Genomic DNA, 57,671 nt, shown 5'->3' on the forward strand with positions numbered 1-57,671 from the left:
CCCCCGACCCGAATCGCGGCCTCCCCCGAAGCCCGGCCGCGTCCCACCACCCCGGCTCCGGAGGACCTCCCCCGGAGGACGCGTCGCTCCGGAGGACGCCAGCCACGCGGTCCGCCCAAACCGCGATCACCCCTGGTCGGGCGGGAAATCGGCTGAGCGGCTGATCTCGGCCCACTCCTCCGCCTCGGCGGCGCGCGCGAGGGAGGACTTCGCCGCCGCTTCCACCGCGCCGGCGCCCAGCAGCAACCGCAGCGGTGGGCGTTCCCGGCGGGCGACGTCCAGGATGATGGCCGCTGCCCGGGCGGGGTCGCCGGCCCACGTGTCGACGGTTGACTCGCGGAAGCGGTTCATCGCTCCCACGCTGGGTTCGTATTCCACGTGCTCGACCTCGGCACGGTGCATCGACGTGCTGCCCCACTCGGTGCGGAACCCGCCGGGCTCGACGATGGTGACCTTGACGCCGAACGGGCCGACCTCGTTGTTGAGGACCTCCGAGAACCCCTCGACGGCGAACTTGGCGGACTGGTACGCCGCCATGCCGGGGGTGCCGCCGACGCGGCCGCCGATCGAGGAGAACTGGATGAAGTGGCCCGACCGTTGCCGGCGGAGGACCGGCAGCGCTGCCTGCGTCACGTTCACCACGCCGAACAGGTTGGTCTCGATCTGGGCGCGGAAGTCCTCGATGGGCGTCTCCTCGATCGCGGCGGAGTTGCCGTAACCGGCGTTGTTGACCACGACGTCCAGCCCGCCGAAAGCGGTGGTCGCGACCCGTACCGCCGCCCGGGCCGCGGCCGCGTCGGTCACGTCCAGCGCCACGGTCCTGACGCGGTCGGGGAAGGCGTCCTCGACGTCGCTCAGCTGCCGGGGGTCGCGGGCGGTGGCGACGACGTTGTCGCCGGCCGAGAGCGCCGCGCGGGTCAGTTCCCGTCCGAAACCCCGCGAGCTTCCGGTGATCAGCCAGGTCTTCGCCATGGTGCCGCCCTCCTATGTAACCAACCGGTTGTATGCCTCCTAGCCAACATCATCGGCCCGACGTACGCAACCAACTAGTTGTTTGTTACGGTGAGGGCATGGCGCGAGACTCCGGACAGACCAAGGCGCGGCTGCTGGAAGCCGCCACGGCAGAACTCGCCGAGCACGGCATCGCCGGCGCGCGCGTCGACCGCATCGCGAAGGCCGCCTCGGTCAACAAGCAGCTGATCTATGCCTACTTCGGCAACAAGGACGAGCTGTTCGACACGGTCTTCAGCTCGTACGTCGGCCATGTCATGGACGACGTCGACTTCGACGCCACCGACCTGCCCGCCTACGCCGGGCGGCTGTTCGACCGGTTCGAGGACGACCCTGCCGCGTTGCGTCTGTCCACCTGGTACCGCCTGGAGCGCCCGCAGGGGATGAACCTGGAGGCGGTCGTGACCCTGAACGAAGTGCGGCTCGACCGCCTGCGCCAGGCCCAGCGCGCCGGACTCCTCACCACCCATTTCGACCCTGTGCAACTGCTGACCCTGATCCAGGCCGTCGCGACCTCCTGGGCGACCACGAACCCCGAGTTCTCCGCGACGACGTCGACCAGCCGCGCCTACCGCCGCCGCACGGTGATCGCAGCCGTGGAACGCCTCCTGGCCGACGGCCCCGGGCAGACCTGACCGCCGGAGTCCGAGGCCAAGCAGACCTGACCGCCGGAGTCCGAGGCCCCGAGCAGGCCTGACCGCGGGAGTCCGGTCCGTCGGCCCCGAACGGCGGCGAACTCGCGGACCGGCGTGCCCTGTTGATCGTTGGTCGGGTCGAGCCGTGGGCGCGTTACGTGGTGGGAGCGAAGCCATGTATGCGTTGCGGCGTGGCGTCTGCTCAGTCCCGCGCGGCCGCGGCTGCGCAACGGCGTGAGTGCTCGGCCCGGGCGGCCCCAGGTCCGATGCGGCGGCGATCCGGCCCGCCGCGTCGATCAGCTGTTCCGCCCGGCCGCGAGCGAAGAGGGAAGGCCCGACGTCATCGCCAGGCGGAACTTGGCTTCGTCCTCCGTATCGGGAGCGGCGGCCAGGACGACGATCTTGCGTTCCGCGTCGCCGTCGGTCAGGACGTCGCAGTCCACCGCGATCGGCCCCGCCAGGGGGTGGTGGACGATCTTGTGGTCCTCCCGGTACGCGCCGACCGCGCCGGAGGCCCACAGTTCGGCGAAGCGCCGGTTACCCGTCGTGAGGTCCCGGATCAGGACGGCCAGCCGGTCGCTGGCCGGGAACCGTCCCGCGGCGCGGCGCAGGTCGGACACGACGGAGACCTCGACCTCCGGCCTGCTGAGCGAGGTCACCTCCCAGTGCGCCAGGCGGGGGCCGGCCCCGTCGGCCGGAAAGGTGTCCCGAGCGAAGTTGCGCAGCGCCACCGGCGTCGACGAGGGGTCGCCCAGCAGCGCGGTCCAGGAGCGGTTCCACCAGATGAACTGCCAGTCGGCGGCGCACACGGCGGCTGCGGCGTCGCCGAGCCGGTTCAGGATGCGGTGCAGGCCGGGCGGGATGTGGTCGGAGATCTCCCCGGCGGCCGGAGGGGCCAGCCCGGCCAACCGGTAGAGGTGGTCCCGCTCGGCGTCGGTGAGCTGGAGGGCGCGGGCCAGCGCCGCGGCCACCTGCGCCGACGGGGTCGCGTAGCGGCCCTGCTCCAGGCGGACCACGTAGTCGACCGAGATTCCCGCGAGCTCGGCGAGGTCCTCCCGGCGCAGCCCCGTGACCCGGCGCCGGTGGCCGCCGGGCAGTCCCGCGGCCTCCGGTGGGACGCGGCCTCGCCAGGTCCGCAGCATCGGGCCGAGCTTCGCGATGTCAGCGGTCATGACTCCGATTGTCGCACTGGGGCCCACCCGAAGGTGGTAGCGGTTTTCCTACCGACCTCCTCTCCCTGGTTGCCGGCCCGGCGGCCGATGATCCTTACGGACATGACCTTCACGTTCTCCCACGACCACGTGGGCATCACTGTCACCCGAGAGGACCTCGACGCCACGATCGCGTGGTACTCGCGCAACCTCGGTTTCACCGTCGAGCGACAATTCGCGTCCCACGGCACCACGTTCGTCTTCCTCGCCGCCGGCGACGTCAGGATCGAACTCCTCACCGGCGCGTCCGACCGGGGCGGGGCGCCGGCCGACAACGTCCTCACGAGCATGGACCCGTCGCGCCTGCACCACTTCTGCCTCGCTGTGGCAGATCTCGACGCGGCGGTGTCACGGCTGCTCGAACTCGGGGTGCCGCTGATCGGCGGCCCCATGGAGGCACCGGACATCGGCCGGCGCATCGCCTTCGTCACCGACAACGTCGGCACCGTCATCGAGCTGAGCGCCCCCGGCGCGGGGGTCTCCGACCGGAAGACGCAGGCGTAACGCTCCAGCCACGTCAGGCTTCCCCGGCCGGCCATCGACCGGTGGACCGACTGCTGATCCGGTACGCCACCGGCGCCCCGGAGCTGCGACAGCGGCAATGCGTGCCCATCGACGTCACTGATGCGCCGGGATGCGCTGCCCGATGACTTCCGGCCCGCGGAGCGCGCGGTGGTGATGGGAAGCGGCCCGGAGCCGGTACTTCCCCACCTCACGGCAGCGAGCGCGTGAGCCACACCAGTTCGCCGCGGTCGTCCGCGGAAAGGTGATCCCGCTCGAAGCCGAGTTTCTCCAGCACCCGGAACGATGATGTGTTCCACGTGCGGACCGTCGCCCAGAGCCGCTCCCGCCCTGTCGCTGCCGCGGCACCGAGTACCGCGCGGGCCGCCTCGGTGGCGTAGCCGCGCCCGTGCGCACGCCGCAACAACTCATAGGCGATCTCCGGCTCCGCGACCGTGGAGCGGCCGACGGTCAGCCCGCAATAACCGATGAAGTCGCCTACGGCGCGGCGCCGGACGGGCAACAGCGCGAGCCCGGTTGCCGCCGTCGCGGCCAGCGTCGCCGAGATCACCTCCCGCCCGCGCTCGACCGCCGGCGCCCCGTTGCCGCGTTCGGAGTTGCCGCGTTCGGATGCGAGGGCACAGAGCTCATCGGCGTCCGACTCGGCCCACGGCCGCAGTCCCAACCGCTCGGTCTCCAGGTGGAACGACATCGGCTCGTACGAAGGCATGGCCCTACTCTGCACCACGGGTATCACGAACTGCGCCGGTATCTCGGCCGGTCCGAACCCGCGTCCGGATCACCTCACGGCTTCGACGCGTGCCGCATCGCGTGCCGCGTCCCCGTGCCTCATCGCGCACCGGCGTACTTCCCGCTGCTCCGGGCGACGCCCCTTCAGGCGGTGTCCATCGGCAGGGACATCGACGTCGCCCGTGCCCTGACCAGGGTGGACAGTCCGCCGACGGACTGAGGGCCGCCACCGCGGTCGTTCCGGCCGGAGGGCGGGCGCCGGCCGCCGCAGGGTGGCCCGCCCTACAGACGGAGGCCGGTGAACGTCACCCACCCGGTCCCGAGCGCGACGGACGCCGCCCGCCGACGCGCCGTCAGCAGGGGCCGAGGTCCTGCCAGACGCCCGACGGGCCGCTGGTGGTCGGATCCTCGCCGGTGGTCCACCACTTCGCCTGCCAGTCGTGCCCGGCGTCCGAGGCGGTGTCACCGGCCACGTAGACCGCCGAACTGCTCCAGGGCGTCGCGCAGCCGGGGTCGCCCGGCGGTGTCGTGCCGCCGCCGGAGACCACCTGCTCGGTGACCACGATGTGCCCGGGGTCGGGGTCGAGTGCGGCGAGCTGGCTGAACGCGCCGTCGGTCAGGTCGAGGCACACCGGTGAGGTGAACGTGCCGCGGTCGTTGATGCGTACGGTCACCGAGGCGTTGTTGGCGGTATTGGTGACCTTCACCATCGTGCCGAACGGCAGTTGCGGATCAAGACTGAGCGAGGTCGCGGCCGCCATCGCGCTGTCGTCGAAGACATCACCGCTGGCGGTGAAGGAACCCGGCGGAATGCCCTGGCCGTAGTGCGTCGCCCAGCAGGTGTCGTCGTGCGGCACGGCATGGGGTGCCGTGTGACGGGCGGTCGCCGCGATGCCCACGGCGGAGGCGCTGTTCGCGGGAACGAGGGCTAGCCCCGACACGGCCGCCGCGCCGGCGAGGACACCGAGAGCGCGTCCGGCGGTTCGCACTGATGGGTTCACTGCGTACCCCTCAATCTGGTCCGAACCAATGGGCCTTCAGGTTCGCAGCCCGCGGCGCCGTCAGCCAGTAGCCTTCCGGACGCCTTCGCCCCGCTTGAGGCTCGGCGAAGGTGTCCGGTACTGCTGCCCGTAGTCCTACCGCGTACGTACGGACCGCCCTCGCCCACGCGAGGTGGCCGGTGGCCGGCTTCCGCCGCTACGGCCATGCCGGTGAACCGGGCGTGGAACCGCTGCCGTCCACCGGTACCCGAGCGGCCCGGGCGCGGCCTCCGCCGGCGTACCGCGCGGCCTCAGCCGTCCTCCTCCGCCTCCTCCTCTGCCTCCGCCTCCGTTTCCTCCGCCGCCTCCATGGCGAGGTGGTGCTCGACGTCGCAGGTCATGCCGCCGTCCAGTTGGAGCATGATCCGCCGCCGGTCGACTCCGGGTGGCCAGGTCCCCTGCCAGGGGCTGTCAGCGTCCTCGCCCTGGAGCAGGACGGTGGAGGAGTCACCGCCGATCAGGCCGAACCGGCCGGGGTTCTCGGCGAGCACATCACCGCCGTACTCGGCGACGAGGGCGACGAGTGACGCGTAGATCCGTCCCGCGTCCCGGTCGGCGTGGCCGGCGCCGCCCGGGAGGCTGCCGGGGGACAGGTGGCGGGCCGCGCGCAGCAGCCGCTCGGGACGGTCGACGACGAGGTCGACCCTGGTGAGGACGGAGACGGTGGTGCCGATGATCAGCATGGGGTGGTCCTGTCGGTCGGGGGATGGGAGGGGCTCGCGAGGAGGTGGTTGGCGTGGCCGGCGGTGATCAGTCGTGCCGGCGGGCGGCATGGCGGCGCCGTGCGGCGGGGTCTCGCTTCTGTCGGCGGTAGGGGACGGGTACGGGTGGGCGGTGCGGGTGCGGGTGGGAGCCCCGGTGGCTGAGCGTGGCCGTCCCGGTCGGGGCGGCCACGGGTGCGGCTACCTGTCGCCGGTTCGCCCCGGGGAACCCGTGGAGTCAGATCTCCTCCGCCAGCGGGGGGATGCGGGTGATCCAGAGGCGTACGGCAGGGGCGAGCGGCCGGCGCAGCAGGGCGGTGCGGTGACGGTCCGGCAGGAGCAGGCCGCCGTCGGGGGTGCGGCCGACCGGTGCGTGGACCAGGGCGACGCCCCGGCCGGCGGCGCGGCCGGCGAGCGCGGCCGCGGACTCGGCGGGATGCGGCCCGAGCTGGAGCCAGGTCGCGCCCGGCGCGAGGTAGGGCAGCAGGTGCGGGGCCATGGCGTCCAGGTGGGCGGGGGTCGGCCACAGCGTGATCACGGTGCGTGCCGCGGTGGCGAGGCCCCAGCCGGCGGATCTGCTGGCGGTGCGCGCGAACAGCCCGCTCTGCCGGGCGGTCGCGTCCGCGGGCGTGATCCACGAGGCGACGGAGGCCCCCGAGGCGCGCAGGCCGTCGGTGATGATGGCGGTGGCGGCGTCACTGGTCGTGAGCACGGTGGCGTCCGCGCGGTTCACGTCGGGCCGCCGGACGGTATGGGGCGGGGCATGGTGGTGTCCTCGATACGGGTGGTCGGTGGGATGGCTGCGGGTGCCCGGTAGGCGGTTCCGGCGCCCGGAGTCCGGGTCCCGTACCCCGGGCGCCAACGCTCCCGCGTCGCGGTGGAGGGACCGCCGGGTGCGCTGTGCAGCGATTCTGCGCAGGCGGCGGTCGGGCGTATAGGCACGCCGGCGTTCAATGTTGAACGTTCACCATTGCGGGCCTTGGTGGGTCTTGGTGGGCCTTGCCCGGGGGCCTTGCCGGGCCTTGGCGGGCGCCGGCTGGTGCCCGTGGTGGCCGGCTGGATGCCGGCACCCGGTTCCGGGGCGGACCGCGCGAGCGCCGCGCCCATGCAGAAGTGCGGTCCCGCGGCGAAGCTCAGTGCCTGCGAACCGTCGTCGCCACGCTCAACGGGCAGTTGCGACAGGTGTCGGTGCGTGACCCCCGGGGCGGACCCCGAGCCGGACCCTGAAGCCGAACCCCGAGCCGAACCCCGAGCCGGACCCCGAACCGAACCCCGAAGCCGGACACCGCGCCGCCGCCGAACACGCCGCCCACGCCTCCCCGTCCGCCCTCACCCGCCCACGCGTCCCCGCCCGCCTTCACTCCGGCGCCGCTCCACCCCCGCCCGCCGCCCGCCGAAAAACCGCCGCCCGCGAGCCTGCCGCGTCAGCCCTCGGAGAACGGAGTGGTGGACTGCTCGGCCCAGATGGCTTTCCCGCCCGTGCTGTCGTACCGGACGCCCCAGCGGCCCGCGACGAGTTGAGCGGTGATCATCAGGCCGCGGCCGCCCTCGGCGCTGTCGGGCGCGCGGGTGAGGTGGGGTGCGCTGCTGCTGCCGTCGGTGACCTCGCACACGAGGGTGTCGTGGTCGCGGATCAGGCGCAGGACGACGGGTGGTTCGGCGTGGCGGATGCCGTTGGTGACGAGTTCGCTGACGATCAGTTCGGTGGTGAAGGCCAGGTCGTCCAGGCCCCAGTCCTGGAGTTGGCGGGTGGTGCGGTCGCGGGCGTCGCCGACGGCGGCCGGGTCGTGGGGGATCGGCCAGGCGACCGTGTCGTCGTCGGCGATGGCGCGGGTGCGCGCGAGCAGCAGCGTCACGTCGTCGGCCAGGCTGGTGTCGGGCAGCGCGGCGACCACGCCTTCCGCGGCGCCGTGCAGTTCGCCGTCGGCCGTCATGAGGGCCGCCGACAGCCGCTCGGGCAGGCGTACGCCCTCCAGGCCGACCAGGCCGTCGCTGTACAGGGCCAGCACCGTGCCGGGCGCCAGGTCGGTCTCGGCGACGTCGAAGACGACCGCACCGTGGCCCAGCGGATCTCCAGGGGTGACGGGGAGGTAGTCGGCTGCGCCGTCGGGCCGGATCGCGATCGGTGGTGGATGCCCCGCGCTGGCGATCGAGCACCGGCAGGTGATCGGGTCGTAGACCGCGTACAGGCAGCTCGACCCGGCCGGGGACTCCTCGCGTGCGGCCCCGTCGGCCAGTTCGACGACCAACTCGTTGAGGTGGGTGAGCAGTTCGCCGGGCGCGAGGTCCATGGCGGCCAGCGTGCGCACCGCGGTGCGGATGCGGCCCATCGTGGCGGCGGCGTGCAGGCCGTGGCCGGCGATGTCCCCGGCCACCAGCGCCACCCGCTTCGACGACAGTTCGATGGCGTCGTAGAAGTCACCGCCAAGGCCCCGGCCGGAACGGGCGGGTACGTAGACGGCTGCCGTCGACGCGGCGGCCGCGGCGGTGGCGGCCGGTGGCAGCAGACTGCGTTGCAGAGCGAGCGAGGTGCGCCGTTCCAGGTTGTAACGGCGGGCGTTGTCCAGGCTCACCGCGGCGCGCGAGACGATCGCCTTGCCGGTGCGCACGTCGGCCTCGTCGAACGGCCGTTCCTCGCCCCGGCGCCACAACTCCACCGATCCCAGGACGAGTCCGGGGTCGGCGGGGTTGTGCTCGCCGCCGCGTTCGGTCAGCAGCGGCAGGCACGCCACCGTCAACGACCCCTCCTCCTCGGCGAACGGCACCAGGGCCCGCACCATGTCGGGCTCGTCGTCCACCACGGCCGTGGTCGCCGCCCGGCCGACCAGGGTGAAGTGCTGGCCGGCCTGGAACATGCGGATGACTTCCGGGCCGCGCAGGAACGGCGGGACGTGCGCGTCCCGGGAGTCCCGCGCGGGCCGGATGTAACCCTCCGGACGGGGTTCGCCCGCCGGTGCGATCGCCGCGCGCCACAACGCCAGATCCCCGCCGCCGGTCCGGGTGGGAGGCTCCCGGCCCTCGGGTATCTCGTCCGCGAGGGAGATCACCGCCACGTCGCACAGCCGCGGCACGAGGACGTCGGCCAACTGCTGGGCGGTACGCACGACGTCCAGTTGGAGTCCGATGCGTTCCGCGGCGTCCTGCAACAGCTCCAGGCGCTGGGCGCGTTGGACGTCGTCAGTGGTGTTGATGAGGGTGACCACCAGGCTCGGGTTGCCGTCGGCGTCGACGGACCGCAGCACGGTCATCGCCACGTACAGCAGTCCGGCGGGAGTGCGCATCCGCCAGGTCTGGTGCGCGGTGGACACCGACGGGTAGCCGGTGGCCAGGACGGCTCGCAGGTGGGCGGCGACCGACTCGCGGTCGTCCTCGGGCACCAGGTCGGTCAGCCGCACCCCGGCCCCGGCGCGGATGACCAGGCCGCCGAAGTTCAGCGGGGTGTGGATGGCGTCCCGCACCCGCAGCCGGTCGTCGAGGAAGAGGACGCCGACGTGAGGTTGCAGTGCCAGGGCCCGGTACAGCTCGGCGGCGCGGCCCGGCGTGCCGTCCGCCGACCGGGTGCCGCGATCTGCTGGCCCAGGAGGAGCGTTTCCGGCTCCGGGGCCGCTGGTGGCCATGGCCGCAGTCTAGAACCGGCCAGCCGCGTGCGGTCGGCCCCGTAGTGGGATTCGCGGCACGCCATCCGCACGCTCCGTCCGGGGGCGATCCGTCACGTCAGCAGCAACTGGGGTCGCCACAGCGGCCGTTGGCGCATTCGACGCCGGTCCGGAACCGTGGTCCGATGACTGCGGACGCGTCGACGGCAGTCCGCATCCGCCGTACATGGGAGGCGGTGCCATCTGTACAGGCGAGGTTGTACGGCGGACGAGGCCGACCGACCCGCCTCATCGGGGAAGGGCACCACCCGGATTTCGTCTCACCGGGAATTCGTCAGCCCCTATGGCAAGACGTGTTCAACCTCGGTGAATACACCGCACGACAATGCCTGACGCACCGTCAAATCTGTGTCCACCGCAGGAACTCCACCCGGTAGCCGACCACACCCTCCAGGACCGCGACCGCGCAGCTCACCGCACCCACCCGCCCGGTACCGGCGTGCCGCATCAGCCGCCGGCCGCCGCCGGAGAACAGCGTCGGGCTCGCCGCCTGGCGGTCCCACACCGCGCGCACCTGCGGATCGAGCAGAGCGATGTCCCGGATCTGGAGCAGCCGACGGTGCGTCGGACGCTCGCGCAGCGCGCCGGCCAGCTGCGAGACGGCGGTCAGACACCAGTACGGCCAGTCGACCAGCACGTTCTCGCGGACCCTCGCGTCGGCCGCCAGGACCGACAGCACCGTGTTGTGCGGACACCCGCCCCACAACTCGTCCGCGGCCGGGCTGTGCCACAGCACGTCGAACCCCTCGTCGACCACGTACGCGGGCAGCGGACTGGACGTCACCACGGAGTACCAGATCGGCGGGGCCTGCGCCACGCCCAGCAGCCCCTCGGGGTCCGTCGGCGGTCTGCCGTACAGGCACTTCCACAACGCGTCCCACGTGGTCGCGTCGAGGCCGAGCACCTCGGCCAGCCGGTGCAGGTCCGGCCCGGCCGGGTTGGCGATCATCCCCCGCTCGAACCGGCTGTACCAGGCCCCGGGCGGCCGCCCCAGCAGCACGTCCATGTCGTACTGCGTCAGACCGCGGTCCCGCCGGCCGGTCCTGGGCACCGCGGACAGGCCCGCCGCCAGGCGGAGTTCGGGCAGTCCGCCGACGCCGGCCCGGGCGATCCGCTCCCGCGCCCGGCGCAGCAGCCCCCTCAACGCGTCCGGCGCGTAAGCGCGTTCCGCCGAGCCCATGTCACTCCTGCCGCAGGTACGGATCGCCGGCCTTCCAAGTCCCCTTCGCCCACTGCTGACTTGCGGCGCCGGCGACGCCGGGCCCGCGGGCGACTGCCGAACCGTCCGGTGCGTCGACCGCGACCCCGGGCTCGCACACGATCGGGCCCGGCCCATCCAACGGTCGCGCCTCCGCAACGCGGCCCGACCCGCCCGCGAACGATCGGTGCAGGCCGCCGGCGTCCCGCACGGCCGCCGTCACAACAGCGGTCATAGGGGGACTCTACGCCCGCCGCGCCGACGTCGTCCGCCGCCGCCATGCTGCCCCCCGCACGCCGAGGTCCGGACGCCGGACGCCGGACGGCGTCCGAGTCCGCGTCCCGAGGCTCTCGCCGTACCGTCCCATCCCGGCCACGTCCCCGGCGCTCGGTCCGGACCGTCCGGAAAAGGTCTGCGGGCCCGCCCCGCCGATCCGGCCGTCCTACAGTGGCCGGGCGTACCGTGCGGGACACGGTGGTGCGGACGCGGCTGCCCGCTGCGGACCGGGCACGCGTGTGTCGCACGTTACGGACCCGGCACGTGCCTCCGCCGGGGAGGCACGCCGTGCGACACGGTACGAGGGACGCCATGAGAATCGGTTTCGCACTGCCCCAGTTCCACCGCCAGGCCCACGGGATCGCGCGGACGGCGACGTTCGCCTCCGAGGTCGAGCAGGCCGGGGCCGCCAGCCTCTGGGTCGGCGACCGCAACCTCGCCGCCGTCCGTCCCAGCGTCGGCTACGGCGGCCGGGGCAACACCATCCCCGCCGAATTCAACGCCACGACCGACCCCTTCATCCTGCTGGGCATCGCCGCCAGTGCCACCCGCAACGTGCTGCTGGGCACCCATGTCCTCGTCGCCCCGCTCTACCCGCCCGTCCAGCTGGCCCGGTCCCTGACGACGATCGACCTGGTCAGCGGCGGACGCCTGCTGCCCGGCTTCGGGGTCGGCTGGTCCCCCGAGGAGTTCCGGGCGGCCGGCGTGGACTTCGCCCGGCGCGGCGCACGTATGGACGAGGTACTCGACGCCCTCGAAGCCATCTGGGGCGGCGACCCGGCGGAATACCACGGCACGCAGCTGTCCGTGCCGCTGCACCATACGCCCCTCAAGCCGGTTCAGCGCCCGCGTCCGCCCATCTACCTGGGCGCCCTGTCCGAACGCGCGCTGCGCCGGGTCGCCCGCCGTGCCGACGGCTGGCTCCCGGTGTGCGTCGTTCCCGGCCACGTCGACATCGACGGACTGCTCGCGCAACGCGCCCTGCTCGACGAACTCGCCGTGCGGGCGGGCCGCGAACCGGCGGCCATCGACACCGTGCTGCGGGTGAACATCGACGCCGGCACCGGCACGGCCGAGGTCGCCGACACCATCAGGCGCGTCCACGAACGCACGGGCATCGAGCACTTCATGGTCGACTCGATGTACGCGGTGGACACCGTCGACGGCTCCGTCGAGCATGCCCGGGACGTCCTCGAACGCGTGGCGACCGGCTGAGACGAGCGCGTGGCGAACGGCTGGGTCGAGCGTGTGGCGAACGGCTGGGACGAGCGCGTGCCGGACGGCCGGGACCGCCCCGGAACCCACGAAGGCGGCTCCCGGGGCGGGAGACGGCACGGCGGTCCGCTCTCCCGCTCCGCCCGTTTCTCCGGCTCCGGGGGCCGTGAGCGCGTGCTGCGGGAGGCAGGCCCGGACGGCCCGGCCTCCCGCGTCCCGTCAGGCGGCTGGGAGGGTGTCGGCCTGCGGGCGGTTCGCCCGGAAGCGGCGGAGGTAGGAGCGGGCCATCGGGCCGGCGGGGACGCCGCGGGCGAAGGCACGCATGTTGCGCGCGCCGGTGTTGTAGCCCAGGGCGAGCAGTTCCTCGGTCGTGAGCCGCGCGGTGCGGCGGTCCGGGAGCCGGGCCGCCAGGTCGCGCAGGTGCCAGGCGGCCGCGCGCAGCGCGAAGCCCGGGTCGTCCCGCATGTCCTGCCACCGCCCGTCGAGGTCGTGCGCGCGGCACACCTGCTCGAAGGCGGTGCGGTGCATGTTGACCAGGCCGAACGACGCTCCCGGCTTCCACCACTGCCACAGGCGCTCCAGGAGCGGGTGATGCGGCTTGTACGCCTCGTTGCGCAGTACGGTCATCAGCAGCCGGGGGCTGATTCCGGCCTCGCGCGCGCTGCGCACCACGTGGTCGGCGTACTCGTCGGGGTCGTACCGTCCGGGCAGCAGGGGCGGTGTGGGTGCCGACTGCTCCGCTGCGCCCGGCTTTCCCGTCACCCCAGTGGCCGTGCTCATGTCCATCCTCGCCCTCGCTCCCGCGCATTACCGCCCGTACCGCCCGTTGCGCAGGGCGTGTGCCCCGGTTGTCCGGGCGGCAATCCTCGGAGAACGATGCGCACGGTGCCGCCGGCGCGGTGGCCGCGTCGCAGACCCGCGCAGGACCGGCGCAGGGCCGGGCGATGGGGTGCAAGGCGGGCCCGGCGAAAAAGCGGAGCCCGGGCCCGCCGAACGAGTGGAGAAGGCGAGCCCGTGGCCCGGGGGCCGGCGCTGGGGGAGCCGGACCCCGGGCGGCCTACGTCCGCTGGGCCGGTGCGACGGCCGGGCGGCTGCCGTGGGCGTGCAGCCGCTCCTGCCAGGCGGGCGTGCGCAGTTCCTCGGCGTGCGGCAGGGACACGCACAGGTAGACGTCCCGCCCACCGTCGTCGCCCGGGGTGGGCGCGATGTGCACCGTGGGTATCGGCAGGTCGGGGAACTCGTACCAGAACGCGGTGCCCGAGCCCAGGTCGATGCGGTAGAGCGGGAACTGCGACCAGTTGTTGACCGTGATCGACGTGTCGAAGACCTCGGCGGCCCGCACCGACATGACGCGCCGTGACACGCCCAGGTGCCGGTGGGCGTTGAGGAAGGCGATCTCGTCGCGGATCTTCGCGGTGGTGTTGGCCTCCAGCCCTTCCCGGATCGAGCGCGCGACGGTGCCGAGCGGCTGCGAGCGCAGCTCGCCGGCCGACGTGCTGGTCCAGTTGTTGCTGACGCAGTTGCCCCAGTAGTCGGCGGGCAGCGCGTCGCCCAGCCGGGAGTGGGCGCCGACGATCAGGCCGAGCCACTCCATGGCGTCGGCCGGCCGGTCGCGCAGGTCGCCCAGCACCTGCCACAGGTGCGCGGTGAGCGCGTCGTTGGTGGAGACCCAGGAACCGGAGTCCGGCAGGCCGGCCAGCGCCGTCTCCTTCATCGCGGCCAGTTCGGCGGCGGAGAAACGGGTGGCCACCGTCGCGAGACGCTTCAGCCCCAGGCGTGCCATGGCCGCCAGATGGCGCCACCGGGGAACCGCGATGAACGCGCGGTCGCGGGCCGTCTCGTCGTCCTCGGCCAGCTTCCCGAGCCCGTCGAGCAGGCCGCGGTCGTGACAGGGCGTGGGATACGGCAGCCCCAGGTGTTCGCGGGACCAGTTCTCCAGGAACGCCACCGTGCTGGCGCCGTCCGCCAGGCTGTGGTTGATGACCACACCCAGGATCGAACCGCCGCCGCGCATCTGCGTCAGCCGCACCTTCAGCAGCGGCGTGTCGCGGTCGATCACCCGGAACGGCCCGACCTCGCGCAGGAACTGTCCGACGACCGGTTCCGTGCGCAGCTGCGGTCCGTAGTCCAGCATCGGGTCCGGGCTGGACGCCTCGGTGAACCGGGCGCCCGCGTCGTCGCACACCACGCTCAGTCCGCCGTCGGCGTCCCGGCTCAACCGCCCCGCCAGCGGCGGATAGTTGCGCAGCACCCGGGACAGCGAGTCCCGCAGCGCCGCGCCGTCCAGCGTCTCGCGGAAGAAGAACGTGAGGGGCGTGTAGACCGGACCGGTCAGCAGGTCGTACCCGCTGAGCCGGAGCCGCTGCCCGGTCGCCACACCCGCGCGCACCGGGAAGACCCGCTCCTCCGTGCTCGTCACGGTGTCGCGGAAGGCGACGGCCGCAGCGCGCCCGCTCCGCCGGTCAGGCATCGCTGCGGGGGCACTGGCGTGCCTGATCGAGAAGCTTGTTGTTGTCGTTCCCCATCGGCTGTGGGCCTCCTATGCGTACCAGCGGGGACGCGAACCGCCCGCCGCGGCAGGAGCGAACGGACCGTAATCCCGCGCCCGGGTCGGTCGACCGCGAGAGGCTCAGCCCAGCACAGCCGTACGCCGGCGCGCCAGCGCCCGCGGGCGACTCTAGGGAACAGCCGCGAAGCCCGCCTCCGATCACCGGGGGGATGTGGTTTAGGGGATTCCTCGGTTCTTCGGGGGTACGGGGTTGACGCGCGCGTCAGCGGGGGGCAGGAGCGGGGTGCGCGGCGTGGGGTGCGGGCGGTGGGGGTGGTGTATGCGGTGCGTACGTGTGCGGCACGGCCGGTGCGGTGGGTAGTGCATGCGGTGCGGCCGGTGCGCGAGGTGGGCCGGCCGGCGCGAGGTCGCCGTGCCTGCGGGGGAGGCGGACAGCCCTGGTGCGGAACCAGGCACGCCGGACGCCCTCTCAACCTCACCGCTTCCCGGTGTCACCAGAAGGCACCGCACATCACCAGACGAAGGGGATCATCCGCTTGCGTCCGGTAGCGAAGGCCCGGTAGGCGTCGCCCAGCGTGGCGTTGAGCGCGGCTTCCTCCACCCGGATCCGGTTGGCGAAGCCCACCATGGGCAGCACCGCGAGGGCGGCGACGCCGATCCAGTTGCCGTACATCACGGCCATGCCGAGGAAGGCCACCTCGGCCCCGGTGTAGCTGGGGTGCCGCAGGACGCGGTAGGGGCCCGTGCGGATGACGGGTTGATCCGCGCTGGTCATGACCTTGAAGGTGAAGAACCGCCCCAGCGTACGGAAGGCCCACCACCGCAGTGCGATTCCCATCCAGCAGATGGCCAGTCCGACGCCGAACGTGATCCCGCCACCGTGGATCGTGGTGGCGGGCAGAGCGGAAGAAGTCAACGCCGTCACCAGCCACGCCGCACCGACGCAGATCCGGGCCACGGCGAAGCTCTGCCGGTCCGTCTTCTGGGCCTCGGTGCGGGTCTTGCGGCCTTGCCGGAGCTCACTGGCCATCCAGACGACAAGCGTCGCCCCGAACAGCACTCCACTCACCACGTGATGATCGAAGTATGCCTTCATCCGCCGAAGCCTAAGTGGTGTTGTCCCGCGACTGCCGACCGCGGGTGAATGACGATGCCGTACCGCTCGAACGGGTTCCGGTTCGGCGCGGGTAAGTGGCGAAGCGAGTGAGTGGCGAATCCGGTGGACCGGCTTCAGCGGTCCATGACGCGGGCGGCGGCGATGGGGCGCCATGACAGGCCAAGACCACGGTAGAGACGGACGGCGGTGGTGTTCCAGCTGTCGGCGATCAACGCGGCCGTACCGTGGTCGGCGACGAGGCTGTCCAGGACGAAGCCGCACACGGCCGGCACGGGCCGCCCCCCACGGGCCACGCCCGCGAAGGGCGTGGCCCGTGGGGGGCTCGCCGGTAACCCGGCCCTCGCGCGGATCACTCCGCCGACGGCACCACGTTCCAGGTGCCCGCGACCTTCCGGCACAGGGTGACCACCCGGTCCAGCGTCGGCTCCCCGGCGATCTGGGCGAGTTCCGCCATGAACGCCGCCTCCCCCTCGGTGTCCAGTACCGTCCGGCAGACCCCGGCGATCATGGTGAGCAGGGACAGCGAGTCCCCGCCCAGCCGGTGGAAGTCCGAGGCGCCGTCCAGCCGGGAGCGGTCCACCCCGAGGGTGCGGGCCCACACCTGGGCCACCGCGTCCTCGACCGGGTCCCGGGGACCTTCCTGGGCCGCGGGCGCGTCCTGGCCGGCGTCCGGGTCGTCGGCGAAGACGTCCGGCAGTGCCTTCGTGTCGACCTTGCCGCTCACCGTGTAGGGGAGGCCGGGGAGCGCGACGATCGCCGCCGGCACCATGTAACGCGGCAGTCGTTCCGCGACGTACGCCGTCAACTCCGTTGTCAGCGCCTGCTGTTCGGAGACGTCGGAGCCGGTCACCACGTACGCGTACAACGCCTTCGAGCTGCTCCCGGTCCTGGCCCTGGCGACCACCACCGCCCGGGTCACCCCCGGATGGTCCTCCAGTGTCTTCGCCACCTCGGCCGGCTCGACCCGGTGCCCCCGCACCTTCACCTGGTCATCGATGCGTCCGACGAACTCCAGACCTCCGGACGGCATGACGCGGGCCAGGTCGCCCGTGCGGTAGACGCGGCTGCCGTCGGCGAGACGGACGAAGCGCTCACGGTCCAGGTCGGGGCGGCCGAGGTATCCGCGGGCCAGTTGCACGCCGCCCAGGTACATCTCCCCGACGTCCCCCTGCGCCACGAAACGCCGGCCCTCGTCCAGCAGATGCACGCTGGTGTTGTCCGCCGGCACCCCGATCGGCACCGCGATGCCCGTGTCCTCCCCAGCCCGGAAGGTGTGCGCGGTGCAGCCGATCGTCGCCTCGGTGGGACCGTAGAGGTTGATGATCCGGCACCGGGGTCCGAACATCTGCTGGGCCCGCGCGGCGACCTCGACCCGCAGTTGCTCGCCGACGACGACCACGCTGCGGAAGCCGGACGGCGCGATGTCGAGCTGTCCGATCAGGTCCAGGTGCGACGGCGTCAGGTTGAGCATGGTGGCACCCGAGATCTGCAACAACTGCCGCAGCGACAGATGGCTCGGCTCCAGCGGCATCAGGACGACCTCACCGCCGGCCAGCAGCGGCAGGAAGACCGAGGTGCCCGTGACGTCGAACGACGGCGAGGTGATCAGCGGCAGCCGGGTGTCCGCGTCCACCCCGAACTCCCGGGTCGCCCACTCGACGTAGTGCGCCAGACTGCGGTGCTCGATCTGCACGCCCTTGGGGCGGCCCGTCGAACCGGAGGTGTAGATGACGTACGCCAGATCGTCCGGGGACACCTCGGCGTCCTCGAACGGCGGCTCGCCGCCCTGCTCCGGGCCGCGGGACTCCGTCAGGCGGTCCAGCTCCACCTGCTCGCAGCCCTCCGGTACGACCGCCCGCTGCCCGTAGGGCTCCTGCACCAGGCAGAAGGCCGCCCCGGCGTCCGCCAGCAGGCCCGACAGCCGGGTGTCCGGGTGCTGCACGTCCATCGGCAGGTAGCAGGCGCCGGCCCGCAACACCCCCCACAAACCTGCCAGTAGGGCCACCGATCGATCGGCGAGCAGCCCCACCACGGTCCCGGGGCCCGCGCCCCGCTCCCGCAGCGCGGTGGCCACCGCGTCGGCCTGCCGGCTCAACTCACCGTAGGTGACCGGCCCTTCGGGACCGCTGAGCGCGATACGGTCCGGGGCGCGTCGTACCTGCTCGCGGAAGCGCCGCACCACCGAAGCGCCCGACGTCAGTTCGCGCGCGGTGTCGTTGCCCGCCCACACGCGGTTCCGCCGGGGCGAGAGCGCCTCCTCGACCACGTCCAGCAGCGCCTGCGCGCGCTCCGCGACCCCCGGCCCGTCCTGCCACGTCACGGTCACCTCGGTACGGTTGCCGCTCTCGACCATGTCGATCGACGGCGGAGCCCCGGGACCCGTACCGCCCAGCGCGTACAGCGCGGTCGCCGTGAAGCCGTCCGTGCTGAAGGACGCCAGGTCGTGGACGCCCAGATGGGTGATGAAGGACAGCGCCGAGTACTGGTTCTTCCGCACGGCGGTCCGGTCCACCGCCGAGGAGAACAGCCGGATCAGCGCCAGCGGCGTCTTCAGCGTCCGCGGGTCGGTACGCACCGCCAGCTCCGCCCCGTCGGCGAGTGACTTCAGCGCGCGTGCGTGCACCTCCTGCCAGCTGTCCCCGGCGGTGACGTCCAGCACGAACGCCTGCGACAGCCAGCCCGTCGACCGGAGTTGCGGAGTGTGCCGACGCAGGTCGACGGGGACGAAGAAGCGGCCGCCGCCTTCCGGGCCGTACACCTCGGCAACCGCCGTTGCCGCCTTCGCCGTTGCCGCCGGGTGGCTTCCGTCGACCGTCCGACGGCGCCACAGCGTCCTGCCCGGGGGTCTTCGCGGCAGCGGGCCCAGCGGCGAGGACCACACCAGCTCGCCGACGCGCTGCGGGATCGGCGGAAGCCCGCCGGGCCACTCCAGCTGTTCGAGGAACTCCTCCCTGCTGAGGGTGGACGGCGCGCCCAACGGCTCGGAGCCGCGCAGCACCCGGAAGATGTCCTCGATCCACAGCATCAGCCCGCGGGCGTCCGTGACGCCGTGCCAGGCGCGGAAGACCACGGTGGCCGACACCCCGGGGACGCCGGGGCCCTCCGCCGCGCCGGGGAAGAGCAGCACCTCGAACGTGGCACCGGGGCTGCGCAGCATCTCCTGCAACGCCGGTGCGTCCAGGGCACGTTGGTCGAACGAGCCCGCCTCCATGACCCGGACACGCGGCGCGACACCGCTGTCGACCAGGTACCGGCCGTCGCGCACCAGCCGGGTCCCGGGACTGGCCTGCGACGCGCGGGCCACCGCCTCGGCCAGGTGCCGTTCTTCCAGCGTTCCCGCGCCCTCCACGACGTACTGGACCATGTTGGAGTTGCGGGGAGCCATGCCGGCGTAGAGCCACTCGCCGGCTGAAATCGCCCTGCGGTAGCCGTGTTGTTGCCGGGGGACGGGACACATACGGGCCTCCTGACGGCGGTCCACCTCGTTGTGGACTCGCGAGCATCATCGGGCGACGGATGTTAGTGATCCCCCTAGATCAACTGCCCATAGCGGAAACGCATGTTGGGCCGACCATCAGGCTGGGTATGTGGAGTCCTTTGTTCCGGGCCCGTGGAAGACCGCGAACCGCTGGTCCGTCCGTCGAAGGTGCGTCGGCACGGCAGCTCCCAGTGCCGTGTCCAGTCTCGTTTTCGCCGATATCCAGCCGGGGATGGGGGTTGGGGTTGAAGCTGGCGTCGGGGCTGGAGTTGGGCGGCGGTGATTCACGGGGCGCCGTCGTGTCACCTCCGCCGGGGCGCGGGCCGCGGATGGTGTCGGACGTGGCTGATCGACCGGCGACCGTCGCCGGTCGAACGGCTCGGACCGGCAGGGGCAACGCGGTGGCTCGGCCTGGCGCTACGGTCAGGGCAGCAGCAGCTTCCGCAGCAACTGCATCCCTTCGAGGACGTCGACGTGCTGATCGAGTGTCCACTGCATCGACAGTCCGTCGGACGCCGCGATGATGAGCGAGGCGACGACCCGTGGCGGCAGGTCCTGCCGGATCTCGTTTTTGGCCTGTCCCTGCTCGACGGCTTGAGCGATCTGGGTTCGCAGGTTCTCGAACCGCTCGGTGAAGACGGCCCGGGACCGCTTGTTTCCCGACGCGACCGAACTGGCGACCAGAGTGGTGTACAGGGCGATGAGGCCCGGGACGCTCGCGTTGTGTTCGGCACCCGCGATGATCCGCGCGAGGACGCCGTCGTCATCGGCTGCCATGCTGACGTTACGAGCACGTTCATCGGCTGCCGCCATGACGGCCAGGAGCAGGTCCTCGCGGGAGCGGAAGTAGTGCCGCATCCCCTCCCGCGTGACGCCGACCGCCTCGCCGATCGCGGTCAACGAGGTGCCCTCGAAGCCCTTCTCGGCGAAGACTTCGAGCGTGGCTTCGAGGATCTCCTGCCGCCTGCTGATGCCCTTGGCGTAGGGGCCGCGGGGTTCTCGGCGGGCGTGAGCGCTCATGGGGGGAGTGTAGCCAAGCGCCAAAACCACTGGAGCGGTGGGTTTGGTCGCGCATTGGGGGTCATCCACTGCGTGAGCTGGAAGGGGGCCGCTGAGGGGGCTGAGGGGTGATGACGGGGGCGGAGGGGGCTGGCGGGCGTTGACCGTGCTGGCGGGCGTTGACGGGCGCTGACGGGTTCGAGGTCGCGGGGCCCGGCGGTGCCGATCGCTTCCTCCGTGGCGGGGGCCGGCCATGCCGGGTCGGCGATCCGGTGTGCGTACCGCAACGACGGACGCCCTCGCCCGCTCCGGTGCCGGGCCGGTGACTGCGGTGGGCCGGCGACTGCACCGGCCGGCGACTGCGGTGGTGCCGACAGCGCGGGCCGGGGCATCGGCGGTGGGGCCGGCCATTGACGACGGAGCCCCCATCGATGGCGGGACCGGCCGCGGTGGAACCAGCCGTCCGCGACGGAGCCGGCCAGCGCGGTGCGGCCGGTCACCGGCGGCGGCTGTTGACGAACGCGGCGCCCAGTTCGCGGACGATCCCCTTCAGTCCCGCGCCGTTGAGCATTCCGGCGCCGGGGTCCCCGGACACCCGATCCGGGCGGGCGGACCACGAGGCGGCCGACGGGGCGGTCGGCCACTCCTGGCCGGGGCCGGACGCGGGAGGCTGCGGCAACGTGCCGCCGTAGTCCGGGCCGGCGGTCGTGCGGCCCGGCTCCGGCCGGAACGCGGGACGGTGGAAACCGTCGGAGGGGAAACCGCCGCCGGCCGGACGTAACATGTCCGCGCCGCGAGCCTGCGACCGGTGCGGCCGTCCGCCGCGCGATGCCCCGCGGTCCTGCTCCGGGGCGAACGGCACGCCGGCCGTCATCGCCCGGAACGCGACGACGCCGGCCTGCGCGAGCCGGTTGATCCCCAGGAGCAGAAGCATCGGCTTCGTCGACGACGCCACCCCGGCGTGCAGGCCGGTCGCGATGAGGGTCATCAGCAGCCGGGAGACGACCAGCGCCAGCCACAGCCACAGGCCCTTCGGCGGCATCCGGCCCCACAGCGCGCCATCGCGTGTTTCCAGGTGCGTCACGGCTCCCTGCCCGAAGCCGATACCGGCGCAGAGGACCCCACTGACCAGCAGGCAGACGACATCGGCCGTGCCGGGGGTGTGAGCACCCTTGGCGAGATCCGACACGCCCACCACGGCCAGCACCGCCGGCAGCACGACCAGCCGCTTGGCGCGGAGCGGTTCCCCGAGTAGCTGACGGCCTATCACATAGGCCACGATCGCGATGATCGCGAGGATTTCCAGCACGTTCACGGATACATCCTTCGAGAGGTTGCCGACCACGGCGTTACCCGTGAAACGCTAACGAGCCGGCGCCGTCCGGACGTCACCCCTGAGGTGACGTCCGGGGTGATACCGCGGCCGGGCCCTCACCCCGCGCGGTCATACCGCCGTCGCCCTTCCGTCCCCTTGCCGGCCCCGCGCGCCGCGTTCCTCGGTGCCGCCCGTTGTCTCGCATACGCCACTTCTCGCATCCGCGGTGTCTTCACGTCCCCCGCCTCCTCGCGTCCATGTGTCTTCGTGCCCCTGCCTCCCCACGCGTGCCGCTTCCCGGGTCCCGCACCCCCCGTTCCCCTCGCAGCGGCGTGCCGCCGAACGCGGGAGCTGCCGCCGAACGCCCGCGCCACCGCACGCCGGGAGCCGTGCCGCCGAACGTCCCGCGCCGCCGGTGCCACTACCGTGCTGTCGGGCGCCGGAGCCCGTACCGTGCGCCCCGTGCCCACCGGATGTGACCGTCCGCAGGAAGGAACCGCCCGATGTCCACCTGGTTCATCACCGGCTGCTCGACAGGACTCGGCCGCGCCCTCGCGCAGGCCGTCCTGGCGGGCGGTCACAACGCCGTGGTCACCGCCCGCGACACCGCGAACGTGCGGGACCTCGCGGACGCGCACCCCGGCACCGCGCTCGCGCTGCCGCTCGACGTGACCGACCACCAGCAGGTCACGGCCGCGGTCGCCGCCGCCGAGGAGCGGTTCGGTGCCATCGACGTGCTGGTGAACAACGCCGGCTACGGCTACCGCGCCGCCGTTGAGGAAGCCGGTGCCGACGACGTGCGGGAGCTGTTCGCCACCAACTTCTTCGGCGCGGTCGACATGATCAAGGCGGTGCTTCCCGGCATGCGCGCCCGCCGTAGTGGTGTCATCGCGAACATCTCCTCCATCGGGGCCCGGATCTCCCCGGCCGGCTCCGGCTACTACTCCGCGACGAAGGCGGCCCTTGAGGGCATGACCGCCTCGCTGCGCAAGGAGACGGCGCCGCTGGGCATCACCGCGATGGTCGTCGAGCCCGGCGGGTTCCGCACCGACTTCGCGGGACGCTCGCTCCGGCAGTCCCGAACCGCGATCGCCGACTACGCCGGCACCGCCGGCAAGCGCCGCAAGGAGAACGACAGCGCCCACGGCACCCAGCCGGGCGACCCCGCCAAGGCCGCCCAGGCCCTCATCGCGGCCGTCGAAGCCCCCGAACCCCCGTTCCTGCTCCTCCTCGGGGACAACGCCGTCGACGGCTACCGCGCCGTCGAACAGGCCCAACGCACCGAACTGGACGCCTGGGAACGGACCAGCCGGAGCACCGGCTTCGTCAGCTGACGGACCGTCAAGTAGTGGTCAGCGGAGGCGTTCACGCGATGCCGCCGTCACCGGACGGCCGATGCGCCGACGCCGACGCCGACGCCGACGCCGGCTCGCGGTCCTGGTCCCGGACCGGGGCTGCTCTTCTCCGACGTAAGCCATGGCGTCGCCCGAGCGGTCGCCCGAGCGCCGACCCCGCGGATCAGCCCTTCGTGCGGTAGTGGAAGGCGCAGATCTCGGTGAAGCCCGCTTTCTCGTACAGCCGGAGCGCGGGGACGTTGCCGTGCTCCACCTGGAGGTACATGCGGTCGGCCCGGTGGGCGGCGGCCCAGCGGGCCAGCGCCGCGAGAAGGCGGCGACCCGCCCCCGTGCCACGCGCCCGGGGGAGCGTCGCCATGCCGAACACCCCCGCCCAGCCGTCGTCGACGACCACGCGGCCCACCGCGACAGCCTCGTCCCCGACGGTCGCCCGGGCATAGCCGCACGGCTGCTCCAGCCGGGTGAGCCGGTCCCGTTCGGCCAGCGGGTCTCCTCCCTTCACAGCGTGCCAGGCGTCGAGCCAGCGGGCTGTCGGCCGGTCGTCCACCCGGACCCGCTGCGGCCCCGCGGCCGGCAGGTCAGCGACGCGGGCGGACAGGGCGGCCTGCAACGACACCGGGCTCTCCGCGCGGTAGCCGCGCTCCGCCAGCAGCGCGTCAAGTCCCGGCGGACACGCTCCCGGAGCGATCTGGATCCTGGCGACCACGCCGTGCGCGGCGTAGAACTCCTCGGCCCGCACGACCCGGCGCAGCAACTCCTCCGGCCCGACTCCGCCGTGCGGCAGGACCGTTCCGGCCCACCAGGGGCCGCCGGGGGAGTGGCGCATCCACCACCCCTCGACGTGCTCGACGTACTCGACCGGCAGCGCCCGTGCCGCCCCTTCCTGCAAGCCCCTGACCACCTCCGGGCCGACCACGGCGTGCGCTGCCGACACTGACACCACCTTCCCCACGGCGTACGACCTTCTCCAGGGCATGCGACGAACGTCCGCCGATGCTGACACATCACGAGCCGCTGTCGGTACGTCGTCAAGCACGGGGCGTCATCGGCCGCTGATGACGTGTCGACCGCGGGTGAACGGCGCCGGTAGACATCCCCGGGCCGCGTCGAAGTCCCGCTGGCCGTCCGGCAGTTCGGTTTCGCGCCGGGGGTTGCCGCAGGTGCGGGTACGTCCTCGGGTACGGTCGGAAGCCCGTAACCGGAGGAAGTCTCCGGGGGGCGGAAGCGAGGAGCGCGACATGATCCGGTTGGACCACATGTGCCTCGGCGTACCGGAACTGGCTGACGGCGTACGGCGGTTGGCGGCGGAGACCGGGCTGGGGTCCTACGAGGGCGGGGTCTTCGAGGAGCACGGGCTCGGCAACACGATCTTCCCGTTGGGCGGTGACGTCTACGTCGAGGTGGAGGCCGTCGTCGACCCGACCCGGGCGCCCGAGCCGGCCGGGTGGTTCGGACGGGCGACGCGCGGCGGACTGGACCGGTGGATGTTCTGGTCCCTGCGCACGGACACCCTCGAAGAACTGCACGAGGTCGCCGAACGCCTCGGCGGCGAGGTCGCGCGCGTGCCCGGCCGCACCGAGCCCAACGGCGTGCGGCGCACCATCACCAGCGCGCCGGGCGGCCCTCTCCTGCTCGACCTCTGGAGGAAGGGGCTGCCCAACTGGTACTACCGCCCGGACCCGGCGACGAACCCGGCCCGCAGGCCCGTGTCCGTCGGCTCGACCGCGCCGGCGAACCCCCGCACGCCGGTGGGCGTGGCGTGGATCGAGGTGTGCGGTGACGAGAAGGAGATCGTGCGGCATGTCGGCGAGGTGACCTTCGAGCGGCTGCCGTTGCGGGTGGTGGGCGGCGACGAGCCGGGCCTGCTGGCGGTCGCGGTCCGGCTGGCCGACGGTGCCGAGACCGTGATCCGTCGCCGCTCGGCCGCCGCACTGCTGGACGGCGACGCCCGTTGAGGAACCCGGTGGCCGTCCCGGGGGCGCTCGCGAGCCGCCAGTCCGGGCCAACAACTACGCCGCACAGCGGAGTTCGGACCTTCGGCATTCGCTGACGGATCGTCAGACGTGCTGACCCGGGTGAATCCGGTGCCGGCGGCGCAGCAGAAAGCCGTCGACGAGGAAGAAGAGGCCGCCGAGAAAGGCGTAGCCGCTCAACATGCTGAGCTGTGCGTGATGGGAGCCGGCCATGACGTTGAAGGTGATACCGACAACGGTGGAGAGCCCACCACTGATCAACGAGGCCCACTGTGTGCCGAGTTGGCGACGCCGACGGAGCGCGACGATCAGCTGCATCAGACCGGAGACCGTGGCCCAGGCGCCGAAGACGCGCAGCACCGACGCGGTGTTCTGGGCGCTGGCGACAGCGAGGCCGATCAGGGCGACGGTGCTGATGGCGGCGTTGACCCACTGCATCGTCGCGGGTCCGGTCGTCCGGTGCGTGGAGGCGTCATACGCGGAGGAGATGACGTCGATCGCCGGGTAGACGATGAGCAACGTGACGGTCGCGGCGGTCAGTTGATCGCCGGAGGCGGTGAACGCGGCGGCCCAGACGAGGGCGAACGCGCCGCGGACGAAGTACAGCGGCCACAAGGCCCGCTGAGCCCGGCTCGGCGAGTTGAAGGCGGACGGAGCTTGATCGACTGTTGACACGTGACACTCCTTGGCGCTCCGCGACCTGAGCCCGAGCGGGTGGATGACTTTCCGCACTTCGACATGTTCTGCTGTGGCGATGTCCGCTCGAGCGGCATCCCCGGCGAGTCCGGACATGCCGCCTGAACCGCGCTGATGGCATTCGGCAGGCGCCGCGTTCGGTGAAGGCGGGACCGCGACCGAGGTCGTTGCCCACGCCGCCCGTGTGCCCGGTGACCTCACCCGATCGCCGTCACCGGCGACCTCGCCGTCGTTGCCCCGGTCCGCCGGGCGCCGGGAGGACTTGACGGCTGACCGGGGTCCGAGGAGTCGACCGGCTGCGGCACTCGGCCACCGGAATGGTCCCCGTACCGGGAGGCGAGTCGGACTTCCCGCACGGGTGAGCGAGTTGGACTTCTTCCTCCGCCGGGTACTGATCCCGGCCGCCTGATTTCTCGACGGCCGATGAGGTTCGCGCCGCCGCGCGACGGTCGGACTTCCGCACCTCTCACGCCGCGACCAATTGCCGCGCGGCGTGACACGGTCATTCGGATTCCTCCCAGCTCAAGACGGGTGAGGCGGTCAGCGTAGCACTAAAAACACCACTGCGGTGGTTTTAATAGGGCGTGCTTGAGCGTTCGCGCGCGCCGGGGCCCGGTGGCCCGTGGCGCCGGTCGGCCGGTGGGTGTTGCCGCCCGGTCGAACTCGCGCGTGCTGATGGCTGTCGCGCGCGGTCCCGTCGAACGGCTGTCGCGGGTGCCCTCGTCGAACCCGGAGCGGTGTCGAAGGGGCTCCGCCCTTGCCATCCAGGATGATGGTGCTAGATTCATTAGCATCATGTTGTGGAAAGTGGATCCGGCGGCGCGCGAGCCGCTGGTCGAGCAGATCGCCTCATCGGTCCGTCTCGCCCTCGTCCGGGGGCAGTTGGCGGCCGGTGAACGGCTGCCGTCGGCCCGGGAGTTGGCAGAGGTGCTCGATGTCAACGCCAACACCGTGCTGGCCGCCTACCGGGTCCTGCGCGAGGAGGAGATCGTGGAGTTCCGTCGAGGACGCGGAGTGCGGGTGGGCCCGGCGGTCGACGCGCCCGCCATCGCCCGTAGCGCTGTCGTCGAAGCGGCTCGCACGTATCTCGCCGAGGGGCTGCGCCACGGCTGGGGCGTGGACGAACTGACGGATCTGTTGCGGGAGTTGGGATGACGACGGCTTACACGAGCACCGTCGTCGCCCGCGGTCACGTCGTGGTGGGCGTCGCGCTGGGCGTCGTCGCGGCGCTGCTGATCCGGCCCTGGCCGGTCGCGGTCCCCGTCGCCCTCGTGCTGGTCGCCACCGGTGTGTACCTGGGCACCGTCCGGCTGGCCCTCGGCGCCGACGGGCTGCGCGTCGCGCAGGGCCCCTGGGGCAGGTCCCGGACGATTCCCCGGTGGGCCGTGGCGTCCGTGTCGTGCACCACCCTCACCACCGCCCAGGCGTTCGGCCTCGGCCTGCCCTGGAACCGGCGTGCCAGCCGCCTGACCCCCCGCCGCGGCCCGGCACTCGTCGTCGAGCTGACCGACGGCGAGGTCCTGCGCATCACCACCCCCGATCCCGGCGCCGCCGCATCCCTGGCGGCCGCGAACCGAAAGGACGACCGATGACCGATCAACGACCCTGGTTCGGACCCAAGCGCGTGGGCTGGGGCCTGCGCCCGCAGACCTGGCAAGGATGGACGCTGACGGCCGTGATCATCGTGGTGGTGGTCGCCGTCGGACTGCTGGTGCGCTGACCGCGTCCGTGGCTGCGTCCGTGGCCGCGTCGCGACTGCTGTCGTCCGCCGGGCTCGCCGCCAACTCACCGGCAGCGCCAACCGCAATGCGTACGGCGGGTGTTGTCGTCGGTGCCGAGTCGCGGCGAACTCCGGATGCTGCTCGGTTCCCCCAGCCTCGTCGGGGCTGCCGTTTCCCGGCGTGAATCGGGGTGTGAACCCGGGCACCCGCGCTGTCGTTCGTCGCGACATCGCGGCGGAGGAAGTGCCGGCCCGACCGCCGCTGCGCCGAGCGCGTCGCCACAGCCGGCCCCCGTCCCTCCGCCAGGTGGAGGGACGGGGGCCGGTTCAGGCGCCGTTCTGGCCGGTACGGTCCCGTGCCGCCGGGATCGTGGACCCGGCGTGCCACGCGTCGCCCCGGGGCGCGAAGTCGCCGTCCGGGCAGGCGAGTTCGGCTCGCCCGATCGAGCGGGCGCCCGGCCGGTGAGTTCACCGGTGGGGCGGACGCACGGCGAGTTCACCGGTGCGGCGGCCGAGTGGGTCAGTGCGCGTAGCGCTGCTGGAGCCGGGTCAGGGTGGCCTCGATGCCGGTGGCGTTCTTGCGGCCGTAGCTCAGCAGTTTGAACATCGTGGCCGGGACCGCCTTGGCGGAACGCGCGTCCCAGGTCTCGGTGATCCGGGTGGTGCCGGCGGACAGGGCGGTGAACTCCCAGCGCCACACGTGCTGGGCGGGGTGGCGCCATTCCAGGAGCGTGCCGTCCTCGAAGCCGGTGACCTCGCTGGTGATCCGGTAGGGCAGGCCGAACTGCTTCATGCCGACGGAGAACTTCGCTCCCGCCGACAGCCGGTCCGGGCCGGAGACGGTGGCCTGGACGGTGCCCGAGCCGTCCAGTTCGTGGTGCCGGCGGGGGTCGGCGAGCAGGGCGAACAGCTCGCCGGCGGGGGCGTCGACCTCGACCGAGCGGCTCACCAGCAGCGGGGCGGACTCGACGACGGTGACGCCGGTGGCGGCCATCACCGGGTTCCGGCGGCGGTACGGACGGTCGCGGAGTACTTCATGGGATGCGCTCCTCACAGCGGGATGCGGTGCCGGGCCGTGAGCGGGCGGCCGCAGGTGCCGTCCGTGTCATGATCGCCGGTATCAACAGGGCGCCCCCACCCTGGCAACACACCGACCGCTTGTCGAGTTCGCGGCGCAATACCGCGGCTCCGACGAGGAGTTCGGCACCGGAGGAAGCGGTTTCGCCGGTTGGGGTGAACGCTGGCGGGGTGCGTGCACTGTCTGCGGTTGAGGTGAAGGTCGGCGGGGTGTGACCACGGTCTGCGGTCACGGTGAACGTTGATGGGGTCCGTCCGCCGTCTCCGGTCAACGTGAGCGCTGGCAGAGCCCGTTCACCGTCTCCGGGTGAACATCGGCCGCGGGGAGGTAGGGACAGGGGTTGCGGGCGGCCGGTCCCGGGCCGGCGTCGTCGCGTTTCCGCACGCGGCGATCAGCGTCGGCGTCCCGCGCCGATCAGCACCGCTGTCCCGCCGGGTTGGCACGGCGTTTACGTCGGTCGGCCGGCCGCACCGTCGTTCACCTGGTCCGTGCCTGGTCCGGGCGGGGAGCTCCGGCCAGCATCCAGTGACTGAACGCCGCGTAGTGCTCGGCGTACTGCGGTGCGGTGGCCGCGTTCTCGACGGCGAGGGAGAAGTCCCGTACCGACGCGTAGCGAGGGGCGCGGTCCGCCTCGTACGCCTTCAGCGCTTGTCGCAGGTCGGGCTGCCCGCCCAGTTCCCGGGTGAGTACGCCGACGTCTTCGACGCCGAGCGTTCCCCCGGCGGCTATGTGGGGTGACAGCCCGTGTGCCGCGTCGCCGATGAGGACCACGCGGTCGGACGTCCACCGGGGGAGGGGCGGGACCAGCATGACCCGGTTGTGCAGGATCGCCTCGTCGGGGGTCGCCTCGATCAGCTCCACCAGCGCGTCGTTCCACCCGTTGTCATTGAGGTGGGCGGCGCGTTCGAGGGCCTGTCGCTTCAGGCTGCCGGAAAGCGGCGAGCAGTCGAACTGGTTGACCATCCACATGGTCATGCCGCCGTACGTCCGGACGTAGCCGCCGCGGCTGCGTCGGGAACCGACGGTCAGCACGCTTCCCCGTGCGGGCTCGTTCCGCGAGGGCACCGTCGCGCGCCAGGCGTGGTGACCGCGGTGTTCCTGTGCGGTGGACCCCGGCAGAAGCTGCTCACGGACCCGGGAGAAGACACCGTCGGCCCCGATGAGCAGGTCGGCGCGTTCGTGACTGCCGTCGGCGAACCGCACCGTGACCGCGTCGCCGTCCTCCTCGAAGCCGATCACCTTGCTGTCGTACCGGACGGTCGAGCCGCCGGCCGCTGCGGCCAGTAGCTCGTTGAGCTGAAGGCGGGGCACCAGCAGGAAGTCATGGTCCTCGTCGGTGGCACCCGGCGCACGGAAGCCGCGTCCCGAGGCGTCGTAGAACCAGGTCGAGACCCCGGTTCCCAGCGCGTCCACACGCTCACCGAGGCCGATGCCGGCGAACACCTCAAGTGCGTTGCGCCACAAGCCTATTGAAGCACCGGCCGCCCGGACCTGGGGAGCCTGCTCACAGACCACGACGTCCGCGCCCGCCCGGCGCAGTGCCGTCGCCGTCGTCAGACCGACGATGCCTCCACCAGCGATGATCACGCGCATTGCTCTACCTCCACGGATGTGATGGACCGGCATCCCAGACGTTAGGAGGAGGGAGACTTGCTTTCAAATGCATACTCGCGATGTCTTCTATTACCCCGGTGCATGTGTCTACGCGTTCGGTTGCGGCGATCCACCGGTGTGGGTGAGTGGCTGGCCGGGACCGGGGGCCGTGACCCCGGCGGTGCTGAGCGCGCCGCGCACGCGGGCCCGCAGCCAGCTGTGCGCCGCGTCACCGTCGTACCGCAGGTGCCAGCTCATGGCCAGGTCGACCGGCGGCAGCGTCAACGGCAGTGCCATGCTCCGCAGCCCGGCGGCGTCCAGGCCGGCGCGGGCGAGCACCTCGGGTACCGCGACCACGAGGTCGCTGCTCGCGACCAGGCGGAAGGCGGCGGCCGTCGTCGGCACGGAGACCACGACCCGGCGATTCAGCCCCTCGGCCCGCAGGGCCTCGTCGAGCGGGTCGTGCAGCCGTCCGCGGCGCGAGACCGTCACGTGCTCGTACGCCGCGTAGCTCCGCGACGTCAGCGTCCTGGCCGGGTGCCCGGTGCGGACCACCGCGAGGAGCGTCCCCCCGCCGACGATCTCCGAGCGCAGGTCCGGCTGCCGGGGCAGGCCGGCCGCGATCTCCAGGTCCACCCGCCCGCGCCGCAGGTCGTCGTCATCGACCGCCGACTCCGCGAGGAAACGCAGCCGCACGCCCGGTGCCGCGGCCCGCACGGCCGCCACGATCGCCGGACCCGCCGCGTGCGTGAGGGCGTCGTGGCAACGCAGGGTGAACGTCCGGTCCAGCGAGGTCGGATCGACCTCGCCCGTGGGACCGAGGAGGGCCCGGGCCTGCTCGACGAGCGCGTGCACCTGCTCCCGCACCGCCTCGGCGTACGGCGTCGGCAGCATCACCCGGCCGGACCGCACGAGGATCCGGTCCCCGGTCGCCCGGCGGATACGCCCGAGCGTGCGGCTCATCGCCGGCTGCGACAGGCGCAGGCGGTCCGCCGCTCCGCCGACGCTGCCTTCTTCCAGCAGAGCGTCAAGCCCGACAAGCAGGTTCAGGTCCAGGTTCACCGACGCCATGGTAGAGATCGGGCCCGGGTGCTGTTCCTGCCGTGAGGCGGTACGACCCGCGTGGCGGAGAGTCCTGGGCGCTCGCCGGAGGTCCTGACGGGGGCGGGGCGGGGCGGCCCGATGTCGGAGCGGGACTGGGTGTTGGAGCGGGGTGCGGTGTCGGAGTGGGGGTGGTCGGGGCCCGGCGTCGGGGGCGGAGCTTGAACTGTTCGATGGGGGGTGAGGATTTTCTGCTGATGCCAACGGGTGGGCCCCGGAGGCGCATTCGCCTCCGGGGCCCACCCGGGTGTTCTGCTATGTGGTTGTGGTGAATTCCGCGATCAGTACGCGGAGTCCACGTTGTCCATCGAGCCGTAACGGTGTTCGGCGTAGTTGCAGGCGGCGACGATGTTGGCGACCGGGTCGTAGATGTTCTTCGAGGTGCCCGCGACGTGGTAGGTCGCGAAGGTCGGGGGGATGACCTGGAGCAGACCCTTGGACGGAACGCCGTTCTGCGCGTTGATGTCCCAGTTGTTGATCGCGTGCGGGTTGCCGCTGGATTCACGCAGGGCGTTCCGCTTGATTCCTTCGAAGCTGCCGGCGATGTGGTGCTTGTGCATGATCGCCAGCGCCTGGTGTATCCAGCCGTCCAGGTTGTTCTGGGCCGGCATCGTCTTGGCGGCGGTCTTGAACGCGATCGACTTGTCCGCGCCGTGCCCGCCGGCGGTGTGGGCGGCCTTCTTGGCGCTGCCGCCCTTGAGGACGGCGCTGTGGGCCTGCTGGGAGGCGGTCCGGGTCGTTGCGACTGCGGAGTGGGGCGCGGGGGCGGCCTGCGCCACACCCGGAGCCACCGCGCCGGCCAGAACGGAGGCTCCCACGACGGCCATGACGCTGGCGGAGAGCTTCTGCTTCCGGGTCATACGGGCGGTCTGGTTGCGAACGGTTCGGGCGGTGCGGTTGAAAGCGGCGGGAATGGGCATGAGGTCTCGTGTCCTATCCGGTCGGGTCGCAGGGGCCAATTGGCTATTCGCTGTGTTGCAGCACAGTTCCCTGCGGCTCGGCCATTCTTAGCGACCCGAAAAGCGCGAAGCAATTGTGTGACGTACGACCTCGGGTAGTTGGCGGCCTCGGTTTCTCCGGCGCTGCGGCACGTTTGCGCGATCGTTACGGCCTTTACATGGTCTTCACGTCGGGACATTGGGTACTAGATGCCTTCGTGTGTGACGTGGATCCTGTTGTCGGCGTCACTTGGGGCGGGGTTCCAGATGGCCCAGGGTGAGTGCCCGGATACCGATGCGTGGCGATTTTCCATGGCGTTGCGAGCGAATGCGGGTGTGCGGCGGGGCGTATCTCCACCGCGAGTTATCGAACGTTCCGTACGCGTGACGGCGGGCCGCGATCCGGGGTGGCTGAGGGGCTGAACGGCTCCGTCGAACGGTCCGGAGGACGGGTGTGGCTCCGTCGAACCGTCGGAGGGCGGGCGCCGGACTCCGTGGCCCGGCCGGCAAGGCGCCGCGCAGCTCTGGGGGCGGCAGTGCTGCCCTGGCTCGGTTCGTGCCGTGAGCGAGGCTGCGGGGGCTCGATGGTCCCGGCCGGGGCGAAGCGGCTGGCGGTGCCGGACTCCGAGACCCCGGCCCGCTCGAAGATGGCGGCCGACCGGCTGATCGCGCGCAGAGAGGTGTACCTGCGGGAGAAGACGCTGTGGCGGATGCTCTACGAGACCGCCGGGCGGTCCGAGGAGATTATGGGCGTCGGCATCGAGGAGCTGGACTTCGCCGGGCGTCGTGGCCCGGTCTAGGCCAAGGGCGCCCGGACCAAGGCCCGGTCTGAGTTCGAGCCTGGTGACGTATGGGACATGCGCCCGCCGCCGGGGCCCTCCCCGGGGGCGATCTCCGAGCTGGCCAGCCTGCTCGCCCCCGGCGACGCCCGCCGTTGACCGCCTGCGCAGGGCAGGGCTGGCCCGCGCGGACGGGGGCGCTCAGCGCGGAATCACCCAGCCCGGTGCCCAGGTCCCGGCGGCGTCGTGGCCGGTTGTCGTGGCGGCGAGGTGGGTGCGGAGGGTGGCCAGCGCCGGGTGGGGGTTGTCGCGGTGCCACAGGAGCGAGTGCGGGTAGACGGGCGTCGGGTCGGTCACCGGGATGCGGCGCAGGCCGTGGCCGGCGGGCCAGACGAGGCGGGCGGGCTCGCCCATGAAGGTGGCCAGGGCCGAGGTGCCGGAAACGGTGTCGAGGAGGGCGTCGGAGCCGAAGTTGGGGCCGGTCACCTCGATGGTGAGGCCGAACGCGGCGACGAGGTCGTCGTAGTAGGCGCCCCACTCGGTACCGGGGGCGATGCCGGGCATCCAGATCCGGTGCCCGGTGAGCTGGGCGAGGGGCACCGACCGGGCGCCCGCAAGTGCGTGGGCGGGGCCGGTGACGAGTTGGAGCGGCTCGTCGAAGGCCCGGACGGAGGCGATGTCCTCCGGCAGGGGCCGGCCGGGCGCGGCCACGGCGCGGAAGGACGCGTCGATCGCACCGGAGAGAAGGGCGGTGACGGCCGTCCCGATATCGAACAGCATCATCACGTCGAGGTCGATGTCGGGGTGTGCGCGGTGGAAACCGCGCATCAGGCCCGACTGCGCGCTGCGCGAGGCGATCACGTCGACGCGCAGCGGACAGCGGCCGGGGCGTACGGACGCGCCCGCACGCTCGGCGACGCGCAGCAGCTCGCGTGCGTGGGGCAGGAACGCCTGACCATCGATGGTGAGCCCAGCGCCGCGTGGGGCACGGATGAACAATCGCACGCCGAGGGTGCGCTCCAGCGCGGCGACGCGTTTGGACACGGCCTGCTGGGTGATCGACAGGTCGGTGGCGGCTTTCTGGAACTGGCCCGCTTCCGCGACGGCGACGAAGGTACGTACTGCTTCGAGATCCACGCCAACTCACCTTAGAGAACAACCAATGGTTGTGGATTGCTGGCAGGTCGGTTGTTTGACCTGCCGTTGTCCTGCCCGCTTACCTCTCATCGGTCAACGTCGGTTTGTTCGGGTGGGATCTCGAGGGGAGTGCGCTGAGCATGGTGGGCAGGAGACGGTTGGGCCGGCAGTTCGGCTGGTTGTGGGCGTCATATGCGGTGAGCGCCTACGGGTCCGGGCTGGGGTTCGGGGCGTTGCCGCTGATCGCCGTGCTGGCGCTGCATGCCGCACCCGCCGAGGTGTCCGCACTGTCCGCGGTGGGGCCCGCGGTGGGTGCGCTGATCGCGGTGCCGCTCGCGCCGTGGATGGAGTTCCGGCGTAAGCGCCCGGTCATGATCATGATGGACCTGACCCGGTTTGCGGCCATGGCGACGATCCCCGTGGCCTACGCCCTCGGGTGGCTCGGGTTCGTCCAGCTGCTCGTGGTCTCGGCCGTGGTCGCCGCAGCCAAGATCGCCTTCAACGCGGCCAGCGGCGCCTACCTCAAGGCCCTCGTCCGGCCGGACGACCTGCTCGTCGCCAACGCGCGGTTCGAGTCCACGAACTGGAGCTCCATTGCGGTCGGGCCACCACTGGGCGGGGCGGCGATCGGCCTGTTCGGGCCGGTCACCACCGTGGTCGCCGACGCGCTCAGCTACCTGCTCTCCGCGCTGGGCATCACCGCGATCCGCGGCCAGGAAGAAGCGTCGCGAACGACCGGCAGCAGCCCGCTCCGGGCGGGCGCGCTGCTCGACGGCTGGCGACACCTCCTGGGCCACCCAGGTTTGCGCGCGCTCTACCTCAACAACATGCTCGTCGGCGGTCTGATCATGGCCACCGAGCCGCTGCTGGCCGTGCTCCTGCTGCGCCAGCTCGGGTTCCCACCCTGGCAGTACGGCCTCGCCTTCGCCGCTCCCTGCGTCGGCGGACTCATCGGCTCCCGGCTGGCCCGCCGTGTCGTGACCCGCTACGGCCGGGACGCGGTCTTCCGGACCGTCGGCACCCTGCGCGCCATCTGGCTGATCGGCCTGGCCTTCGTCCGCCCCGGCGTCGTCGGTCTCGTCACCGTGATGGCCGTCGAGCTGGCCATCATCATCAACATGAGCCTGTACAGCCCGGTGCTCGCCACCTATCGGCTCGAACACACCCCCAGGCATCTCGTCGCCCGCACCCTGTCGGCCTGGTCGATCGGCCAGCAGGCGTCCATCGCGATCCTCACCGCGCTCGCCGGACTGCTCGCCGACGTCACCAGCCCCCGCACCGCTCTCACGGCCGCTGGACTGCTCATCCTGACCACGCCGCTCCTGCTTCCCCGACCCGACCGGACAGCGCAGCACGAGCCGGAACCGGCTACGAGCCGATGACCGCTACAACCGTCACCCCCGGGACCATCCCGGCCGTGACGGCCGCCCGCCCCGGAGTCACGCCCCGTCGACCGTCTCCGGGTCGCGCGGCGGACGCAGGCCGCCGGGCAGGCCGGGGAGGCGGAACGAGTACCGGCCTGAGCATGTTTATGTGATGCCGCACGAACGGCGAAAGGCGGGCCACGTCCTCGACACGGACGTCGAAGCCGTCCGCGCGCGACTGGTTGACCGCGGCGTCCACGTAGCGAGTGCTGAACGTCCGTGTAGCGGGTGTTGAACGTCCATGTGGTGGGTGTTGAAGAGGACGGCGGCGTTGAGGACGGCCCGGTCGACGGGCTGCGTCCGGCTGCTGGGCGCGGTCCGCACCCGAGGCCGCGGTGATGCCCGTATTCCGCTGCCGTACGGCTGACCTGACCGGGCTTCGCCCAGCTCCGCCAACGTTCCTCAGCCACCCGGGGCATCTTCTGGCGCCATTCAAGTGGCCTGCTCGTGCTGTCACACAGTCATACCGTATGGCCGAGCGTTGACTTCGCGGTGTTGCGTGACGGGGTTTCAGCGATTCGAAGCCTTTTCGCGCCGACAGACATGCCCGTTCACTCGGCGCCTGCCGGCGCCGGAGGAGAAAGGACTCGGATGCGCGCACTGCGACGTCTCGTATTGAGCGTCATCACGTCGCTCGCACTGGTCGGCACCACAGCAGCCACGGTTCAAGCCGACGACGCACATTCCCGCCACGGCGCCCACTGCCCGACCAGGGACCGGGCTGCCAGCGTGAACACGGCGCCGCCGCCGCTCCAGAACTACTACCGCGGTGACTGGCGACTGGGACCCAGCTACCTCACCCGAACCGGCCCCATCGGCCGGATGCTCCGGGGCTACCGTCCGCAGGACGACACATCGCGTTACTGGTTCCTCGGGTGCTACTGGCAGACCGCCCAGCTGACCAACCAGTCCGGTTGGTGGTATCCGGACAATCAGGGGTTCGTCCTCCGCAACGGACGCCCGGTGGAACGGCCGACGGCGCTTCGCAAGGGACAACTGGTCGACCTGTTCGGCAGCGGTCGCGGCAACTTCCTGGCGCCGGCGGGCACGCCGTACGTCAACCGTGCCCTCCCGCCGACCAACCTGGACAGGTTCTCCGCCACCGACCCCGCCTTCAACTACCACCTCTACCGTGTCGTCACGCCGTTCACCGTCCAGGCCGGCCCCATCAGGCCCTGGTTCGGCCAGCACGGGCTGGGCCTCCAGTACGTGACGAGCGTCACCATCCCGAACCTGATCACCTCGAACAATCTGGAGGAGATCGTGCCGGTGACCCGCCTGAGCGACAGATCGCGTCTCCAGCGATCGCTCCAAGGCCGCCTGGTGAGGCGCTGACAGCCCGAGCATCGGAGCCCGGCGCCGAACGGTGCGTCGCACTTGATGAATCGGTTCGGTAACCGGCGTACGCGGAAGCGGCCTTCGTGCTGAACATGTGCTCCGACCAGGGAACGCCCGTTCAGCACGAAGGGCGTGCGCATGAGTCACGCTGCAGCACGGTGCCCAGCGAGAGCCGTTGACGGAACTGCCCGGTTTCCAGGGCGAGTTCCGCTTCCGCGAGCTGTGGGCCGACGACGGCGCAGTCGAGTTGCCCGGCCCCGCGCGTGGAGCGGCCGGCGCAGTCCCCACGGTGAGCGTCGCCCGCACCGGGCAACCACTCCTCCGTCCCGGCCGTCCCCGGCGCCACCCCGCCGGGACCGCCGCTGTGACTGGAATCCGCCCCTGTGCCGTGTGCGACCTCTTGTGACCGGAGGGCCGTACTCCCATTCTGGGAGCGTCCTGGCGCGATGTCATGTGCGCGTCACCCCCACGGACATGAGGTGACACCGTGAAGACCAGATCCGTTCTGCTCCGTATGGGCATGCCAGTGGCCGCCGGCCTGGCGGCGATGGCGCTGGCCGCCTCCCCGGCCGTCGCCGCGGACGTTCCCGTCAGCTTCGACTGCCAGGCGACGCCCCCGATCGGCTCGGCGCAGACCTTCACCCTGGCCGCCGGTGTCGACGGCACCGCGCCCGCCTCCGTGGCCGCCGGCAGTGCCTTCACCGCCACCCTGGCGCCCGACCCGCTCACCGTGCCGACCACGGTCAGCGGCGACACGGTGAACTCCATCAGCGACCTGAAGCTCTCCCTGCCCGTCCCCTCCGGCGCGACCCTCACCGGCGAGTCGCTCTCCGGCGGCACGGTCTCCGGCGCGACGGTCGCGGTCAGCGGCGGCGACCTCGTCATCAGCCTGCCCGGACCGATCGCCGGGGGCAGCACCTTCACGCTTCCGACGCTCACCCTCGACCTGACCGCCGGTGCCTCCGGCGGCACCGTCCAGACGCAGATCGCGGGCACCAGCTACACCGACCCGGGCCTGACGTTCAACGCGAGCGTCAGCATCAGCATCATCACCGTGACTGTTCCGACCACCTGCTACATCCCGGACTCTCCGGTACTCAGTTCCACGTCTGTCAGCTGATGCCTCCGGCGGTCCGGCGTCCGCGTCCGCGACTGCGGGTGCGATGCCGGGCCGCCGTCGGTTGTCGGTCGGTGGCGGGGTCAGCGGCGGGGCCGGCGCCGGGTCGGCGCGGGGCGGGCGGTGAAGGGGCGGGCGCCCGAAGCGGTCCGCCTGGAGAAGTCCGCCCGAAGCGGTCTGTCTGGAGCGGTCCGCCCGAAGCCGTCTGCCTGAAGCCGTCCCCTGGAGAAGTCCCCCGAAGCGATCCGCCCGAAGCAGTCCCCTGGAGAAGTCTTCCGAAGCACTCCCCCGGAGAGGTTCGCCCCGCGGCGGTCCGCGCTGAAGAAGTCCGCTGCTGGAATGCCGGCCCGGCGTGGACCGGGCTGCCGCCGTGTCCGCCCACCGAGCGCGATCGGCTGTTCCCTGTACGGTGAAAATATGCCGTCCGCCGAAGCGCAGAGGCGCTACTCAGGGACGCCATGGCGCGGTCCGCGAGCGATCGTGGGCCTGGCGCTCGTCATCCTGGTGCTGGTCCTGATCGCCGACGTGTCCGGCGGCTCCACGGTCCGGCTCGGCGGCATCATGCTGGCCCTGCCGGCGCTGGCAGCGGTGTTCACCGGTCCGGTGCCGGTGCTGGTCATCTCCGGGGCGATGCTCCCGGCCTATGTCGGCTCCCTCGCGAGTAATGGGCGCCTGACCTGGGCGGACGCGCCGGTATCCATCGCGACGGCGCTGGTCATCTGTGCGGCGTCGGTGGGAGCCAGCGCGGTGCGGGAGAAACGGGTTCGCGAACTGGCACAGTCACGCCGGGTGACCGTTCAGACGCAGCAGATGCTGTTGCGTCCGCTGCCACCGCGGCTGGGTCCGATGGAGATCTCATCGGTGTATCTGGCCTCCGACGCGGAATCCACGATCGGCGGCGACCTGTACGCCTGCGCGATCGTCGACGGGCACCCACGGGTGATCGTGGGGGACGTCCAGGGCAAGGGCCTGTCGACGTTGGAAGTGGTGGTGTTCCTGCTCAACGCCTTCCGTCAGGCCGCTCAGGAACACGTTGCCCTGCCCGATGTGCCGGCCTACCTCGACGACGCCGTGCGCCGCGACCTGGCGCGTGCCCGGGACGTGGTCGAGGAGAGCGGCGACGCCGCGCAGGCCCCGGAGATGGAGCAGCGGCTCCGGGAGTGCTTCGTGACCGCCGTCGTGGTCGAGTTCACCGGTGAGGGGGACGAGGTACGGCTGGCCAATTGCGGCCACCCGGCACCGCTTCTCCTGCACGAGGGCGCCGTGCGGGAACTGCCGGCCTCGAAGCCCGCGCTGCCGATCGGACTGCTCAGCCTCGCCACCGACCCCGTGCAGGTCGACACCTGCCACCTCGAACCCGGTGACACCCTGCTGCTCTTCACCGACGGCCTGATCGAAGCCCGCGACGGAGCCGGAGCGTACTACCCGATCACCGACCGCATCAGCAACTGGGCGACCCAGCCCCCGGAGGCGATGCTCGACGCCATTCAGACCGACCTGCGACACCACACCCAGGCCCACCTGGACGACGACGTCGCGATGGTCACCGTCCGGCGTCCCACCGCCCGTGAGGCCGGCTGATGGGATCGTCCTGCGACGGCCGGTGGTCCCAGTCCGTGACCGTGTGACCACGTGACCGCGTGACTGCCCCGGGGCCGGGCGTGCGCCGGGACCGTACGGCCGCCGAGACGGTGCCGGTGGGCTTCGAGGCCGACGAGGGACAGAGGCGCGGTCCCGGCCCCGCAGCATCCCGCGAGTGCGGCCGGTCGCGGCCGGGGTACGGGCGCTCGCGAGTGAATGAGACCACCGAGGACCGGTTCGCCATACTCGCTGTGTCCACCGTCGCTCGGAGCATCGCGGTGCGGGGCTGATGATACCCGATGACGGGTTCAGGCACCGCAAGCAGATGATGCCGCGTACCAGGTCGAGGAAGGCTTGGTGTACGTCGGACTGTGTCCGTTTGCAGTGTCGGTCCTCCCATTAGCCTTGGGCCTATGCAACTGCCTCTTGAGTACGAGCTGCGCAATGCGCTCGTACACAACCTGGAGTTGATCGAGCCGGGACTCCGGCCGGTTCAACTCCATGAGTACCCACTGCCCAACGCTCATGGCACCAAGGGCAGTATCGATATCCTGGCCCGCGATCGCCATCAGATGTGGGTCATCGTCGAGCTGAAGCGATCTCGGTCCAGCGCACGGCAAGCCCTCCATGAAGTGAACAAGTACACGGAGCTTCTCTGCCGGGAGAAGCACCTTGCGCCCGACCGTGTCCGAGCCGTGGTCGTGGCAATGCCGGACGACTGGAAGGAGCTGCTCACCGCCGTCAGTAACGCGGCGCGCGACTGGAGCCACGACCTCCGCGGTTACCGACTTCTGCTGGACAGCAACGGCCACCCTGTTGGGGCCGAGCGAGTTCAGCTCCTGCCTCGGGCGTTCGAGCCCCGTATTACACCCATCCACAACCTGTTCTTCTTCACCACGGACGAGCAACGTCGACAGGGCTGGAGCATCATCAGCGAAGTCGCCGACGAGCTTGGGGCGCTTGACCTCCTGGCGGCGGACTTCGATCGGGTAGCGGAGAAACACCGCATCCCTGCGCTCTTTGGCCTGTACCTGGCAGTAGGCCGGGTCAACGAGGCGCTCGCCTCGGAGGACCTACTGGGCGGTTACGACGGGTCGGAGCCGTTCGCCGCCGAGTACCCGGCTGAGTACCTGGCCCTCTGCGCGATCTGCGACCGTCTTGCGTACAGCGAGATGCGTGGCATGAACATGGAGGGTAGTCAACCGGGACTGCTGAGCAATCTCGCCGACGACCCCAACTGGGCCATCCGAGAGTACCGAGGCACCGGTGCCTTTGGTAACACAGACGCCTTCGAAGAGCAGGACCTGTTCCGTTTCCTCACCGGGGACGATCGAGGTGACAGCCAGATTCTCTATACAGGCTCCGCAAGCCCGGCGGTAGTTAGCCGCTGGCAAGGGTTTCGGCGAGAGGCCCGACAGAGTTTGGCCGGCAATGAGGAGTGGGACTCGCTGGTGGGTGGTTGGCTCGATGAAGCGGGCGGGAAGGTCGGGGATGGAGACGTCGCACTGCACATCTACAACCCCTGTGACCTTCTGCAGGCAATCATCCACGGGTGGCCAGATCAAGTGGAGAAGTTTCTGCCCATGGTCATGGGCGCGGCCGTGCCCGATGAGGGACCGCAGAGTCTGATGCGGGGTGCTTTGTGCTGGAATGGGCTGGGCATGTCGTTGTCCGAGGCAGTACGGCTCGTATATCGGGACCCTCTTTATCTGATGAGCAGGATGTACGGAGGGACCGTGTGGGAATGTGACCGAGAGCTACTGGATCTCCTGGGTCTTCACTACGTGCTCCTGGAGAAGATTGCCTCCGGGCCAGGCAGGACATCTGCGGTTGACGAGCACCGTATCTGGATGCAGGACGAGGAGGGTGTTCGTGTCTACTCCTCAGCTGCGGACCCGTACGAGTACGCACAGGCGTACACAGACATTGCGGCTGACGGCGAGATCGTCTCCGTCATGCAGTACCTCAACAGGCATGCACGTGAGGTAGAAATGGTGGCCAGGGAGTACCGTGCCGTCGTTCACATCATCTGAGCGGAGTTCCGTACTTCGATGCTGGGGCTGACGTCGGGCCAGTCGAAGTTGCCGACCGCACACCGGTTGAGCCGGACGGTCCGCGGGCACGGTTCCTTCGACGCACACCGTGAACTCCACCTGGTCGTCAGGGGAGTTGACCAGCGACTCCGACCGGGCAACCACGACAGCACACCGTCCGACGACGCGAGGGCACATCGCCCGCCCCCGACGGGAACGGCAACCACCCCCGCTCGCCCGCGACTTCGCGCCGGGGCTCGGTGCCGTACGTCCCTCCGCAGTCAGGGAGCTGAGTAGTCACTGTGAGTTCTGGGGGACGCGGCCGCGGACCGGGACGCGTAGGTGTGCGGTATCTGCTGTTAGTGGTGTTGGGGATCGGTGGAGCGCTCGCCCTGGCCCGGCGCTTCGAGTTGGGGACGGCCGCGACCGCGGTGGCGCTGCTGCCCAGTCTGGCGCCGGCCTACCTGGGGTGGGCCGCCTTCCGCGACGACCGTGCGGAAAGCGCCGTGGTGGATCTGGACGCGGTCGCCGACCAGCTTGCCCGGGCGGTGCAGAAGCAGTGGGACAACGAGGCGGAGATCCGGCGGGTCAACGACCCCTATCCGCTGCCGGTCGCCTGGCGGGCCGCCGACGCCGATCTGGTCGAACCCTGGCACGCCCTGGCGGATCTGGCCCGCGCCTGGCCCGGCGGGCCGCCGGGTGATCCCGCCCGGTGGCCCGCGGACGCCACGGGGCTGGCGGGAGAGGACGCGCAGATCGGCGAGGTCTTCTCCCAGCGGCTGCCCACCCGGCGTCTGGTGGTCCTCGGCGAGCCCGGGGCGGGCAAGACCGTGCTGCTGATCCGGCTGTTGCAGGACCTGATCGAACGACGGACCGGCGGCGGCCTGGTGCCCGTGCTGTTCTCGCTCGCCTCCTGGGATCCCACCCGCCAGCGCCTGGAGAAGTGGATGGCCGAGCATCTGCGCCGCAGCCACCCCGGATTACGCGTCCTCGCCTCCGCGGTGACGACCGGGGACGAGCCGATCGATCTGGCCCAGGCGCTCCTGGACGCCCGGCGCGTTCTGCCGATCCTCGACGGGTTCGACGAACTGCCCCCGGCTCTGCACGCCCGTGCCCTTGACGCCCTCAACCGGGCGCTGCCGTTGAAACAGCCCCTGGTCCTGGCGAGCCGGGCCGCCGAGTACCACGCCGTTCTCCACCAGCCGGACACTCCGGTGCGGGTACGGCTCAACGGGGCCGCCGGGATCCACCTGCTCCCGCTCACCCGCGAACGTGCCGCCGCCTACCTGCGCCGCGACATGGGCGGTTCCCCCTCGTCCACCGCCGCCCGCTGGAACGGCGTGACAGCCCTCCTGGGCACCGACGCCCCCCTCGCGCGGACCCTGAGCACCCCGCTGGGGCTGTTCCTGGCCCGCACCATCTACAACCCCCGCCCCCGCCCCGACGCACTCCGTAATCCGGCGCCGCACCCGGACGAGCTGTGCGACGCCACCGCTTTCCCCACCCGCGATGCCATCAACGCCCATCTGTTCAACGCCTTCATCCCCGCCGCCTACAGCTCCGCCAGTCAGTACCCGCTCCGGTGGAACGCCCGGCAGGCCCATCGTGCCTTCGTCTTCCTCGCCCGGCACCTGCAAACCGACTGCGGCGGCAGTACGGACATGGCCTGGTGGGAACTCGACCGGGTTTTCCCCTCGTACACCCGCCCCCTGGCATTCGGGCTCCCGGTCGGGCTCGCCGTCGGGCTGTCGATCGGGTTGTCGGTCGGCCTTGTGGCCGGGCCGGTGGCCGGCCTGACGTGCGGGCTCATGGGTGGGCTGGTCGGTGGCCTCACCGGTGCTCTGCGGCCCAGACTTCAGCAGTCGGGGGCCCTGAGTATCCACCTGCGCATACCGTCCCGCTCACCGGCGTTCACGCTCGCGGTCGGCTTCGTGGGCGCGCTCGTCGTCGGGCTCGCGGTCGCGCTGTCGATCGGGCTGGTGTCCGGGCCGGTGGTCGTGCCCGTGGTCGTGCTGACGTTCGGGCTGGTGGCCGGGCTGGCATTCGGACTCAGGCTCCGGCTTGAGCAGTCGAGCGCTCCGAGCGTGCGCCTGCGGCTGTCGTTCCGCTCGCTCGCCGTCGGGCTCGTGGCCGGGCTGGTCGCCGGCGTCGTCGCCGGTCTCGCGGCCGGGATGTTGGGTGCGCTCGCGGGCGGACCCCACAGCGAGCTGGTGTTCGGGCTCGCCTTCGGGCTCGCGGGCGGGCTGACAGGCGGCCTGGCGGGCGGGCCCATGACGGAGGGACACGATCTGGGTACCACGGTCGGGCCGGCCGCGCTGCTGGAGCTGGACCGCCGCGCCCTCCTCGTGTTCGGGCTGGTGCGCGGGCTCGGGGGCGGCCTGACCGGCGGGCTCGTGGGTGCGTTCGCCTTCGGGCTCACGTTCGGGCTGGCGTACTGCCTCTCGTTCGGGCTCACCGGCGGGCTCGCGGGCGCGGCATGGACGAACTTCGTACTGGCCCGGGTCTACCTGGCGGCGCGGCGCCGTGTTCCGTGGGGCCTCATGGCGTTCCTCGACGACGCGCACCAGCATCGCGGCGTGCTGCGGCAGGTCGGGTCGGTGTACCAGTTCCGGCATATCGACCTGCAACGCCATCTCGCCCAGCAGCCCTGGCCCCCGCCGCACGAGCGACGCCTCACGTCCTGAGCACCGGATGAAGTCCCCTGGCGGACCTGGACGTTGCCGGCATCCGGCCGCACCACGCCTGCGTGCGGCCCGAGTTCGAGCGGCTCCGCGCAGCCATCACCCCCGCGAGCGGAGTCGGTTACCCCTGACCGGTGTCGCCGGTGTCACGATCCTGCCGGGCGATCGGTGTCAACGGGCGTTCCGGGCCCACGCTGTGGGCCGGGGAGCCCACGAGCTCGGGTGACATGGCGGGTCTCGGCGCGGTAAGGCGTCGATCCGGCCAAGGGGCGTGCGGGGCGGTCGCCGGTGTGGCATCGTGCGAAGTTCCGTTCGGACGGGGGCGTACGGTCGGGGGTGGGCTGTGTTCCAGGTCGTGTGGGGGCGTACGGGCCCTCATCGGGCGTTGCTGGCCGCCGCCCTGTTCGCCGCCGTGCTGGCTGCCTGCGTACTGGCGGCGCTCGGGGTGTACGCGGGTGCGGTGGACAGGGTCGGTATCCGTTCGGCTCTCGCCGGACAGGACGCGTCCAGCGCGGTTCTCGCGGTCAGCGCCACCGTCACGTCCGGTCAGGTGGCCGCCGTCGACCGCCGGGTTCGGGCGGTGGCGGCGTCCGCGTACCGGGGGCTGCCGACGGCCACCAGCTCCAGCGAACGGTCCGGCGCGTACGGACTGCCCGCCGCACTGGTGTCCGGGAGCGGGTCGACGTCGGCCGGGGGCGGGAACGAGTCGACGTTGTTCGCCACGTTCGACCGGTCCGAGATGCTGCTCACGGCCGGCGCGTGGCCGGGGCCGGACGGCGTGGGGACGGCTGCCGGGCGGGCGATCGCGGTGGCGGTGCCGCAGGCGGCAGCGCGGACGCTGGGGCTGCGGCCGGGGTCGCGCTTCTCGGTGACGGACCGCACGAACGGCGGGCCACCGGTGGCGGTCGTGGTCACCGGAGTGTTCCGGCCCCGCCAACCGGACGCTTCGTACTGGCAGTTGGACGGGTTGCTCGGACACGGCGTCAGCAGCGAGGGGCAGTTCACCACCTACGGTCCGCTGGTCACCGACCCGGCCGTGTTCACCTCCGGGCGGGTCGGGGCGGCCGCGATGTCGTGGCTGACCACGGCGGACTTCCGCACGTTGGGCCCGGCCGGGGTGGGACCGTTGCGCGGCTCGGTCCAACACGCCGTCAGCACGCTCTCCGGACATCCGATCGACGGCAGTACGCTCCAGGCGCGGAGCGACCTGCCGACCACGCTCACGCATCTCCAGCAGGCCATGCGGACCAGCGACGCCACCGTCCTGATCGCCATGCTCGAACTCGCCGTCCTGGCCCTCGGCGCGCTTCTGCTCGTCTCCGGGACCTTGAGCGGGGCCCGCGCGGCGGAGGTCGAGTTGCTGCGGGCGCGCGGTGCCTCCCGGCGCACCTTGGCCGGGCTGGCGCTCGGGGAGGCCGGGCTGCTCGCCGGACCGGCCTGTGGGGTGGCGGGGTTGCTGGCCGTGCCGCTGGCGGGGCAGCTGGCCTCGCGGGGCCCGCTCGCCGCCGGGGGCGTCCGGATCGGCTCGGCGGCCTTGGCGGATGCGGCGCCGTGGGGATGGGCCGCGGCTGCGGCGGTCGCCGTGACGTGCGTCGGCGTGCTGGTCGGGCCGGCGGTACTGCCAGCACGGAAGGCCGGGGCGGGACAGGCGGCGACGCGTGGCAGGAGGGCCGGGGGACCGGTCGCCCTGCTGCGGGCGGGAGCGGATCTGGCGCTCGTGGCCCTCGCCGTCGTCGGGTACCTGCAACTGCGGGCGCACACCGGGGAGATGAGCGGTCTGACGGCCGGGGGCGGCGGTGGGTTCGCCCTCGACCCGGTCCTGGTGGTGACGCCGGCGCTGCTGCTGCTCGCCGGGGCGGTGCTGGCGCAGCGGCTGCTGCCGCCGGCCGTGCGGTTCGCCGAACGCGCGGCGGCGCGCTGGCGCGGTGCCGTGCCGTCGCTCGCCGCCTGGCAACTGGCCCGGCGCCCGCAGCGCACCGGGCTGCCCGTACTGCTGCTGGGGCTCGCGGTCTCGATGGGCGTGATGGCGATCGGCCAGGACACCAGCAGCCGGCAGTCCGAACGCGACCAGGCCGCCTTCTCGGTGGGCGCCGACGTCCGGGCGAGCGACAGCACCCTGCCCGCGTTCGGGCAGGGCGGTTACTACACCACGCCGACCGCGCGCCGGCTCGGGATCACGGGCGTGGACGCCGTCAACCGCTCCGACGTCCAACTGGCGCAGGGGCAGACCGCCACCGTGCTGGCCGCCGACACGCGCACCGCCGCCGCGACGCTGCGCATCCGCCCCGACCTGCTCGGCCGCCACCCGCTCGCGGAACTGCTGCGCCCGCTCCACGCCGCACAGGACACCCCCGCCGACCGGGAACGCGGCGGCTTCCCGCTGCCCGGTCCCGGCGGGGCGCAGCGACTGCGGCTCACGGTCACCGTGGCGTCCTTCGCCCCGACGGGCCGCGAGCTGCCGTCCGGAACCGCGCAGACGATCACCGCCACCCTGGAGGACCGTTACGACGACACCGTGCCACTGCTGCTCGGCACGGTGCCCGCCGACGGGCGCCCGCACGTGCTGGACGCCGATCCGGCCACGGCCGCGGGCGCCCCCGACGGCTCCCCGGCCGGGCCCCTGCGCATCACCCGGATCGAGGCGGACTACACACCCGGCACGCGGAACGAACGCCAGCGCCTCACCGTATCGACGGCACCGACCTCCAGCATCCGGGCTTCCGACGCCTCGGCGCCCGCGACCGTGGCGGCGCCGGCCTCCGACGTCTCGACGTCCGCAGCCTCGACGTCCAACACCTCGGCGCCCGCGGCTCCGGCGGCACCGGTCTCCAACGTCCCGGCTGCCGACGTCTCGGCGCCCGCGACCTCTGCGGCACCCGCCTCCAACGTCCCGGCCTCCAACGTCCCGGCGTCCGCGACCCCGGCGGCGCCCGCCTCCAACGTCCCGGCCTCCAACCTCCCGGCCTCCAACGTCCCGGCGCCCGCGACCCCGGCGGCGCCCGCCTCCAACGCCTCGACCCCCACCCCCTCCGCCTGGCACGCCGCCGCCGGCATTCAGATCGGCGGCGACCCCATCGCCACCGGAACCGCCGGCTATGTTCCGCCGAAGGCCGCGACCCCGACCCGCGCCGGGGCCGGACCGTCCTTCGCCGTCGCGTACGACCTGGGGACGGCGCCCGCCGCCGGGCCCGGCTCCGTTCTGCCGCTCGGCCGGCTCTCCGTCAGCGCGGCGGCTCCCGCGCCGCCGCCGGTCAACGGCATCGCCACCGACGCCTTTCTGCGCGCGACGGGTACCTCGGTCGGCAAGAGCGTTCAGGTCACTCTCTCCGAGATGCCCGTGACCGTCCATCTGACCGGCGCCGTACGCCAGTTGCCCACCGTCGATCCCACTACGGGGTCGAACGGCGGCGGGCTCCTGCTGGACCTGGGCGCCGTCAACCGGCTGCTGGACGGCCACCAGGGCACCGCCGCGCTGGCCCCCACCGAATGGTGGCTCGCGACCGCGCCCGGTGCGCAATCACGCGTGGCCACCGCACTGCTGACGTCCAGTCAGGCCGGCACGGTCCTCACCGGTGACGGGCAACTCACCGCCCTGCGTGCCGACCCGTTCGCCGCCGCCCCGTTGTCCGCGCTGCCCGCCGAAGTGGCCGGCGCGGCCCTCCTCGCCGCCGCGGGATTCGTGATCGGCGCCGTACGCTCCGGGCGGGAGCGGGCCGAGGAGTTCGCGGTGCTGCGCGCCCTCGGCGTCCCCCGGTCGGGGGTGGGCCGCCTCGTCGCCGCCCAGCAGGGCGTACTGACCGCGCTCGCCCTGGTCGCGGGCCTCGTGCTGGGCACAGTGCTGACCCGCCTGCTCGTCCCCCTGACGGTGTTCACCGCGCAGGCCACCGCGCCCGTGCCACCGCCGCGGGTGGAGCTGCCCGTGCTGCCCCTGGCGGCGCTGACCGCCGCCGTGGTGGCCGTGCCGCTGCTGGTCGTCGCCGTCACCGCGGTCCGGCGGCGCACGGCGTCCGTGCTGCCCGGCCGGGAGGGGGTGCTGTGATGCGGCGTCACCCGTGCGAGCCCTGGGTGTGGCTGCGGCTCAAGGCGGCACCCGGCGCGTCGTTGGCCCTCGCGTTCGCCGTGCTGCTCACCGTGTTCCTGGCCGCCCTGCTTCCGCGCGCCCTCCAGGAATCGGAGGACTCCGCGCTGCGCGGCGAGTTGGCCTCCGCCCCGCTGGACCAGCGCACCGTCGATCTCACCGCCCGGGCCGGCCCCGGAAGTCCATCGGGCGGCGCGCTCACCCCGGGAGCCCTCGCCGCCACACGGAAGTCGTTCCTGAACCTCGTCCCGGGCCTGCGCCCCCGCCTGGAGCCGTCCGCCGGGTCCCCGTACGGGGTGGCGACGGCGAAGCCCGTTCCGGACACCGACCACGGCCTTGCCAGGCCGACCCCCGACCTGGCACCCGAGGCGACGGTCTACGCGCAGGAGGACCTGGCCGCGCACGCCCGCCTGGCGGACGGCGCGTGGCCGGTGGCGGACACCACGACGGCCGCCGTCCTGCACGCGGCGGTGACCGAGGAGACGGCCCGGGTGATGCGCCTGCGCCCCGGCTCGCTGCTCCACCTGCCGAATCCGGCCGGTGCCGAGCGGAGCGTCCTGGTCACCGGCGTGCTGCGACCGACGGACCCGGCGCAGCCGTACTGGACCACCCAGGACAGCCTGCGCAAGCCCACCCTGGTGGAGATCGACTCCGCCGACGGGCCCGCCTACCGCTGGCACTTCGCGCTGCTGCTGAACCCGGACTCCGCCGCCGTCCTGCCCGGGCTGTCCTTCGGGGCACAGGCCTACTGGTGCTTCCCGCTGCGGCCCGCGGCCCTGCACGCCGCGGACACCGGCGCGCTGCTCGCGCTGTTCGACTCCTTGCAGGAGGGCCCCGACGCGGCCCGGCTGGCGGCCCTGTCACCGCTGACCGACGTCGGCGTGACGGTTCCCACGGCGCTGTTCACCGCGTACGCCGCCGAACGGTCCGCGCTGACCCCGGTCGTCCTGACCGCCGTCACCGGAGCCGGCGTCTGCGCCCTCGCCGTCCTGGCACTGACCGCTGAGACGGTCGCCCGGCGCCGGCGGTCCGAGTTCGAACTGCTGCGCGCCCGCGGCGCCGGCCTCGCCGCGCTGGCCGCCCGGCTGGCCGCGGAGAGCGCCACCCTGGCGGTCCCGGCGGCCGCGGTGGGCGCCGTCCTCGCCGCCCGCACGGCGCCGAACGCGTCGTACGGGCCCACGGTGCTCGTCGCTGCCGTGATCGCCGCCGCGGTGACGCTCGCGCTGCCCCTGCGCGTGCTCCTGACCCACCGCCGCCCGCTGCCACCCGGCGAACGCGACGACCTGGCCCGGGCGCGGCCCTCCCGGCGGCGCACGGTGGCGGAGTTGACGATCGTGCTGCTGACACTCGGCGCGGTCGCCACCGGTGCCGCCGAGAGCGGGCCCACCGGCTTCGATCCCTACGTCGCGCTCGCCCCGGTCCTGCTCGCCGTCGCGGTCGCCATCGTCCTGCTGCGGCTGTACCCGTTGCCGCTGCGTGCCCTGTCCGGCGCGGCCGGGCGGTTGCGCGGCGCCGTGACGCAGCTGGGCCTGGCCCGCGCCATGCGCTCCCCGGCGGGCACCCCGCTCCCGGTGGTGGCGGTCATGGTGGTGCTGACGGTCGCGTCCTTCGGCGGCTGCGTCGTGACCCAGGTCTCGAACGGCCGGCAGTACGCCGCGTCCGCCGAGGTGGGCGCGGACGGCCGGATCACGGCGACCAACGACCCGCTGCCCGACACCCTCGCCGGCCAGGTCCGGCGCCGGGTCCCGGGAGTGACCGGCGTCGTCCCCGCCTGGATCCAGGAGCAGGTGTCCTTTCCGGACGGCAGCCCGGCGACCTTCACCCTCATAGCCGTCGACCCCTCCGCGTACGCGGCCCTTGTCGCCGGGACCGGGGTCGGACGGCCGTTCCCCACCGCCGCGCTGAGTGGCGGCACGGCCGCCGCGCTGCCCGCGGTGGTCTCACCCGGCGTTGCCAGGGCCTTCGGATCGAGGATCGTCACGCTTCACGAGGACCCGGGGGACACCCCGGTGAAGGTGGCCGCCGTCGAGAGCGCCACCCCGGCCGCGGCCGGCACCGACTTCGTCATCGTCCCGATCGCCGGACTCGCCCGCACCGACCCCCAGCAGGTCGCCAGCGGGCTGTTCCGGACCACCGACCTCTTCGTCACCGGCAGCCGGCTGGACGGCGCCCGCCTGCGCGCCGTCGCCGACGCCTCGGGCCCCGTCGTGGTGGACCTGCGCGCCCGGCAACTGGCCGCCTACGGAACCCCGTTGGAGTCCGGCATCCGCTGGATCTACCTCGCCGCGGTCGGCGCCGCGGCGCTCTACGGAGCGGTCGCGCTGCTGCTGTCGTTCGCCGCGGGCGCCGCCCAGCGTGCCTCGGCCCTGGCCCGGCTGCGGACCATGGGGATGACCCGGCGGCAGTTCCGCGGCGTGGTGCTCCTGGAGACCGTGCCACCGACCCTGCTCGCCCTGGCCGGGGGAGTGGTCGTGGCCGGCGCCGCCGTTCCGCTGGCCGGCCGGCAACTCGATCTGCGGACGCTGGCGTTCGGACCCGCTGCCGCCACCGTCCCGCCCGTCGCCGCCAACCTGTCGCTGCACCTCGACGCGGTGTGGCTGGTCCTGCCGGCCGCCGGACTCCTGGCCGTCGCCGTCCTCACCCTCCTCAGCCAGGTCTGGTGGGCGGGACGGCTCAACGAGAGCACGCAACTGAGGATGGGAGACGGCGGATGAGCCGGCGGCAGCGCACCCTGGCGGAACTCGAACAGCACGCCGCCGAACTCCGCACCGGGGCGGGCTTCGGGGGCGACGCGGTCATCGTCTGCGACCAACTGGTACGCATCTTCAGCACCGAAGGCGTCGAGGTCCAGGCGCTCCAGGGCCTCGACCTGCTCATCCAGCGCGGGGAACTCACCGCCCTGGTCGGCGCCTCCGGCAGCGGCAAGTCCACCCTGCTCACCCTCCTCGCCGGCCTCGACACACCCAGTGCCGGCACCGCCCGCGTCGACGGCTACGACCTCCAGACGATGGACGCCAAGTCCCGCCTGCGCTACCGCAGACACGCGATCGGCTTCGTCTGGCAGCAGGTCGGCCGCAACCTGCTGCCGTACCTGACGGTCCGGCAGAACGTCACCCTGCCCATGCGACTGGCCGCCGACCGCCGCACCGGCCCGGGCCGTTCGGCACGGGCCGGGCGCACCGCCGAACTCCTGGAGCTGCTCGGCATCCCCGAACTCGCCGACCGCCACCCCGTCCAGCTCTCCGGCGGCCAGCAGCAGCGCGCCGCCATCGCCGTGGCCCTCGCCAACTCCCCGTCCGTCCTCCTTGCCGACGAGCCCACCGGCGAACTCGACACCGCCTCCAGCGCGGAGGTCTTCGCCGCCTTCCGCACGGTCAACGAGGAGATCGGCACCACGGTCCTCATCGTCACCCACGCCCCGGAGGTGGCCGGCGCCGTCCGCCGCACCGTCGCCATCCGCGACGGCCGCATCGCCACCGAGGTCGTCCGCAGCACCGAACGCGACGAGCAGGGCCGCGAAGCGACCGTCTCCCGCGAGTACACCACCCTCGACCGCGCCGGCCGCCTCCAACTCCCGCGCCGCTACACCCAGGCCCTCGCCCTGCGGCGCCGCGTCCTGCTGGAACTCGAACCCGACCACATCGCCATCCGCCCGGGGGACCGTCCGCTCGACGGGGAGGGGACCGAACGTGCGTTGCGGCCCAGCGGGACGGGGGCGCCGGGCGGGACCGGGTCACCCGGTGAGACCGGGTCGCCGGGCGCAGTCGAGCCCCCCGGCGCCATCGAGTCACCGGGCGGGACCGAGTCACCCCGCGAGGCCAGGTCCCCCGGCGAGCCCGAGTCCCCTGGCGGGACCGAGCCCCCCGGCGCCATTCGGTCACCGGGCGCAACCGCATCCTCCGGTGCAACCGGGACTCCCGGCGCGACCGGGACCCCCGGCGAACCCATGTCACCCGGCGACGAACCGGAGGAGCAGCCTCGATGAGCGCCCCGATGACCGGCCGGCCGAACGGCGGCCACGCGCACGACGCGATCGTCGCCGAAGAGCTCCACCGCACCTACGGCCGCGCCCCCACCGCCGTCCACGCCCTGCGCGGGGTCTCCCTCACCGTCCCGCGCGGCCGGCTGACGGTCGTCCAGGGCGCCTCGGGCTCCGGCAAGACCACTCTCCTCAACCTCCTCGGCGGTCTCGACGCACCCGACAGCGGACGAATCCTGCTCGACGGCGTCGACGTCTGCGGACTCGACGAGAACGGCCTGGTGGCCCTGCGCCGCGAACGCATCGGCTTCGTCTTCCAGACGTTCGGCCTCATCCCGATCCTCACCGCCGCGGAGAACGTCGGCCTCCCCCTGCGGCTGCGCCGCGCCCCGGTCGGCGAACGCGACGAGCGCGTCGCGCAACTCCTGGCCCTGGTCGGCCTCAGCGACCACGCCCGGCAACGCCCGGACGAACTCTCCGGTGGCCAGCAGCAACGCGTCGCCATCGCCCGCGCGGTGGCCAACCGCCCCCAGCTCATCATCGCCGACGAGCCCACCGGCCGCCTGGACGCCGAAACCGCCCTCGGCGTCATGGAACTCCTCCGCGCCATCGTCACCGCCGAGAACGTCACCGCCCTCATCTCCACCCACGACCCCCGCCTCCTCGACTTCGCCGATGAGGTGCTCCACCTGCGCGACGGCCGGCTGCATTCCTGACGGCCGCCCGGACGCGGGGCGTCGACGTGGTCGCGAGGACAGGGGAGGACCGGGGGAAGGGACGACGTCGAGCCGGTCACGTCCGCGCCAACGCGCCCCCGGCAAAGGGTGGTTCATTCCCGGGGGCGTGAACGTAGCGAAAGGCTGTCGTTCTTGAAGCGCGACCCGCTCCGGGCCGCCCGACCTCGAAGCAGGCGTACTACGGGGACCTCGTCACGTCATCGACGACCTGGGCGGCATCGTGGGAACCGTGCCGGACCCCGGCGCGACCTGACGTGCGCGCGTGCGGCGGGAGTGGAGGAAGGTGTAGATCCCCGGCGCGGCGATTCCGATGGCCTGGCAGGACATCATGACGAGCACCCCCGCACCCGCCACGACGGACAGGACGCTGGAAACGGCGTTGAAGGTGAAGCCCAGGGCCCAGGCGGTGCTGATCGCCGTGTTGGAACGGACGAACCGGGGAGAGCTGGCGAGCGGCTCCGGAACACGAAGCCGCGCGATGCCCAGCGTGAAAGGGCGGCGGGCGATGATCGTGGCCCAGGCCGTCAGCGTCAGCCAGACGAAAGGGAGCGCCCCGGTGAAGGCTTTGAGCGGCGAACCGGGATGTGTGATCGAAATGGCCGCCAGCAGCGCGAAGTAGAGCGCCGTGCTGAAGTCGAGGACCAGTGCCTCCGCGGCGACGCCGGATCGGCGCTCCCGGGCCAGCGATACGACGCTGACGACCAATCCGGCCAGCGCCCCCCACTGCCAGCCGGCGGTGGACAGGGCGCCGAAGGCGATCCACGGGAGGATGCGGCGGAGATAACCTAAAATTGTGCGCAGCACGGTGTTTTGCCCATTCGCTTTCGTTGCCTGACCGGCGGGACTCGGCGGTTCACCAGATGACGGGGACCGATTGCACCCCGCCGGTCAACTGGTCGGAGCGGTACGCGATGTCCCCCACGTCGACGGCGAGCCGCAGCCCCGGGAAACGGCGGAACAGTGCGGGAAACACCGTTCTCAGTTCGGTGCGTGCCAGGGACGCGCCGATGCAGAAATGCGCGCCGTGGCCGAAACCGAGATGCGGATTGGGACTTCGCGCGGGAACGAACTCATCCGCGTCGGCGAACACCAGCGGGTCGCGGTTCGCCGCCCCGACGGCGATGAGCACCCCCTCGCCGCGCGCGATCGTCTGCCCGGAGATCTCGATGTCCTCCCGGGCGTAGCGCGGAATGCCCAGACCACCGGGAGAGGACATGCGCAGGATCTCTTCGACCGTGTCGTTCACCAGGCCATCGGGGTCCGCGGTGAAGGCGTCGCGCCGGCGAAGGTCGGACAGCAGCATCAGGACGCCGAGATCGATACGTCCGCCGGTGGTCTCGTGCCCGGCGAACAACAGCCCCGCGGCGAGCTTGCCGAGATCGGCGTCGGTGAATCCGGGATACGCCTGCTGGGCCTGGACGAGGTCGGAGATGACGTCGGCGCCGGGCTCGGCTCGTTTCGCAGCGGCCAACTCACCTGTGTACGCGGTGAATTCGGACATCGCGGCGCGCGAATCGTCCACGTCGTCCAGCCTGCCGATGCGCTCGGACAGATCGCGGAAGAAGTCCCGATCGGCATAGGGAACGCCGAGCAACTCGCAGATCACGAGCACGGGCAGCGGGAACGCCAGATGCGCATGCAGATCGACCGGTTCGTCGGGGGAGCGGTCGTGGGCGGCCTGCATGGCATCGAGGCAGCCCTCGACGAGTTCGTTCACATGGTCGCCGAGGGCCCGCATCCGCTTGGCGGAAAAGGCAGGGGCGAGCAGTTTGCGCAGGCGCTGGCTGTTCTCCCGCTCCTTGTCGTATTCGCCGATCGGCCCGCTCAGGACGGCGGCGCCGGACAGCATGGCGGCGTTCTCCGGCTCCGGATGCGACCTGCCCAACCGCGGATCGCCGAACAGCGCCCGCGCGTCGTCGTACCGGGTCGCCAGCCACAGCAGATCGCCGGTCGGAGTACGGACCTGGACCAGAGGCGATTCCTGGCGCAGGACGGCGTAGAGCGGCGCGAGATCGAGCGTGTTCGGCCTGGGGAAAGGGAGTTGTGGTGTGGTCATCGAACGTTGACCTCCGATTCAGAAGCGCGGATCGCAGCCTAACATCAAAAACACCGGTGCGGTGGTTTTAGGTTCCCTCTCGGTTGCCCACGCACGCGCCGCGTCCGGCACGCCGCGCCTCCGCGGGTGTCAGGGGTCTGTCGAGAGGGGCGTAGGCCGTTGTCGCGGTGGGCGGGGCCGGGGCCGGGGCGGGGGTGTGGCGTGGGCGTGGCAGATGGGTGCGGTGGCGAGGAAGCGGACGTCACGGCGGCGTGTGCTTGGGCGCCGTGGGCGCGGCAGGCGGATGGCACGGTGGGGAAGCGGAAGCCGCGGCCTCGTGTGCCGGGGGAACGTGGGCACGGCAGACGGATGCCACGGTGGGGAAGCGGAAGTCACGGCGGCGTGTGCCGGGGGAACGTGGGCGCGGCAGGCGGATGGCACGGTGGGGAAGCGGAAGCCGCGGCAGCACCGCCGGGCGCATCGCGTGCGTACGGCGCGTGGACGCAACGCGAGGTTGCGAGATGGCGGGGAGGCCGGCCTGACGGGGTGGTGGTCACGACCCTGCCGAGGCGCGGCGGTCCGGGCCACCGCCGACTGCCGATCGGGCCACCGTCAACATCCCCGCCCGGGCGACCCGGCGCACCCGGACCCCCGCCCTCCGGGATGCCGTCGGCCAAGGAGGCTCGGTTCCGAGTTGTTGGGCCGTTGAGTGCTGGGCTCAGCGCCTGCGGCAGGTGCTGCTATGCCGAGGCGACGGGCTTGCCCGCGTGTACGGCCGCGGTCGGCGAGAGGTGAGCCGGGCGCCGCATACGACCCCGCACCCGAGTTGTTGGGCCGTTGAGTGCTGGGCTCAGCGCCTGCGGCAGGTGCTGCCATGCCGACGCGACGGGCTTGCCCACGCGTACGGCCGCGGCCGACGAGCGGTGAGCCGGGCGTCGCGTGCGGACGAGCCCGTCCAGAGCGGATCGGGGCAGGTGGTTCACTCGTGCGGGATCGTCTGGTGAGCCCTTCGACGATGCCGAGGCGGTGAGTGCTCACCCGCGCCGGCGACGAACGCCGATCCCGGGCCGGACCGTTACCCGGCGCCGCGCAGTACCGGCCGGGTCGGGCCGCCGGCCGGGCAGGTCCAGCAAGCCGTGCCGTCCACCACGTCGGCCACCGCGGGGTGGCCGTGACCGGTGACCGGGCAGGGCGGTTCCGGAGCGCCGCCGGTGCTCTCCAGCACGCTGTCCTGCAACTGGCCGGCGAGCTGGGCCACCGCGTCCGCGTCCGCCAGATCGGCGGGGAGGAAGACGGTGGTCGAGGACGCGTCCGCGAGGTCGAGGCGGACCAGGAACTCGCCCCGATCCGCCCGGTCCGGTACCGGTATCCGGTCTTCGGTCTCCTCCGGCAGGCGCAGTTCCGAGGTGTAGGCGTCCGCGCCGGGCGCCGGCAAGGGGCGATCCGCCGGATCGTCGCTCGCCGGGCTGACGTGGATCGTCGCACCGGTCGGGGCGCGCAGTTGGCGCAGCACGGTCTCGGCCCAGTGCTGGACGGAGTGGGCGTCCCGCTTCCCGGCCGGCCCGCTCACTTCTTCGTCCGGGTGTTGGCGGCCCATGCCAGGGAGCCGGTGCCGGTGCGTCCGCCGATCTCGATGCGGAAGGTCAGGTAGTCCTGGAACTGCACATGCTGGTCGTGGTTGACCGGCTTGAGCGTGCCGTGGAAGAGGTAGCCGGCCCCGACGACGTGACCGGCGTTCTTCGGCTGCCGCTTCCCGTCGCGCCACCAGGAAACGCCCGCCTCGGTGACCGGCCCGGTGATGACGGCCCGTACCCGGGCGGAGATGAGGTAGCCCCAATTCACGGTGTGAGCATGGCAGTTGAAGCGGGCGTGGAGCGTGCCGCGCGCATCACTCCAGCTGGGGTTCTTGTCGCACCGCAGAACGGCCGGCCCCCGCGCCGCAGCGGACGGCTGCCGTTGGGTCATCGGGCCCGCCGTGGTGGCGGGAACGCCGAGAAGGGACGCGATCCGCGCGCGGACGGCCGCGGACAGCGGGCGGCCGCCGTCCAGCACAAGACGCAAGGCGGTGTGGGTCGCACCGGTGACGGTCGTCGCGCTGAAGTCGCGGTCCGCACCGCCCGTTCCGTGCGCGTCGGCACGTAGCGCGGTATGTACCGGGGCCGCGTCGGCGGGTGCGGCGTGAGCACTGCTGTCGGCCGCGCCGAGCGCCACGACGGCACAGACCGCGAGCGCGGCCCTCGTCCAACCACGGAACATGGCGGTACCTCCCCTCGGTGAGCCCGGCGGAACGCGAACGGCCCGCAGGACCGCTCCTCTTCCGGTAGGACTCTGCTCTCCCCGACCCCGGTCATCGGCGTCGGCGACGGTTCCCCTGCGCACTCATCGTCCCTGCTCAGCGGGCGATTATGGCCGGGATTCACCCTGACGAGCGGCGATTGCCACCTGTTCGGATTAGATCCGAACGCCGATGTTGACGGATGGACGGATGGACGGATGGACGGATGCACGGATGGACGACGGGCGGGCGGTCGGAGCGCCCCCTGACCCCGCTCGGCGCGTACCCTCACCGTCGGCCATACCGCCCGGAACGGGAGCGGAACCCGGACCCGTTGCACCCGTCGCATGCCGACCGGCTCCTGTCGGCACCGCGAACAGCACGCCGACACCAGCGATGTCGAATACGTCC

Annotated in this window: 43 protein-coding genes and 3 pseudogenes; 19 read left to right on the forward strand and 27 right to left on the reverse strand. The window is 72.2% G+C overall.

Annotated features, from left to right (window positions below):
• Nucleotides 1–126 precede the first annotated feature (126 nt).
• Nucleotides 127–972, reverse strand: coding sequence for an oxidoreductase (locus POF43_RS19765; protein ID WP_271324588.1), 846 nt, complete (start codon nucleotides 970–972; stop codon nucleotides 127–129).
• A gap of 98 nt (nucleotides 973–1,070) precedes the next feature.
• Here POF43_RS19765 and POF43_RS19770 point away from each other — a divergent pair, with 98 nt between their 5' ends.
• Nucleotides 1,071–1,646, forward strand: coding sequence for a TetR/AcrR family transcriptional regulator (locus POF43_RS19770; RefSeq protein WP_271324587.1), 576 nt, complete (start codon nucleotides 1,071–1,073; stop codon nucleotides 1,644–1,646).
• A gap of 296 nt (nucleotides 1,647–1,942) precedes the next feature.
• On the opposite strand, the gene POF43_RS19775 is transcribed toward POF43_RS19770, so the two are convergent.
• Nucleotides 1,943–2,818, reverse strand: a complete 876-nt coding sequence (locus POF43_RS19775) for a helix-turn-helix domain-containing protein (protein ID WP_271317177.1) — start codon at nucleotides 2,816–2,818, stop codon at nucleotides 1,943–1,945.
• 102 nt (nucleotides 2,819–2,920) lie between these two features.
• Here POF43_RS19775 and POF43_RS19780 point away from each other — a divergent pair, with 102 nt between their 5' ends.
• Nucleotides 2,921–3,361 (forward strand): VOC family protein, encoded by a 441-nt coding sequence (locus POF43_RS19780; RefSeq protein WP_271324586.1) that lies wholly within the window; start codon nucleotides 2,921–2,923, stop codon nucleotides 3,359–3,361.
• A gap of 208 nt (nucleotides 3,362–3,569) precedes the next feature.
• Here the strand turns inward: POF43_RS19780 and POF43_RS19785 are convergent, their stop codons facing one another.
• The 6 genes from POF43_RS19785 to POF43_RS19810 all read right to left on the reverse strand — a co-directional run bounded on the left by POF43_RS19785 (nucleotide 3,570) and on the right by POF43_RS19810 (nucleotide 10,685).
• Nucleotides 3,570–4,088: a GNAT family N-acetyltransferase gene (locus tag POF43_RS19785; protein WP_271324585.1), complete on the reverse strand. Its 519-nt coding sequence runs from the start codon at nucleotides 4,086–4,088 to the stop codon at nucleotides 3,570–3,572.
• 373 nt (nucleotides 4,089–4,461) lie between these two features.
• Complete coding sequence (locus tag POF43_RS34920) at nucleotides 4,462–4,965, reverse strand: RlpA-like double-psi beta-barrel domain-containing protein (protein WP_271324584.1); 504 nt, start codon at nucleotides 4,963–4,965, stop codon at nucleotides 4,462–4,464.
• A 434-nt stretch (nucleotides 4,966–5,399) separates the two neighbouring features.
• The gene (locus POF43_RS19795) at nucleotides 5,400–5,831 is read right to left on the reverse strand and encodes a hypothetical protein (RefSeq protein ID WP_271324583.1); all 432 of its coding nucleotides are present in this window, start codon (nucleotides 5,829–5,831) and stop codon (nucleotides 5,400–5,402) included.
• A gap of 256 nt (nucleotides 5,832–6,087) precedes the next feature.
• Nucleotides 6,088–6,582 (reverse strand): NAD(P)-binding domain-containing protein, encoded by a 495-nt coding sequence (locus POF43_RS19800; RefSeq protein ID WP_271324582.1) that lies wholly within the window; start codon nucleotides 6,580–6,582, stop codon nucleotides 6,088–6,090.
• Nucleotides 6,583–7,273: 691 nt separating this feature from the next.
• A complete protein-coding gene (locus POF43_RS19805; protein ID WP_282704680.1) occupies nucleotides 7,274–9,466 on the reverse strand; it encodes an ATP-binding SpoIIE family protein phosphatase in 2,193 nt (730 codons plus the stop codon).
• Between the two features lie 379 nt (nucleotides 9,467–9,845).
• Nucleotides 9,846–10,685, reverse strand: a complete 840-nt coding sequence (locus POF43_RS19810; RefSeq protein ID WP_271324438.1) for a helix-turn-helix domain-containing protein — start codon at nucleotides 10,683–10,685, stop codon at nucleotides 9,846–9,848.
• A gap of 606 nt (nucleotides 10,686–11,291) precedes the next feature.
• Here POF43_RS19810 and POF43_RS19815 point away from each other — a divergent pair.
• Nucleotides 11,292–12,194: a TIGR03619 family F420-dependent LLM class oxidoreductase gene (locus POF43_RS19815; RefSeq protein WP_271324437.1), complete on the forward strand. Its 903-nt coding sequence runs from the start codon at nucleotides 11,292–11,294 to the stop codon at nucleotides 12,192–12,194.
• Between the two features lie 219 nt (nucleotides 12,195–12,413).
• Here the strand turns inward: POF43_RS19815 and POF43_RS19820 are convergent, their stop codons facing one another.
• The 7 genes from POF43_RS19820 to POF43_RS19850 all read right to left on the reverse strand — a co-directional run bounded on the left by POF43_RS19820 (nucleotide 12,414) and on the right by POF43_RS19850 (nucleotide 21,612).
• Nucleotides 12,414–12,974: a lytic transglycosylase domain-containing protein gene (locus POF43_RS19820; protein WP_271316248.1), complete on the reverse strand. Its 561-nt coding sequence runs from the start codon at nucleotides 12,972–12,974 to the stop codon at nucleotides 12,414–12,416.
• A 277-nt stretch (nucleotides 12,975–13,251) separates the two neighbouring features.
• Nucleotides 13,252–14,613, reverse strand: a complete 1,362-nt coding sequence (locus POF43_RS19825) for an acyltransferase (RefSeq protein WP_271324436.1) — start codon at nucleotides 14,611–14,613, stop codon at nucleotides 13,252–13,254.
• A gap of 601 nt (nucleotides 14,614–15,214) precedes the next feature.
• The gene (locus tag POF43_RS19830) at nucleotides 15,215–15,799 is read right to left on the reverse strand and encodes a methyltransferase family protein (protein ID WP_271324986.1); all 585 of its coding nucleotides are present in this window, start codon (nucleotides 15,797–15,799) and stop codon (nucleotides 15,215–15,217) included.
• Between the two features lie 134 nt (nucleotides 15,800–15,933).
• The gene (locus POF43_RS19835; protein WP_271324985.1) at nucleotides 15,934–16,092 is read right to left on the reverse strand and encodes a hypothetical protein; all 159 of its coding nucleotides are present in this window, start codon (nucleotides 16,090–16,092) and stop codon (nucleotides 15,934–15,936) included.
• 77 nt (nucleotides 16,093–16,169) lie between these two features.
• Nucleotides 16,170–19,277, reverse strand: coding sequence for a non-ribosomal peptide synthetase (locus tag POF43_RS19840; protein WP_271324984.1), 3,108 nt, complete (start codon nucleotides 19,275–19,277; stop codon nucleotides 16,170–16,172).
• A 444-nt stretch (nucleotides 19,278–19,721) separates the two neighbouring features.
• Complete coding sequence (locus POF43_RS19845) at nucleotides 19,722–20,318, reverse strand: TetR/AcrR family transcriptional regulator (RefSeq protein ID WP_271324983.1); 597 nt, start codon at nucleotides 20,316–20,318, stop codon at nucleotides 19,722–19,724.
• A 475-nt stretch (nucleotides 20,319–20,793) separates the two neighbouring features.
• The gene (locus POF43_RS19850) at nucleotides 20,794–21,612 is read right to left on the reverse strand and encodes a hypothetical protein (protein ID WP_271323819.1); all 819 of its coding nucleotides are present in this window, start codon (nucleotides 21,610–21,612) and stop codon (nucleotides 20,794–20,796) included.
• Nucleotides 21,613–22,115: 503 nt separating this feature from the next.
• Between POF43_RS19850 and POF43_RS19855 the strand changes: the two genes are divergently transcribed.
• Complete coding sequence (locus POF43_RS19855) at nucleotides 22,116–22,946, forward strand: oxidoreductase (RefSeq protein ID WP_271323818.1); 831 nt, start codon at nucleotides 22,116–22,118, stop codon at nucleotides 22,944–22,946.
• A 184-nt stretch (nucleotides 22,947–23,130) separates the two neighbouring features.
• Here the strand turns inward: POF43_RS19855 and POF43_RS19860 are convergent, their stop codons facing one another.
• Nucleotides 23,131–23,901 carry a GNAT family N-acetyltransferase gene (locus POF43_RS19860; RefSeq protein WP_271323817.1) on the reverse strand — a complete coding sequence of 257 codons (771 nt, stop codon included), beginning with the start codon at nucleotides 23,899–23,901 and terminating at the stop codon, nucleotides 23,131–23,133.
• 304 nt (nucleotides 23,902–24,205) lie between these two features.
• Between POF43_RS19860 and POF43_RS19865 the strand changes: the two genes are divergently transcribed.
• Nucleotides 24,206–24,922 (forward strand): VOC family protein, encoded by a 717-nt coding sequence (locus tag POF43_RS19865; protein ID WP_271323816.1) that lies wholly within the window; start codon nucleotides 24,206–24,208, stop codon nucleotides 24,920–24,922.
• 102 nt (nucleotides 24,923–25,024) lie between these two features.
• On the opposite strand, the gene POF43_RS19870 is transcribed toward POF43_RS19865, so the two are convergent.
• A complete protein-coding gene (locus tag POF43_RS19870; RefSeq protein ID WP_271323815.1) occupies nucleotides 25,025–25,615 on the reverse strand; it encodes an HdeD family acid-resistance protein in 591 nt (196 codons plus the stop codon).
• Nucleotides 25,616–26,431: 816 nt separating this feature from the next.
• Between POF43_RS19870 and POF43_RS19875 the strand changes: the two genes are divergently transcribed.
• The 3 genes from POF43_RS19875 to POF43_RS19885 are packed head-to-tail and all read left to right on the forward strand — an operon-like array spanning nucleotide 26,432 to nucleotide 27,356.
• A complete protein-coding gene (locus POF43_RS19875) occupies nucleotides 26,432–26,791 on the forward strand; it encodes a GntR family transcriptional regulator (protein WP_271323814.1) in 360 nt (119 codons plus the stop codon).
• Complete coding sequence (locus POF43_RS19880; RefSeq protein WP_271323813.1) at nucleotides 26,788–27,228, forward strand: hypothetical protein; 441 nt, start codon at nucleotides 26,788–26,790, stop codon at nucleotides 27,226–27,228. Before POF43_RS19875 ends, POF43_RS19880 begins: the two co-directional genes overlap by 4 nt.
• Nucleotides 27,225–27,356: a hypothetical protein gene (locus POF43_RS19885; protein WP_271315487.1), complete on the forward strand. Its 132-nt coding sequence runs from the start codon at nucleotides 27,225–27,227 to the stop codon at nucleotides 27,354–27,356. The genes POF43_RS19880 and POF43_RS19885 overlap by 4 nt, the downstream gene beginning before the upstream one ends.
• A 520-nt stretch (nucleotides 27,357–27,876) precedes the next feature.
• Here the strand turns inward: POF43_RS19885 and POF43_RS19890 are convergent.
• From POF43_RS19890 to POF43_RS19905, 4 genes are all read right to left on the reverse strand, one after another.
• On the reverse strand, nucleotides 27,877–28,350 hold the full coding sequence (locus tag POF43_RS19890) for an SRPBCC family protein (protein ID WP_271323812.1): 474 nt from the start codon (nucleotides 28,348–28,350) through the stop codon (nucleotides 27,877–27,879).
• Between the two features lie 561 nt (nucleotides 28,351–28,911).
• Entirely contained in the window at nucleotides 28,912–30,027 is a 1,116-nt protein-coding gene (locus tag POF43_RS19895; protein ID WP_271323811.1) for an FAD-dependent oxidoreductase, read from the reverse strand.
• A 108-nt stretch (nucleotides 30,028–30,135) separates the two neighbouring features.
• Nucleotides 30,136–31,098, reverse strand: a complete 963-nt coding sequence (locus POF43_RS19900) for a LysR family transcriptional regulator (RefSeq protein ID WP_303659548.1) — start codon at nucleotides 31,096–31,098, stop codon at nucleotides 30,136–30,138.
• Between the two features lie 311 nt (nucleotides 31,099–31,409).
• Complete coding sequence (locus POF43_RS19905) at nucleotides 31,410–31,988, reverse strand: transglycosylase SLT domain-containing protein (protein WP_308217748.1); 579 nt, start codon at nucleotides 31,986–31,988, stop codon at nucleotides 31,410–31,412.
• 608 nt (nucleotides 31,989–32,596) lie between these two features.
• On the opposite strand from POF43_RS19905, the pseudogene POF43_RS19910 reads away from it, so the two are divergent.
• Nucleotides 32,597–32,863 (forward strand): annotated as a pseudogene (locus tag POF43_RS19910) (site-specific integrase); the annotation flags it as partial.
• A 183-nt stretch (nucleotides 32,864–33,046) separates the two neighbouring features.
• Here POF43_RS19910 and POF43_RS19915 read toward each other — a convergent pair.
• Nucleotides 33,047–33,982, reverse strand: coding sequence for a LysR family transcriptional regulator (locus tag POF43_RS19915; protein ID WP_271323098.1), 936 nt, complete (start codon nucleotides 33,980–33,982; stop codon nucleotides 33,047–33,049).
• Nucleotides 33,983–34,122: 140 nt separating this feature from the next.
• Here POF43_RS19915 and POF43_RS19920 point away from each other — a divergent pair, with 140 nt between their 5' ends.
• The gene (locus POF43_RS19920) at nucleotides 34,123–35,364 is read left to right on the forward strand and encodes an MFS transporter (RefSeq protein WP_271323099.1); all 1,242 of its coding nucleotides are present in this window, start codon (nucleotides 34,123–34,125) and stop codon (nucleotides 35,362–35,364) included.
• Nucleotides 35,365–35,421: 57 nt separating this feature from the next.
• Here the strand turns inward: POF43_RS19920 and POF43_RS35160 are convergent.
• Nucleotides 35,422–35,620, reverse strand: a pseudogene (locus tag POF43_RS35160) (Tn3 family transposase); the annotation flags it as partial.
• Between the two features lie 515 nt (nucleotides 35,621–36,135).
• Between POF43_RS35160 and POF43_RS19925 the strand changes: the two are divergent.
• The 9 genes and pseudogenes from POF43_RS19925 (at nucleotide 36,136) to POF43_RS19965 (ending at nucleotide 52,929) form a co-directional block, all read left to right on the forward strand.
• Nucleotides 36,136–36,741, forward strand: coding sequence for a TNT domain-containing protein (locus tag POF43_RS19925; RefSeq protein ID WP_271323100.1), 606 nt, complete (start codon nucleotides 36,136–36,138; stop codon nucleotides 36,739–36,741).
• A gap of 490 nt (nucleotides 36,742–37,231) precedes the next feature.
• Nucleotides 37,232–37,864 carry a cyclase gene (locus POF43_RS19930; protein ID WP_271316706.1) on the forward strand — a complete coding sequence of 211 codons (633 nt, stop codon included), beginning with the start codon at nucleotides 37,232–37,234 and terminating at the stop codon, nucleotides 37,862–37,864.
• Between the two features lie 414 nt (nucleotides 37,865–38,278).
• Nucleotides 38,279–39,442: a PP2C family protein-serine/threonine phosphatase gene (locus POF43_RS19935; protein ID WP_271323101.1), complete on the forward strand. Its 1,164-nt coding sequence runs from the start codon at nucleotides 38,279–38,281 to the stop codon at nucleotides 39,440–39,442.
• Nucleotides 39,443–39,855: 413 nt separating this feature from the next.
• The gene (locus POF43_RS19940; RefSeq protein ID WP_271323102.1) at nucleotides 39,856–41,475 is read left to right on the forward strand and encodes an endonuclease NucS domain-containing protein; all 1,620 of its coding nucleotides are present in this window, start codon (nucleotides 39,856–39,858) and stop codon (nucleotides 41,473–41,475) included.
• A 344-nt stretch (nucleotides 41,476–41,819) separates the two neighbouring features.
• Complete coding sequence (locus POF43_RS19945) at nucleotides 41,820–44,159, forward strand: NACHT domain-containing protein (RefSeq protein WP_282704681.1); 2,340 nt, start codon at nucleotides 41,820–41,822, stop codon at nucleotides 44,157–44,159.
• A gap of 340 nt (nucleotides 44,160–44,499) precedes the next feature.
• Nucleotides 44,500–48,195 carry an FtsX-like permease family protein gene (locus POF43_RS34925; RefSeq protein WP_282704682.1) on the forward strand — a complete coding sequence of 1,232 codons (3,696 nt, stop codon included), beginning with the start codon at nucleotides 44,500–44,502 and terminating at the stop codon, nucleotides 48,193–48,195.
• Complete coding sequence (locus tag POF43_RS19955) at nucleotides 48,195–50,948, forward strand: FtsX-like permease family protein (protein WP_271324382.1); 2,754 nt, start codon at nucleotides 48,195–48,197, stop codon at nucleotides 50,946–50,948. The genes POF43_RS34925 and POF43_RS19955 overlap by 1 nt, the downstream gene beginning before the upstream one ends.
• Nucleotides 50,945–51,895 (forward strand): annotated as a pseudogene (locus tag POF43_RS19960) (ABC transporter ATP-binding protein); the annotation flags it as partial. The gene POF43_RS19955 and the pseudogene POF43_RS19960, both read left to right, overlap by 4 nt.
• A gap of 320 nt (nucleotides 51,896–52,215) precedes the next feature.
• A complete protein-coding gene (locus POF43_RS19965; protein WP_372516073.1) occupies nucleotides 52,216–52,929 on the forward strand; it encodes an ABC transporter ATP-binding protein in 714 nt (237 codons plus the stop codon).
• 213 nt (nucleotides 52,930–53,142) lie between these two features.
• Here POF43_RS19965 and POF43_RS19970 read toward each other — a convergent pair whose 3' ends face one another.
• The 4 genes from POF43_RS19970 to POF43_RS19985 all read right to left on the reverse strand — a co-directional run bounded on the left by POF43_RS19970 (nucleotide 53,143) and on the right by POF43_RS19985 (nucleotide 57,241).
• Nucleotides 53,143–53,754, reverse strand: coding sequence for a hypothetical protein (locus tag POF43_RS19970; protein ID WP_271318117.1), 612 nt, complete (start codon nucleotides 53,752–53,754; stop codon nucleotides 53,143–53,145).
• Nucleotides 53,755–53,803: 49 nt separating this feature from the next.
• Nucleotides 53,804–55,006, reverse strand: coding sequence for a cytochrome P450 (locus POF43_RS19975; protein WP_271318116.1), 1,203 nt, complete (start codon nucleotides 55,004–55,006; stop codon nucleotides 53,804–53,806).
• Between the two features lie 1,054 nt (nucleotides 55,007–56,060).
• Nucleotides 56,061–56,555 carry a hypothetical protein gene (locus POF43_RS19980; RefSeq protein WP_271323063.1) on the reverse strand — a complete coding sequence of 165 codons (495 nt, stop codon included), beginning with the start codon at nucleotides 56,553–56,555 and terminating at the stop codon, nucleotides 56,061–56,063.
• Complete coding sequence (locus POF43_RS19985) at nucleotides 56,552–57,241, reverse strand: hypothetical protein (RefSeq protein ID WP_271323062.1); 690 nt, start codon at nucleotides 57,239–57,241, stop codon at nucleotides 56,552–56,554. The genes POF43_RS19980 and POF43_RS19985 overlap by 4 nt, the downstream gene beginning before the upstream one ends.
• Nucleotides 57,242–57,671 lie beyond the last annotated feature (430 nt).

Origin of the sequence: Streptantibioticus silvisoli, assembly GCF_027947535.2 — a bacterium.
GTDB lineage: Bacteria > Actinomycetota > Actinomycetes > Streptomycetales > Streptomycetaceae > Streptantibioticus_C > Streptantibioticus_C silvisoli.

Coding starts and splice junctions, on each gene's coding strand:
- POF43_RS19775 (WP_271317177.1), bottom strand. CDS start 2,818: ATGACCGCTGACATCGCGAAGCTCGGCCCGATGCTGCGGACCTGGCGA.
- POF43_RS19765 (WP_271324588.1), bottom strand. CDS start 972: ATGGCGAAGACCTGGCTGATCACCGGAAGCTCGCGGGGTTTCGGACGG.
- POF43_RS19865 (WP_271323816.1), top strand. CDS start 24,206: ATGATCCGGTTGGACCACATGTGCCTCGGCGTACCGGAACTGGCTGAC.
- POF43_RS19940 (WP_271323102.1), top strand. CDS start 39,856: ATGCAACTGCCTCTTGAGTACGAGCTGCGCAATGCGCTCGTACACAAC.
- POF43_RS19890 (WP_271323812.1), bottom strand. CDS start 28,350: ATGGCCGCCACCGGCGTCACCGTCGTCGAGTCCGCCCCGCTGCTGGTG.
- POF43_RS19820 (WP_271316248.1), bottom strand. CDS start 12,974: ATGAGCACGGCCACTGGGGTGACGGGAAAGCCGGGCGCAGCGGAGCAG.
- POF43_RS19805 (WP_282704680.1), bottom strand. CDS start 9,466: ATGGCCACCAGCGGCCCCGGAGCCGGAAACGCTCCTCCTGGGCCAGCA.
- POF43_RS19845 (WP_271324983.1), bottom strand. CDS start 20,318: ATGAGCGCTCACGCCCGCCGAGAACCCCGCGGCCCCTACGCCAAGGGC.
- POF43_RS19785 (WP_271324585.1), bottom strand. CDS start 4,088: ATGCCTTCGTACGAGCCGATGTCGTTCCACCTGGAGACCGAGCGGTTG.
- POF43_RS19885 (WP_271315487.1), top strand. CDS start 27,225: ATGACCGATCAACGACCCTGGTTCGGACCCAAGCGCGTGGGCTGGGGC.
- POF43_RS19955 (WP_271324382.1), top strand. CDS start 48,195: ATGCGGCGTCACCCGTGCGAGCCCTGGGTGTGGCTGCGGCTCAAGGCG.
- POF43_RS19920 (WP_271323099.1), top strand. CDS start 34,123: ATGGTGGGCAGGAGACGGTTGGGCCGGCAGTTCGGCTGGTTGTGGGCG.
- POF43_RS19840 (WP_271324984.1), bottom strand. CDS start 19,277: ATGTGTCCCGTCCCCCGGCAACAACACGGCTACCGCAGGGCGATTTCA.
- POF43_RS19795 (WP_271324583.1), bottom strand. CDS start 5,831: ATGCTGATCATCGGCACCACCGTCTCCGTCCTCACCAGGGTCGACCTC.
- POF43_RS19965 (WP_372516073.1), top strand. CDS start 52,216: ATGAGCGCCCCGATGACCGGCCGGCCGAACGGCGGCCACGCGCACGAC.
- POF43_RS19770 (WP_271324587.1), top strand. CDS start 1,071: ATGGCGCGAGACTCCGGACAGACCAAGGCGCGGCTGCTGGAAGCCGCC.
- POF43_RS19880 (WP_271323813.1), top strand. CDS start 26,788: ATGACGACGGCTTACACGAGCACCGTCGTCGCCCGCGGTCACGTCGTG.
- POF43_RS19900 (WP_303659548.1), bottom strand. CDS start 31,098: ATGGCGTCGGTGAACCTGGACCTGAACCTGCTTGTCGGGCTTGACGCT.
- POF43_RS19905 (WP_308217748.1), bottom strand. CDS start 31,988: ATGACCCGGAAGCAGAAGCTCTCCGCCAGCGTCATGGCCGTCGTGGGA.
- POF43_RS19935 (WP_271323101.1), top strand. CDS start 38,279: ATGCCGTCCGCCGAAGCGCAGAGGCGCTACTCAGGGACGCCATGGCGC.
- POF43_RS19895 (WP_271323811.1), bottom strand. CDS start 30,027: ATGCGCGTGATCATCGCTGGTGGAGGCATCGTCGGTCTGACGACGGCG.
- POF43_RS19985 (WP_271323062.1), bottom strand. CDS start 57,241: ATGTTCCGTGGTTGGACGAGGGCCGCGCTCGCGGTCTGTGCCGTCGTG.
- POF43_RS19780 (WP_271324586.1), top strand. CDS start 2,921: ATGACCTTCACGTTCTCCCACGACCACGTGGGCATCACTGTCACCCGA.
- POF43_RS19975 (WP_271318116.1), bottom strand. CDS start 55,006: ATGACCACACCACAACTCCCTTTCCCCAGGCCGAACACGCTCGATCTC.
- POF43_RS19815 (WP_271324437.1), top strand. CDS start 11,292: ATGAGAATCGGTTTCGCACTGCCCCAGTTCCACCGCCAGGCCCACGGG.
- POF43_RS19875 (WP_271323814.1), top strand. CDS start 26,432: ATGTTGTGGAAAGTGGATCCGGCGGCGCGCGAGCCGCTGGTCGAGCAG.
- POF43_RS19855 (WP_271323818.1), top strand. CDS start 22,116: ATGTCCACCTGGTTCATCACCGGCTGCTCGACAGGACTCGGCCGCGCC.
- POF43_RS19830 (WP_271324986.1), bottom strand. CDS start 15,799: ATGAAGGCATACTTCGATCATCACGTGGTGAGTGGAGTGCTGTTCGGG.
- POF43_RS19810 (WP_271324438.1), bottom strand. CDS start 10,685: ATGGGCTCGGCGGAACGCGCTTACGCGCCGGACGCGTTGAGGGGGCTG.